General features: G+C 70.6%; 57 protein-coding genes (2 of these 57 running past the window's edge). 28 read left to right on the top strand and 29 right to left on the bottom strand.

All coding sequences use genetic code 11. The features are described 5' to 3' along the window. Window positions 1–327, bottom strand: the beginning of a protein-coding gene (locus AB0D04_RS08530) for a type 1 glutamine amidotransferase (RefSeq protein WP_362700743.1). Its footprint begins 426 nt before the window's first position; 327 of the gene's 753 nt are visible here — the first part of the coding sequence; the start codon lies at window positions 325–327; the stop codon falls past the left edge of the window. A 181-nt stretch (window positions 328–508) separates the two neighbouring features. On the opposite strand from AB0D04_RS08530, the gene AB0D04_RS08535 reads away from it, so the two are divergent. Further along, window positions 509–1,750 (top strand): DUF1266 domain-containing protein, encoded by a 1,242-nt coding sequence (locus AB0D04_RS08535; RefSeq protein WP_362700745.1) that lies wholly within the window; start codon window positions 509–511, stop codon window positions 1,748–1,750. Between the two features lie 138 nt (window positions 1,751–1,888). Here AB0D04_RS08535 and AB0D04_RS08540 read toward each other — a convergent pair whose 3' ends face one another. Further along, window positions 1,889–2,887 carry a DMT family transporter gene (locus AB0D04_RS08540; protein WP_362700747.1) on the bottom strand — a complete coding sequence of 333 codons (999 nt, stop codon included), beginning with the start codon at window positions 2,885–2,887 and terminating at the stop codon, window positions 1,889–1,891. Window positions 2,888–2,964: 77 nt separating this feature from the next. Between AB0D04_RS08540 and AB0D04_RS08545 the strand changes: the two genes are divergently transcribed. After that, on the top strand, window positions 2,965–3,579 hold the full coding sequence (locus AB0D04_RS08545; protein ID WP_362700749.1) for a helix-turn-helix domain-containing protein: 615 nt from the start codon (window positions 2,965–2,967) through the stop codon (window positions 3,577–3,579). Here the strand turns inward: AB0D04_RS08545 and AB0D04_RS08550 are convergent. Further along, window positions 3,576–5,150 (bottom strand): FAD-dependent monooxygenase, encoded by a 1,575-nt coding sequence (locus AB0D04_RS08550; protein WP_362700751.1) that lies wholly within the window; start codon window positions 5,148–5,150, stop codon window positions 3,576–3,578. The genes AB0D04_RS08545 and AB0D04_RS08550 overlap by 4 nt on opposite strands. A gap of 38 nt (window positions 5,151–5,188) precedes the next feature. On the opposite strand from AB0D04_RS08550, the gene AB0D04_RS08555 reads away from it, so the two are divergent. After that, window positions 5,189–5,860: a TetR/AcrR family transcriptional regulator C-terminal domain-containing protein gene (locus AB0D04_RS08555; protein WP_362700753.1), complete on the top strand. Its 672-nt coding sequence runs from the start codon at window positions 5,189–5,191 to the stop codon at window positions 5,858–5,860. A 31-nt stretch (window positions 5,861–5,891) separates the two neighbouring features. On the opposite strand, the gene AB0D04_RS08560 is transcribed toward AB0D04_RS08555, so the two are convergent. From AB0D04_RS08560 to AB0D04_RS08570, 3 genes are read right to left on the bottom strand one after another with little or no spacing between them, the layout of a single operon-like run. Next, window positions 5,892–7,043, bottom strand: coding sequence for an acyltransferase (locus AB0D04_RS08560; protein WP_362700755.1), 1,152 nt, complete (start codon window positions 7,041–7,043; stop codon window positions 5,892–5,894). After that, window positions 7,040–8,383 (bottom strand): polysialyltransferase family glycosyltransferase, encoded by a 1,344-nt coding sequence (locus AB0D04_RS08565; RefSeq protein WP_362700757.1) that lies wholly within the window; start codon window positions 8,381–8,383, stop codon window positions 7,040–7,042. Before AB0D04_RS08565 ends, AB0D04_RS08560 begins: the two co-directional genes overlap by 4 nt. Next, window positions 8,383–9,360, bottom strand: a complete 978-nt coding sequence (locus AB0D04_RS08570) for a glycosyltransferase family 2 protein (protein ID WP_362700759.1) — start codon at window positions 9,358–9,360, stop codon at window positions 8,383–8,385. Before AB0D04_RS08570 ends, AB0D04_RS08565 begins: the two co-directional genes overlap by 1 nt. A gap of 223 nt (window positions 9,361–9,583) precedes the next feature. Here AB0D04_RS08570 and AB0D04_RS08575 point away from each other — a divergent pair, with 223 nt between their 5' ends. The 11 genes from AB0D04_RS08575 to AB0D04_RS08625 all read left to right on the top strand — a co-directional run bounded on the left by AB0D04_RS08575 (window position 9,584) and on the right by AB0D04_RS08625 (window position 23,171). Then, the gene (locus AB0D04_RS08575) at window positions 9,584–10,906 is read left to right on the top strand and encodes a DUF6716 putative glycosyltransferase (protein WP_362700867.1); all 1,323 of its coding nucleotides are present in this window, start codon (window positions 9,584–9,586) and stop codon (window positions 10,904–10,906) included. Window positions 10,907–10,944: 38 nt separating this feature from the next. Continuing rightward, window positions 10,945–12,150, top strand: coding sequence for an acylneuraminate cytidylyltransferase (locus tag AB0D04_RS08580; protein WP_362700761.1), 1,206 nt, complete (start codon window positions 10,945–10,947; stop codon window positions 12,148–12,150). Between the two features lie 64 nt (window positions 12,151–12,214). Then, a complete protein-coding gene (locus AB0D04_RS08585) occupies window positions 12,215–13,147 on the top strand; it encodes an N-acetylneuraminate synthase family protein (RefSeq protein WP_362700763.1) in 933 nt (310 codons plus the stop codon). Window positions 13,148–13,314: 167 nt separating this feature from the next. After that, entirely contained in the window at window positions 13,315–14,391 is a 1,077-nt protein-coding gene (locus tag AB0D04_RS08590) for a hypothetical protein (protein WP_362700869.1), read from the top strand. A 206-nt stretch (window positions 14,392–14,597) separates the two neighbouring features. Further along, window positions 14,598–15,815, top strand: coding sequence for an amidohydrolase (locus AB0D04_RS08595; protein ID WP_362700871.1), 1,218 nt, complete (start codon window positions 14,598–14,600; stop codon window positions 15,813–15,815). A 376-nt stretch (window positions 15,816–16,191) separates the two neighbouring features. Next, window positions 16,192–17,226, top strand: a complete 1,035-nt coding sequence (locus AB0D04_RS08600) for a BMP family ABC transporter substrate-binding protein (protein WP_362700765.1) — start codon at window positions 16,192–16,194, stop codon at window positions 17,224–17,226. 187 nt (window positions 17,227–17,413) lie between these two features. Continuing rightward, window positions 17,414–19,009 carry an ABC transporter ATP-binding protein gene (locus AB0D04_RS08605; protein ID WP_362700874.1) on the top strand — a complete coding sequence of 532 codons (1,596 nt, stop codon included), beginning with the start codon at window positions 17,414–17,416 and terminating at the stop codon, window positions 19,007–19,009. Further along, window positions 19,006–20,121: an ABC transporter permease gene (locus tag AB0D04_RS08610; RefSeq protein ID WP_362700767.1), complete on the top strand. Its 1,116-nt coding sequence runs from the start codon at window positions 19,006–19,008 to the stop codon at window positions 20,119–20,121. The genes AB0D04_RS08605 and AB0D04_RS08610 overlap by 4 nt, the downstream gene beginning before the upstream one ends. Before the next feature lie 65 nt (window positions 20,122–20,186). After that, on the top strand, window positions 20,187–21,410 hold the full coding sequence (locus tag AB0D04_RS08615) for an ABC transporter permease (protein WP_362700876.1): 1,224 nt from the start codon (window positions 20,187–20,189) through the stop codon (window positions 21,408–21,410). Continuing rightward, window positions 21,407–21,802 (top strand): cytidine deaminase, encoded by a 396-nt coding sequence (locus AB0D04_RS08620; RefSeq protein ID WP_362700769.1) that lies wholly within the window; start codon window positions 21,407–21,409, stop codon window positions 21,800–21,802. Before AB0D04_RS08615 ends, AB0D04_RS08620 begins: the two co-directional genes overlap by 4 nt. A gap of 91 nt (window positions 21,803–21,893) precedes the next feature. Beyond that, complete coding sequence (locus AB0D04_RS08625) at window positions 21,894–23,171, top strand: thymidine phosphorylase (protein ID WP_362700771.1); 1,278 nt, start codon at window positions 21,894–21,896, stop codon at window positions 23,169–23,171. A 90-nt stretch (window positions 23,172–23,261) separates the two neighbouring features. Here the strand turns inward: AB0D04_RS08625 and AB0D04_RS08630 are convergent, their stop codons facing one another. Both AB0D04_RS08630 and AB0D04_RS08635 read right to left on the bottom strand, forming a co-directional pair. Then, window positions 23,262–23,792 (bottom strand): GNAT family N-acetyltransferase, encoded by a 531-nt coding sequence (locus AB0D04_RS08630; RefSeq protein ID WP_362700773.1) that lies wholly within the window; start codon window positions 23,790–23,792, stop codon window positions 23,262–23,264. 17 nt (window positions 23,793–23,809) lie between these two features. Then, window positions 23,810–25,024, bottom strand: a complete 1,215-nt coding sequence (locus AB0D04_RS08635; protein WP_362700775.1) for a hypothetical protein — start codon at window positions 25,022–25,024, stop codon at window positions 23,810–23,812. Between the two features lie 264 nt (window positions 25,025–25,288). Between AB0D04_RS08635 and AB0D04_RS08640 the strand changes: the two genes are divergently transcribed. The 5 genes from AB0D04_RS08640 (at window position 25,289) to AB0D04_RS08660 (ending at window position 27,298) form a co-directional block, all read left to right on the top strand. Next, a complete protein-coding gene (locus AB0D04_RS08640) occupies window positions 25,289–25,528 on the top strand; it encodes a hypothetical protein (protein WP_362700777.1) in 240 nt (79 codons plus the stop codon). Beyond that, window positions 25,525–25,716, top strand: a complete 192-nt coding sequence (locus tag AB0D04_RS08645) for a hypothetical protein (RefSeq protein ID WP_362700779.1) — start codon at window positions 25,525–25,527, stop codon at window positions 25,714–25,716. Before AB0D04_RS08640 ends, AB0D04_RS08645 begins: the two co-directional genes overlap by 4 nt. Then, on the top strand, window positions 25,713–25,940 hold the full coding sequence (locus AB0D04_RS08650; RefSeq protein ID WP_362700780.1) for a hypothetical protein: 228 nt from the start codon (window positions 25,713–25,715) through the stop codon (window positions 25,938–25,940). Before AB0D04_RS08645 ends, AB0D04_RS08650 begins: the two co-directional genes overlap by 4 nt. Before the next feature lie 81 nt (window positions 25,941–26,021). Then, window positions 26,022–26,933: a radical SAM/SPASM domain-containing protein gene (locus AB0D04_RS08655; RefSeq protein WP_362700782.1), complete on the top strand. Its 912-nt coding sequence runs from the start codon at window positions 26,022–26,024 to the stop codon at window positions 26,931–26,933. Window positions 26,934–26,959: 26 nt separating this feature from the next. Then, window positions 26,960–27,298: a hypothetical protein gene (locus AB0D04_RS08660; protein WP_362700784.1), complete on the top strand. Its 339-nt coding sequence runs from the start codon at window positions 26,960–26,962 to the stop codon at window positions 27,296–27,298. Between the two features lie 127 nt (window positions 27,299–27,425). Here the strand turns inward: AB0D04_RS08660 and AB0D04_RS08665 are convergent, their stop codons facing one another. Further along, window positions 27,426–28,748 carry an MFS transporter gene (locus AB0D04_RS08665; protein WP_362700786.1) on the bottom strand — a complete coding sequence of 441 codons (1,323 nt, stop codon included), beginning with the start codon at window positions 28,746–28,748 and terminating at the stop codon, window positions 27,426–27,428. 35 nt (window positions 28,749–28,783) lie between these two features. Between AB0D04_RS08665 and AB0D04_RS08670 the strand changes: the two genes are divergently transcribed. Further along, window positions 28,784–29,806, top strand: coding sequence for a LysR substrate-binding domain-containing protein (locus AB0D04_RS08670; RefSeq protein ID WP_362700879.1), 1,023 nt, complete (start codon window positions 28,784–28,786; stop codon window positions 29,804–29,806). On the opposite strand, the gene AB0D04_RS08675 is transcribed toward AB0D04_RS08670, so the two are convergent. Then, window positions 29,760–30,098, bottom strand: coding sequence for a hypothetical protein (locus tag AB0D04_RS08675; protein WP_362700788.1), 339 nt, complete (start codon window positions 30,096–30,098; stop codon window positions 29,760–29,762). The genes AB0D04_RS08670 and AB0D04_RS08675 overlap by 47 nt on opposite strands. Window positions 30,099–30,116: 18 nt before the next feature. After that, on the bottom strand, window positions 30,117–30,929 hold the full coding sequence (locus AB0D04_RS08680; protein ID WP_362700790.1) for an alpha/beta hydrolase: 813 nt from the start codon (window positions 30,927–30,929) through the stop codon (window positions 30,117–30,119). A 115-nt stretch (window positions 30,930–31,044) separates the two neighbouring features. Here AB0D04_RS08680 and AB0D04_RS08685 point away from each other — a divergent pair, with 115 nt between their 5' ends. Together AB0D04_RS08685 and AB0D04_RS08690 are read left to right on the top strand one after the other, a co-directional pair. Continuing rightward, complete coding sequence (locus tag AB0D04_RS08685; protein WP_362700792.1) at window positions 31,045–32,205, top strand: adenosine deaminase; 1,161 nt, start codon at window positions 31,045–31,047, stop codon at window positions 32,203–32,205. A 162-nt stretch (window positions 32,206–32,367) separates the two neighbouring features. Next, on the top strand, window positions 32,368–32,670 hold the full coding sequence (locus tag AB0D04_RS08690; protein ID WP_362700794.1) for a hypothetical protein: 303 nt from the start codon (window positions 32,368–32,370) through the stop codon (window positions 32,668–32,670). Between the two features lie 112 nt (window positions 32,671–32,782). On the opposite strand, the gene AB0D04_RS08695 is transcribed toward AB0D04_RS08690, so the two are convergent. From AB0D04_RS08695 to afsQ1, 5 genes are all read right to left on the bottom strand, one after another. Next, window positions 32,783–32,992 carry a PspC domain-containing protein gene (locus AB0D04_RS08695; RefSeq protein ID WP_362700795.1) on the bottom strand — a complete coding sequence of 70 codons (210 nt, stop codon included), beginning with the start codon at window positions 32,990–32,992 and terminating at the stop codon, window positions 32,783–32,785. 46 nt (window positions 32,993–33,038) lie between these two features. Next, window positions 33,039–33,551: a VanZ family protein gene (locus AB0D04_RS08700; RefSeq protein ID WP_362700881.1), complete on the bottom strand. Its 513-nt coding sequence runs from the start codon at window positions 33,549–33,551 to the stop codon at window positions 33,039–33,041. Between the two features lie 161 nt (window positions 33,552–33,712). Next, the gene (locus AB0D04_RS08705; protein ID WP_362700797.1) at window positions 33,713–34,336 is read right to left on the bottom strand and encodes a hypothetical protein; all 624 of its coding nucleotides are present in this window, start codon (window positions 34,334–34,336) and stop codon (window positions 33,713–33,715) included. Further along, window positions 34,333–35,964 (bottom strand): ATP-binding protein, encoded by a 1,632-nt coding sequence (locus AB0D04_RS08710; protein ID WP_362700883.1) that lies wholly within the window; start codon window positions 35,962–35,964, stop codon window positions 34,333–34,335. The genes AB0D04_RS08705 and AB0D04_RS08710 overlap by 4 nt, the downstream gene beginning before the upstream one ends. Before the next feature lie 56 nt (window positions 35,965–36,020). Continuing rightward, a complete protein-coding gene (afsQ1, locus tag AB0D04_RS08715; RefSeq protein WP_362700799.1) occupies window positions 36,021–36,698 on the bottom strand; it encodes a two-component system response regulator AfsQ1 in 678 nt (225 codons plus the stop codon). Between the two features lie 222 nt (window positions 36,699–36,920). Between afsQ1 and AB0D04_RS08720 the strand changes: the two genes are divergently transcribed. Continuing rightward, complete coding sequence (locus AB0D04_RS08720) at window positions 36,921–37,736, top strand: SigE family RNA polymerase sigma factor (RefSeq protein WP_362700801.1); 816 nt, start codon at window positions 36,921–36,923, stop codon at window positions 37,734–37,736. Between the two features lie 282 nt (window positions 37,737–38,018). On the opposite strand, the gene AB0D04_RS08725 is transcribed toward AB0D04_RS08720, so the two are convergent. Further along, on the bottom strand, window positions 38,019–38,738 hold the full coding sequence (locus AB0D04_RS08725; RefSeq protein ID WP_362700803.1) for an ATP-binding protein: 720 nt from the start codon (window positions 38,736–38,738) through the stop codon (window positions 38,019–38,021). 148 nt (window positions 38,739–38,886) lie between these two features. On the opposite strand from AB0D04_RS08725, the gene AB0D04_RS08730 reads away from it, so the two are divergent. Then, a complete protein-coding gene (locus AB0D04_RS08730) occupies window positions 38,887–39,360 on the top strand; it encodes a hypothetical protein (RefSeq protein ID WP_362700804.1) in 474 nt (157 codons plus the stop codon). Here AB0D04_RS08730 and AB0D04_RS08735 read toward each other — a convergent pair. From AB0D04_RS08735 to deoC, 8 genes are all read right to left on the bottom strand, one after another. Then, window positions 39,348–39,893: a hypothetical protein gene (locus AB0D04_RS08735; RefSeq protein ID WP_362700806.1), complete on the bottom strand. Its 546-nt coding sequence runs from the start codon at window positions 39,891–39,893 to the stop codon at window positions 39,348–39,350. The two genes, AB0D04_RS08730 and AB0D04_RS08735, sit on opposite strands and share 13 nt — an antisense overlap. A 4-nt stretch (window positions 39,894–39,897) precedes the next feature. Then, on the bottom strand, window positions 39,898–40,668 hold the full coding sequence (locus AB0D04_RS08740; protein ID WP_362700808.1) for a hypothetical protein: 771 nt from the start codon (window positions 40,666–40,668) through the stop codon (window positions 39,898–39,900). Window positions 40,669–40,965: 297 nt separating this feature from the next. Further along, window positions 40,966–41,637, bottom strand: a complete 672-nt coding sequence (locus AB0D04_RS08745) for a hypothetical protein (RefSeq protein WP_362700810.1) — start codon at window positions 41,635–41,637, stop codon at window positions 40,966–40,968. 31 nt (window positions 41,638–41,668) lie between these two features. Continuing rightward, window positions 41,669–42,913 carry a WXG100 family type VII secretion target gene (locus AB0D04_RS08750; RefSeq protein ID WP_362700812.1) on the bottom strand — a complete coding sequence of 415 codons (1,245 nt, stop codon included), beginning with the start codon at window positions 42,911–42,913 and terminating at the stop codon, window positions 41,669–41,671. Next, window positions 42,910–43,239 carry a hypothetical protein gene (locus AB0D04_RS08755; protein WP_362700814.1) on the bottom strand — a complete coding sequence of 110 codons (330 nt, stop codon included), beginning with the start codon at window positions 43,237–43,239 and terminating at the stop codon, window positions 42,910–42,912. Before AB0D04_RS08755 ends, AB0D04_RS08750 begins: the two co-directional genes overlap by 4 nt. A gap of 191 nt (window positions 43,240–43,430) precedes the next feature. Further along, window positions 43,431–44,300: an aldehyde dehydrogenase family protein gene (locus AB0D04_RS08760; RefSeq protein WP_362700816.1), complete on the bottom strand. Its 870-nt coding sequence runs from the start codon at window positions 44,298–44,300 to the stop codon at window positions 43,431–43,433. Beyond that, window positions 44,297–45,748 (bottom strand): aldehyde dehydrogenase family protein, encoded by a 1,452-nt coding sequence (locus tag AB0D04_RS08765; protein ID WP_362700818.1) that lies wholly within the window; start codon window positions 45,746–45,748, stop codon window positions 44,297–44,299. The genes AB0D04_RS08760 and AB0D04_RS08765 overlap by 4 nt, the downstream gene beginning before the upstream one ends. Window positions 45,749–45,751: 3 nt before the next feature. Next, window positions 45,752–46,747, bottom strand: a complete 996-nt coding sequence (gene deoC, locus AB0D04_RS08770) for a deoxyribose-phosphate aldolase (RefSeq protein ID WP_362700885.1) — start codon at window positions 46,745–46,747, stop codon at window positions 45,752–45,754. 129 nt (window positions 46,748–46,876) lie between these two features. Here deoC and AB0D04_RS08775 point away from each other — a divergent pair, with 129 nt between their 5' ends. Continuing rightward, window positions 46,877–47,503, top strand: coding sequence for a PH domain-containing protein (locus tag AB0D04_RS08775; RefSeq protein ID WP_362700820.1), 627 nt, complete (start codon window positions 46,877–46,879; stop codon window positions 47,501–47,503). A gap of 69 nt (window positions 47,504–47,572) precedes the next feature. Here AB0D04_RS08775 and AB0D04_RS08780 read toward each other — a convergent pair whose 3' ends face one another. The 3 genes from AB0D04_RS08780 to AB0D04_RS08790 all read right to left on the bottom strand — a co-directional run bounded on the left by AB0D04_RS08780 (window position 47,573) and on the right by AB0D04_RS08790 (window position 50,913). Continuing rightward, window positions 47,573–49,246 (bottom strand): phospho-sugar mutase, encoded by a 1,674-nt coding sequence (locus tag AB0D04_RS08780; RefSeq protein WP_362700822.1) that lies wholly within the window; start codon window positions 49,244–49,246, stop codon window positions 47,573–47,575. 193 nt (window positions 49,247–49,439) lie between these two features. Next, a complete protein-coding gene (locus tag AB0D04_RS08785) occupies window positions 49,440–50,261 on the bottom strand; it encodes a purine-nucleoside phosphorylase (protein ID WP_362700824.1) in 822 nt (273 codons plus the stop codon). 214 nt (window positions 50,262–50,475) lie between these two features. Continuing rightward, window positions 50,476–50,913, bottom strand: coding sequence for a gamma-glutamylcyclotransferase (locus AB0D04_RS08790; protein WP_362700826.1), 438 nt, complete (start codon window positions 50,911–50,913; stop codon window positions 50,476–50,478). Between the two features lie 151 nt (window positions 50,914–51,064). Between AB0D04_RS08790 and AB0D04_RS08795 the strand changes: the two genes are divergently transcribed. Continuing rightward, window positions 51,065–52,510 (top strand): NAD(P)H-quinone dehydrogenase, encoded by a 1,446-nt coding sequence (locus AB0D04_RS08795; RefSeq protein WP_362700828.1) that lies wholly within the window; start codon window positions 51,065–51,067, stop codon window positions 52,508–52,510. 231 nt (window positions 52,511–52,741) lie between these two features. Then, window positions 52,742–53,722: a DeoR/GlpR family DNA-binding transcription regulator gene (locus AB0D04_RS08800; protein WP_362700830.1), complete on the top strand. Its 981-nt coding sequence runs from the start codon at window positions 52,742–52,744 to the stop codon at window positions 53,720–53,722. A gap of 319 nt (window positions 53,723–54,041) precedes the next feature. On the opposite strand, the gene AB0D04_RS08805 is transcribed toward AB0D04_RS08800, so the two are convergent. After that, a complete protein-coding gene (locus AB0D04_RS08805) occupies window positions 54,042–54,593 on the bottom strand; it encodes a helix-turn-helix domain-containing protein (protein ID WP_362700888.1) in 552 nt (183 codons plus the stop codon). A 429-nt stretch (window positions 54,594–55,022) separates the two neighbouring features. Between AB0D04_RS08805 and AB0D04_RS08810 the strand changes: the two genes are divergently transcribed. Continuing rightward, on the top strand, window positions 55,023–55,341 hold the 5' portion of the coding sequence (locus AB0D04_RS08810) for an alpha/beta hydrolase-fold protein (protein ID WP_362700832.1). The gene runs 866 nt beyond the window's last position; only the first 319 of its 1,185 coding nucleotides appear in the window; it begins with the start codon at window positions 55,023–55,025; its stop codon lies off the right edge, out of view.

Here is a 55,341-nt window from a genome sequence, read left to right on the forward strand (position 1 = left end):
GACGGCGAGACCGTGGGCACGGGCGAGGAGTTGGGCACCCAGACACACACCCAGCGTCGGGAGCTCTGCCCGCAACGCGTGGGTCAGAAGGTCCCGCTCCAGCTTCAGCGCGGGGTGGCCGGTCAGGTCGTCGGCGTTCATGGGGCCGCCCATGACGACCAGGCCCGCCAGATCGGACACCGGCGGCAGGTCGGTCGCCGTGGTACCGGGGGCATCGAGCAGATTCCGGATGACGATGTCCAGGCCGCTGCCCTCCAGCGCGTCCAGGATCATGCCGGGCTTTTCGACGTCGACATGCTGAAGGATCAGGACGGTGCGGGCGGGCATGGCGTGTCTCTTCCGTGGAGCTGAGAACGGGGGGCGTGTACACCGTAGCCCGGTGGGGCGGGTCCGCTCCGGCCAGGCGACGACTCTGCCAGAGCGGCCCGAACCACGTGCTGGGATCGCAGCATGGATGCGCCGAGGGCGTAGGCGGCCGCAGGCTGCGCGGGATGGGTAGGCTCGATGGTTGATCACTGCACCGGACCACGTATTCGATGAGATGGGGAAAGTCAGGGTGAACGGGGTGGGGGTTCCGTGGGTGCCGGCTACGGATGTGGAACAGGGCCTGTCGGAGGCTCGGGCGCGAGGGGACTGGGCGGCTTACTTTGATGTCCTGGCTGCCACTCATGTGTTTCTGGCGGATGGGCGGCGTGAAGTGGACGCGGGGTACGGGGAATCAGGAATAGGTTCGCCGTGGTGGAATCCGGCGATCGGGCAGTGGTGCCTGACCGTGGTGACGGAGGGGATGCTGCCCGTACCGAGTGCCGATGTCGTGTTCCACAGTCCGTATCTGCATCAGCTCGGGGAATGGCTGGCCGAGGAAGGCTGGTGGCTCGCGGTCAATCCGGGTACGCCGTGTGAAGGGTACTTTCCGCCGAACCCGCAGCTGTGGCGTACGCATGAGCAGCGGGTCAAGACGTCCGATCAGACCAAGCGGCTGCGAGCCGTCCGTACGGGACCGACGCATGGTCTGCTGGCTCAAGGGCTGGCCTGTGGTGCGCAGTTGTGCATCAACAACGGGTTCCCGTGGAACATGGTCAATTGGCATGGCGCGGGATACCGGGGCGAGAAGGAATCGCTGAAGACGTGGTGGGGCATCGAGAGCCGAGCGGGCTGGCTGGAGCAGCAGGAAGCATTGCTCAGCCCCGAGGTGGGGAACTCCTATTGGGAGTTTGTGCTCATGGTGCGACAAGGGGCCACGAAGGCGGCGGGGCGGCCGGTGGATGCTGTGACGTGGCGGTCTGCGACGGAGCAGATTCTGCGTGCGGAGGGGGAGAGTGAGAAGGGCATCAAGAAGGCCGGCGGGATCATTGGGAAGATCCTGCGGTACGAGGCACGGTTCCGGGCCGATGGGATATTGGCCGAGGACCAGTGCGTGTCGTCGGTGCGGGCCTGGTATCTGGGACGCGCCTCGAATATGGCGCGATGGGGGCTCGGTGCTCGGTTCTGTGACATCGGGGAGACGGAACAGAGGCTGGTGCGGACCGCGGAGCTGAGTCGGGCGGCGTACAGCTCTTGGGCGGATTTCGGGCTGGGGTTCGTACTCGGCCGGTGTCTGCATTTCGACAAGGAACGGTTCGGCAGCTGGTTCACCGACATGGTGGATGTGTATCGGATGTTGATGTCGGATCCGGGTAGCCCGTGGCTCAACATTCCCTGGTCCGGGGAGCGGGGGGAGTCGGCTGAGGTGGCGGCTGCCGGCCGCTGAGCGCGTGGTCCGGCGCCGGAGCCGCCACCGCGTGCGATCCCTTCCGTCGGGTGGTGGGGTGAGGCTTCGGCTCGGCAGGGGTAGCAGGGCCGCCGGGGAGGGCCCTGGGGCGGCCCGGTGCGCCGCAGTGGGTGCAATTCATGGGCCGCAGGAGGCGCTTCGGGCTTCGCTTGATCGATCGATGTCGGAGCCCGTCCTTGCCGCGAGGTCGTACGCGCGCATCGCCGCCGGTGCAGCCGGTGCGCATGGGGTGGCCGTACGGGTGGGGCGGCCACCCCGGTGTACGACGACCACCGCACCGAGGCAGACGGCCAGGCCCAACGCGGTTTGGGTGCCGAATGGTTCGCCGAACATCACGGCTCCCCATACCGACGTCACCGGTGCCATCAGGAACATCAGCGTGTTCACCTTGGTGACGCCCGAGCGGCGCAGGACGAGCCAGTACAGTCCGTAGCCGCCGAGGGTCGACAGGACCACGAGCCAGCCGATCGCCGCCCAGAAGGACGGTGCGGCGGGCGGCGTCGCGGCGCCCGTGAGCAGCGCGAGGGCGGTGAAGAGGGCGGCGCTGGTGGTGCAGTGGACGGTCATGGAGACGGCGGGCGGTACGCGACGGCGGCTGCGGCCTTCCAGGAAGGTGGCCGCCACCAGCGCGAACATGCCGAGGAACGGGACGAGGTAGGCCCACCAGGCCACCTCTGTCCCCGTAGGGGCCGTGGCGTCGGCCGCCGTGACGATCGCGACCCCGCTCGCGCCCAGGCCGAGGCCGTACCACTGGCGGCGTGAGACGTACTGACCCGGCAGCGGCCCGGCCAGCGCGCCGGCCACCAGCGGCTGGGTGCCGTCGATCAGGGCCGTGGTGCCGCTGGAGACGCCGAGCTGGATCGCGTAGTAGACGGTCAGCAGGTATCCGCTCTGCGACAGCGCGCCGATGAGTGCCTGCCGGGCCACGTCCCGCACAGCGAGCCCCCGCCAGGACGCGCGGGCGGCGGTGGCCGCGACGGCGATCAGTGCGACGGCCAGCGGCACGAACCGCCACATCAGGATCGTGATGGCGGACGCGCTGCCCGCGCCCAGCTTGGCCCCGATGAATCCGGAGCTCCAGCTGAGCACGAAGGCGATGGACAGGGCGCTGCTCATACCTCGCTCCCCCGAAAGTAGACAGATCTGTTTACTCGACTCGGAGCCATACTATACAGATCGGTATACTTCTTGCCATGGGTACTTCCGAGAAGCGGGACCAACCGCACCGGGTCACCATGACGCCCGCCGCACGGCGCGCGCTGGAGGCTGCCGGGCGGCTGTTCTACGAGCGCGGCATTCATGCCGTGGGGGTCGACACGATCGCCGCCGAGGCCGGGGTCACGAAGAAGACCCTCTACGACCGCTTCGGCTCCAAGGAGCAGATCGTGGTGGAGTACCTCGCGGACCGGGACGAGCGCTGGCGGGCCTTTCTCGCCCCGTATCTCGAGGCCGTCCGGCCTGATCCGGCGGCCGGGGTGCTGGCGGTCTTCGAGGCCGCGCGGGAGTGGGCGGCGAAGCGGAAGGCCAAGGGGTGCAGCATGGTCAACGCGCATGCGGAGATCAGCGATCCGGGCCATCCGGCGTACGGGATCATCACCGCTCAGAAGGCGTGGATGCTGGGTCTGTTCACGGATCTCGTCGCAGACCTGGTCCCGGACCGGGAGGCGGCCGGGCGGCTGGGCCGGTCGCTGATGCTGTTGCACGAAGGGGCGCTGGTCGCCCAGGGGATGGGCATCTTCCCGGACCCGATCGGCCAGGCCAGGGAAGATGCGCGGCAGCTGCTTGTGGAGGGTGCCGCTGCGCGTTAGCGCACCGGCTGGGCCGCGCCCGCGCCGATGTACGCGTCCAGGGCGTCGGTGATGCGCTCCGTGGCCTTCTCGGCCGGTGCCGCGACGGCCAGATAGCCGTCGGGGCGGATGAGGAAGACGGCGGGGCCGGAGCCGTACGCGTCGCGGACGTGGCCGTCCGTGTCGAGGAGGTCGGGAGTCGGGCCGCCCACGCGGTAGGTGTGGACCAACTTGCCTGCCAACTCGCCCTCCAGGGAGGAAAGTTCGACGTCACCCAGGGCGAGGACGGTGAACTGCGGTCCGCGCAGGGCCTCGAAGAGGCGGGTGGGGGTGCCGTCGGCCGTGGTGCACGGGGCGTCCGGGGCGCGGTCGCCGGCGTGGAGGGCGTCCTCGGGGACGTCCGGGCGCAGTTCCTGGGTCAGGAGGCTGTCCGGGTAGCCGATGTCGAGTTGGTGCAGGTCGCGGCCCCGGCGCAGGGTGCCGGAGCGGTGCAGGCGGGTGCTGGTGTCCAGGATGCGGGTGGCGATCGGGCGGCGTTCGGTTTCGTAGGTGTCGAGGAGGGTGTCGGGGGCGCCGTGGTGCAGGACCTGGCCGAGCTTCCAGCCGAGGTTGTAGGCGTCCTGGACGCTGGTGTTCAGGCCCTGGCCGCCGGCGGGGGAGTGGACATGGGCCGCATCGCCGGCCAGGAAGATCCGGCCGATGCGGTAGCGGTCGGCCATCCCGGCCCTGGGGCGGTAGAGCGAGGACCAGACGACCTTGCGGATCTGCTCGGGGGCGAGGTGGGTGTGGGCGGCGAGGAGGGCGCGGACGGCCTCGGGCGCGGTGTCCGGTTCCTGTGCCGGCGCCGCGACCATGCACTGGAAGAGGTCGGTGTGGGGCAGCGGGAGCATGGCGGCGAAGCCGCCGCTGGGGTGTATCCAGCGGTGCCAGTGGTCGCGGTCGAGGCCGTCCACCCGGACGTCGGCGAGCACCATGACGCCCTCCGGCAGCTCCGGGCCGCTCATGCCGACGCCGAGCCCCTTGCGTACGGTGCTGCGTCCGCCGTCCGCGGCGACCAGATAGCGCGCCTCGATGGTGCGCGTGCTGCCGTCGCCGAGGGTGAGATGGGCCCGTACGGCGTCCAGGTCCTGGTCGAATGAGGTGAGTTCGGCGCCGAAGAGGACGCTGCCGCCCAGCTCCCGCAGGCGTTCGTGGAGCAGTTCCAGATTGCGCCACTGAGGGATCCGCAGGCCGTTGGAGTACGGCGTGGACGGGGTCGGGTCGACGCGCTCGATCATCTGCCCGGTGGACACGATCCGGCCGTCCTCCCACACGGCGTAGTCCGGGAACAGCCCGCCGGCCGCCTGGACGGCCTCCAGTACGCCGAGGTCCTCGTAGACCTCCTGGGTGCGCGGCTGAAGACCGTTGCCGCGGGCGCCGGGGGAGAGGTGGTCCTGGCGCTCGACGATCAGGGCGCGGACGCCGCGGCGGGCGAGGTCGATGCCGAGGGCGAGGCCGGTCGGGCCCGCGCCGGCGATCAGTACGTCGACGGCCGTGTCCGGGGTGCTCGTAACATCGGCACGGGCGCCGTCCTTAACGTTGTTAAGTTCCATGCTTTCGAGGATGTGCTTAACGGTGTTAAGTTGTCAACATGGTTTCGCGCATCGACCGGAAACAGGTGGTGGACACCGCCCTCCGCCTGCTGAACGAGGTGGGGCTCGAAGGGCTCACCCTGCGCCGCATCGCGAAGGAGCTGAACGTCCAGGCGCCCGCCCTGTACTGGCACTTCAAGAACAAGCAGGAGCTGCTGGACGAGATGGCCACCGAGATGTTCCGGCGGATGAGCGGCCCCCTGATGGCGGACGGGGCGGCTGCGGTCGGCATGACCTGGCAGGACATGCTCGTCACCAGCTGCTCGACGCTGCGCCGCCACCTGCTCGGCTATCGCGACGGCGCCAGGGTCATCAGCGGTACGCGGATGACCGACGACAGCTACGTCGCGCCGCTCAATGGGTTCCTGAGCCGGTTCATCGACGCCGGATTCACGCTGCGCGACGCGGCGCGGTCCTTTTGGACGGCGTACAACTTCACCATCGGGCTGGTGATCGAGGAGCAGTCGGTGCATCCCGATCCGCAGGAGCCCGCGAAGCGCGACCCGGCCTACGACCTCGCGGGGCGCGAGGAGCGGATGGCGGCGGACCATCCGCTGGCGGCCCTGGCCGGACGGGAGATGTTCGGCGACATCGAGGCATCCTTCGCGCACGGGCTGCGCCTCATCGTCGCCGGGATCGAGGCCACGTCCGGCCGGGGCGCGGGGGGCTGAGCGGCGACGGCCCCCGGATCACCGCCCCGGATCACCGCCGCCGGGGATCGATCGCCCGCTTCAGCACGGGCGTGAGCGGCCGCTCCACGCACCGGTGCAGCAGCCACGCCAGCCCCAGCATCAGCGCCACCGTCAGCGGCAGCGTCGCGTACGACGGCAGGCCGAGGTCGCGGTGCAGGGCGCGGACGACGACCCAGCCCAGGTGCTCGTGCACCAGGTAGAAGGGGTACGTCAGCGCGCCCGCCACCGTCAGCCAGCGCCAGTTCGCCCAGTGCAGCTTGCCCAGCGCGACAGCGGCGACCAGGGCGAAGCCGAGGGTGACGACGGCGATGATGACGGCCGTGGAGCGGTAGGAGAAGGCGGTGGCGGAGGGGGCGTGCCAGAGGCCGGCGACCGCGTAGTGCTGGCCGATCAGCCAGCTGACCAGGACTATCGCCCAGGCGATGGGGTCGCGGGCGCCGTAGCGGTGCAGCAGGTACAGGCCCACGCCGCCGATGAAGAAGGGGGCGTACTCCGGCATCAGGACGGTGTTGAGCAGCGGCTGGTTCGCGGCCTGGGCCATCGCCGCCGCCAGGGTCCAGCCCGCGCAGAAGAGGACGACCCGGCCGCGGGTGGCGCCCGGGAGGACGACGCAGAGCGCGAAGAGGGCGTAGAAGCGCATCTCGGCCCAGAGGGTCCAGCAGACACCGAGTACCCGGTCCACCCCGAGCGGCTGCTGAAGCATCGTCAGGTTCGTCAGCACCTCGCTGGGGGCGAGCGCCTTGTAGGCGACCCAGGGGAGGGCGAAGACGGCGGTGACGAGGAGGATCGCGGCCCAGTACGCCGGGTAGAGGCGGGAGATGCGGCTGGCGATGAAGGCCCGTAGGGTGCGGCCCCAGCCGCTGAGGCAGATGACGAAGCCGCTGATGACGAAGAAGATCTGGACGCCCAGGCAGCCGTAGGCGAAGTAGGGCGCCAGGGTGGGGAACTGGTGGGCGGCCGAACCGCCCCAGGACCCGGATATCTCGCCGCCGCGGCCACCGTAGTGGTACGCCGCGACCATCAGCGCGGCCAGCAGCCGCAGCCCGTCCAGTGCGCGCAGCCGGGAGGAGCCCATCTCCCGGCCGCGCCGCCGTATGGAGGGGATGACGGGTGCCGGCGCCAAGGGTGGGGCGCCGGGCGTCAGTTGCGGGGTCGTGGTCATCCGAACGCGGTCCGCTTCTTCAGCCGCCGCTGTACGGCCCGCGCCCGGCGGGCGACCTTGCGTACGGTGGCATTGCGCGGGATGAACGCCAGCTGGGACGGGATCGCGCCGGGCAGCGCCAGCGCGGTCAGCCGGCGGCGCTTGAAATAGGGCCAGGTGCGCTGGTCGAGGTGGGCCGCGAGATAGCGCTCGGCGGCCGGGCGCAGCGTCGGGTAGATCTGGTGCTGCATGGCGTAGCCGACGGCGGTGACCAGGTCGCCGATGTCCCCGGAGAGCTTCCGCGAGGCGGCGTCCTTGAGGTCGGGCACCAGCGCGTCCACGATCGTGACCGGGATGCGGTTGCTGTTCTGGTACGGGGAGAGCCGCTCCAGCAGCAGGCCGGTGCCCGTACGCGCGGTCGGCAGGTCGTAGAAGGTCGATGCCGTCAGCAGGGCGGTGGAGAAGCAGCCCACTACCAGGGCGGGCCGCATCCGCTGGTAGAGGACCTCGGCGAGAACCGGGCTGTCCAGCACGGTCAGCTCGATGTCCAGCGTCTCGGCCTCCCGCTCCAGCAGCCGCGACCAGCGGGCCGGGGCGGACGGATGCGGTTTGAAGACGATCTCCCGGTGGCCGCGCTCGACGGCGCCGCGCACCATCCGCAGATGGAGGTCCTCTTCTTCCTCGGGGGTGAGGATGCCGAGCGCGGAGAGGTACTGGCCCAGGAGGAGGACACCGCCCTCCGGCACGTCCAACTCGCCGCTGTTGTCGCCGAGTTCGGTCAGCACCTTGGTGAAGGCGTCGGTCGGTACGGTCTCCGCCGCGACCCCGAACTCGGTGAGGAGGAGCGGCGTCAGGCCGGGCACCAGGTCCAGGTGCAGCAGCCGGCCGATCCGGGTGCCGATCAGCGGGTCGAGCTTGTTGCGGGTGGGGCCGTAGCTCATCAGGCCGTCGGCGTAGACGTCGATGGGCGCGCCCGGGAACACCTGGGCCAGCGCGAGCGCCGGGTTGACCTGGATGGACTCGACGACCAGCTCGATCTCCGAGTCGCCCAGGCCCCACAGCAGCCGCAGATACCGCTCCCACAGCGGGGCGTCGTCCGCGCGCGGGGACCAGCCGCCGGGGTGGAACGGGCTGATCGTCTCGTTCCAGGACAGCACGCGGTCGAAGCGGCCGCGCAGCCGGTCGAAGCCGGGCATGGTGTCCAGGGCCGCGGTGGTCTCCGGGGTGGTGGCGTTGTTGCTGACCAGCAGCAGCCGGCGGTCGGCCGGCCCGAAGCGGTCGGCGTCCAGGGCGGCCGCGAGGGTCGCCGCGCCGTAGAGCGTGGACGCCATGAAGATCTGGGTACGGGGCCGGTTCGGCATCAGGCGGCGACCTCCGCCGGAACAGGGCGACGGCGCAGCCGCCGCAGCCGGGACGCACGCTGCACATCCATCGAATCCAGGGCTTCCTTCAGTACGTCCTGCGGCATGCGCTTCATGGCCGCGGCACTCATCGAACGCAATTTACGGGCGACCTGCGGCTCGAATCGTTCGATCGAGCCGAGGTGGTGGGAAATGATCGCGCAATAGGTGCGCACCGCTTTGGGGAGCAGTACATCCGCATCGCGATCTTGCGCGGTTTCTTCGATCACCTGGTCGAAGGCGCGAATGAAATCCAATTGCCGGACGTCGCCGATCTGGGTCAGCGAGGACGCCACCCCGCGCCGGTAGAAGACGCCGAGCAGGCCGACCACCGCCATGGATTTCGCCTCGCGGTGCAGCCGCCAGATCCACGGTCGGTCCTCCGCGGTGCGCAGTCCGTGCCGGAAATGCAGCACCCCGTCGTCCAGCAGCCTGCGGTGATAGATGCCGGCCCAGGCGTAGGCGTAGTCGACGGAGGTGGAGCGGTCGGCGGGCAGGATCAGCTCGCGCGGGTCCATCACCACGCCGCGCCGGCCGTGCGGGACGCGGTGGACGGTGCGGGCGCGGTTGGTGCACTGGACGTGGTCCGTGCGGACGAAGTCGCACCCCAACTCTTCTATGGCGGAAAGGAGTTCGCCGAAGTAGCCGGGTGCCAGCCAGTCGTCGCCGTCCAGGAAGGTGACGTACTCGCCGCGGGCCTCGTCCAGGCCGGTGTTACGGGCGGTGGCCAGACCGCCGTTCTGTTCGTGCCGCAGCAGTCTGGCGCCCGGGAGCTCGCGCTCGGCCCGCGCAAGGATCTCCGGGGTCTCGTCGCGTGAACAGTCGTCGACGAGCAGGAATTCGAAGTCCTCGCGGGCATTGGCCGCCAGGCTTTTCAGGGTGTCGGGCGCGTATGTCTGCACGTTGTAGAACGGCACGATGACGGAGAGCTTAACCACCCGGGTGACGTTAGGTGCGGAGCCGGCATTCGTCTTTAAGCGGTGCGGACCTCAAGGTGAACGAAGAATGGCGGGATGGTTAACCAGGCCGACAATCGAGCCGGTTCGCCATTCGTCGACCCGCTGTTAACCCTTTGTTGCGGCCCAGTTGGCCCGCCAAACGGAATGCCTTCCTAGCGTCATCGACGTGCCATCACGTACCACTTCTACGCCGCGAGTCGCCGTGCTCGCCGACTCGGATACCCGGTGGAAATGGGGCGCTTTGACAGCGTACCGAATCCAACCGGACATCCGGCTCGACGGCTATCTGCTCCGCGGCCGCGCCACTCCCACGGTCCGCCAGCTCGACGAGGTCGGCGCCCGTGCGGACTCGCTGCGCGAAATCAGGGCGATTGACTTCGTACGCACGATCGACCGTAGTGGTTACGACGTCGTGGTGCTCGCATGTGTCGGCGGCGCGGTGCAGGCAATGCTGCACGGCCTCGGCTGCGCCTGGCGGGCGGCCGAGCGGCGCCCCGTCGTCATCACCGGCTACGTCGGCGTGGTCTACGAGAAGCTCGCCGACGGGCTGCTGCTGCGGCACGGCGCGGATGTCGTCCTCGCCAACTCCCGGCACGACGCGGACCGGTTCCGCGAGGTCTACCGGGGCGTCGGCGCCGACGACGGCAGCGTGGTCGAATGCGCCCTGCCCTTCCTCGGCGGCGAGCCCTACGCGGACGACCGCGCGGCCGGCAAGGGCGACCCGTCCGCGCAGCAAGGGCGTGAGCCCTACACCGTGGTGTTCGCCGCCCAGCCCTCCGTGCCGGAGAGCCGCGCCGACCGGACGTACCTGCTGCGCCGGGCAGTTGAGCACGCCCGCAGGCACCCGGACCGCGAGGTGCTGATCAAGCTCCGCAGCAAGCCGGGCGAGCACACCACGCACATCGAGGAACTCCCGTACCAGAAGCTCGCCGCCAAGGCGCCCGGCGGACTGCCCGCCAACTGCCGTCTGGTGTACGGGAACATGGGCGAGGTCCTGGACCGCACCGACCTGATGGTCACCGTCAGCTCGACCGCCGCCCTGGAGTCGCTGCACCGCGGCATCCCCACCGCCGTCCTCACCGACCTCGGCATCCGCGAGGCCCTCGGCAACCACTCCTTCCTCGGCTCCGGCTGCCTCGCCTCCTGGGACGAGCTGGACGAAGGCCACCGCCCGGAGCCCGACGCGGAGTGGCTGGCACGGCAGGGAGTAGCGGCCGACGGCCCCTACGAGAAGGCCTTCGACGCCGCCCGCGCCCGGGTCACCGAGCTGCGCGAGGCCGACCGGCTGCCGCCCGTCAGCCCCTACTACACACCCCGCACCGCCCCCGGCTACCTCCCCGGCATCCTCGCCCGGCACGGCCTGGACCCGCACGGCGAGCCGATCGCCGGATACGCGGACGCCCCCGAGGAGACCGGCGGACTGCGCCGGGTCGCCCGCGACACCGTCCGCGAGGCCGCCCGCGGTGCCTACCGCCACGGCGTCCAGCGCGTCGCCCCCGCCATCCGCCGCTGGGGGCAGCTGTGACCGCCCACCCGTCGCCCACCCCCACCAAGGAGTCCGCAATGCCACCCACAGTTGTGGTCGTCATCCCTGCCCGTGGCGGATCCAAGGGCGTACCCGCCAAGAACCTCGCCGCCGTCGGGGGCGTCCCCCTGGTGGCCCGCGCGATCGGCGAATGCCGGGCCGCCCGGCTGGTGACCGATGTCGTGGTCTCCACCGATGACGCCGGGATCGCGGCCGCCGCGCGCAGCGCCGGAGCGGTCGTCGTACGCCGCCCCGGCGATATCGCGGGCGACACCGCCACCAGCGAGGCCGCGGTGCTGCACGCCATGGACGCGTACGAGGCGGAGCACGGCTCTCGTATCGATGCGGTGCTCCTGGTCCAGTGCACCAGCCCGTTCATCGCCCGGGAGGACATCGACGGCGTCGCCGCGGCGGTCGTCGAGGGCGGCGCCGACAGCGCACTGACGGTCGCCCCCTTCCACGGCTTCGTCTGGCGCGATGCGGAGGCGACGGTCACGGGCACCGCCTCGGCCGCCGACGGCGGTCACGGCATCAACCACGACAAGTCCTTCCGGCCGCGCCGCCAGGACCGCCCCCAGGACCTGCTGGAGACCGGCGCCGCCTACGCCATGGACGCGGCCGGCTTCCGCACCAGCGGCCACCGCTTCTTCGGCCGCACGGAACTCGTCCGCACCGACCCCGCCCGGGTCCTGGAGATCGACGACCCGCACGACCTCGCCCGCGCCCGCGCGCTCGCGCCACTGCTCGACTCCCCGCGCCCCGGCGCGCTGCCGACCAGCGACGACATCGACGCGGTCGTCCTCGACTTCGACGGCACCCAGACCGACGACCGGGTGCTGATCGACGCCGACGGACGCGAGATCGTCGCCGTACACCGCGGTGACGGCCTCGGCATCGCCGCGCTGCGCAAGGCCGAGCTGAAGCTGCTGATCCTGTCCACCGAGCAGAACCCGGTCGTCGCCGCGCGGGCCCGCAAGCTCCAGGTGCCCGTGCTGCACGGCATCGACCGCAAGGACCTCGCCCTCAAGCAGTGGTGCGAGGAGGCGGGCATAGACCCCGAGCGGGTCCTCTACGTCGGCAACGACGTCAACGACCTTCCGTGCTTCGACCTCGTCGGCTGGCCGGTGGCCGTCGCCGGGGCACACGACGTGGTGCGCGGCGCGGCCCGCGCGGTCACCGCGACCCCCGGAGGCAGCGGCGCGATCCGCGAGATCGCCGGCTGGCTCCTGGGCCCCTCCCTGTAACCCCGTTACAGCACCTGATCCCCACCCCGTTCCACCCCTTTACCCACACAAAGGAACCCTCCCCATGAGCAGCAACTCCCGCATCCGCAACCTCGGCAACCGCGAGGCCGGCCCCGGCCGCCCCGTCTACGTCACCGGCGAGATCGGCATCAACCACAACGGCGACCTGGAGAACGCGTTCGCGCTGATCGACGCCGCCGCCGACGCCGGCTGTGACGCCGTCAAGTTCCAGAAGCGGACCCCGGAGATCTGCACCCCGCGCGACCAGTGGGACATCGAGCGCGACACCCCCTGGGGCCGGATGACCTACATCGACTACCGCCACCGTGTGGAGTTCGACGAGGACGGCTACCGCGCCATCGACGAGTACTGCAAGAAGCGCGGCATCGCCTGGTTCGCCTCCCCGTGGGACGTCGAGTCCGTCGCCTTCCTCGAGAAGTTCGACGTGCCCTGCTACAAGGTCGCCTCCGCCTCGCTCACCGACGACGAGCTGCTGCGCGCCATGCGCGCCACCGGCCGTACCGTCATCCTCTCCACCGGCATGTCGACCCCGAAGCAGATCCGCCACGCGGTCGAGGTCCTGGGCAGCGACAACATCCTGCTCTGCCACGCCACCAGCACCTACCCGGCCAAGGCCGAGGAGCTCAACCTGCGCATGATCAACACCCTGCAGGACGAGTACCCCAACGTCCCGATCGGCTACAGCGGCCACGAGACCGGCCTGCAGACCACCCTCGCCGCGGTCGCCCTCGGCGCCACCTTCATCGAGCGCCACATCACCCTCGACCGCGCCATGTGGGGCTCCGACCAGGCCGCCTCCGTCGAGCCCGGCGGCCTGACCCGCCTGGTCCGCGACATTCGCACCATCGAGGAGTCCCTCGGCGACGGCGTCAAGAAGGTCTACGAGTCCGAGCTCGGCCCGATGAAGAAGCTGCGCCGCGTCGCCGGCGTGGTCGCCGAGACCGAGGCCGCCGACCGCGAGCCGGCCACCGTCTGACCGCCTGGCAGACAGGAGTTCCCCTCGTGAGCTCACCCGAAGGGACCCGCGCCGCGCCCGCCACGCCCGGCGCCGAGGTCCCGCCCCAGGAGACGACGGGTACTCCCGCCCGTCGTCTCCTGGGGGTGCCCCGGCAGTGCAAGCGGACCGAACCCCCCGGTGACAACATGAGGACGACCCCCACGGACACCGGCACCCTCGCCTTCGTCGAAAGCCCGGTGCAGCTGCTCAACGTCCTGGAATGGGCGCACACCGCGCAGGCCACCGCCCTCACCGTCGTCGTGCTCTCCCCGCACGACCCGATGAGCCGCGGCCAGCTGCGCCGGATGGCCGAACTCGCCCGCGACGAGGGCCACTCGGTCCGCTGGGAAGAGGCCCGCGGCGGCCCGACCGCCCCGATGCGCACCATCGGCGGCCTCACCCCGCTGCTGCGCCGCGCCCGCCGCGTCGTCCTGGGCGACCCCTTCTCCCGGTACGTGCAACTCCTCCTCACCCTCACCAAGGCGCGCGACCTCGTCGTGGTCGACGACGGCACCGCCACCATGGAGTTCATCGGCCAACTGGCCCGCGGGGAACGGCTGGTGCGCTGGCACCGCCACGGCACCGGACGCGGCGCCCGCGACCTGATCTTCGCGCCCTTCTCGGCCACCGCGCGCCGCCGCCTCACCCCGGCACCCGACGGCGGCCGACGCCGCCGCACCATCGGCCTCTTCAGCTCCATGCCCGTAGAGGTGCCCCCCGGCGTCCATGTCACCGCCAACGACTTCGCCTGGACCCGCGCCCGCTTCGGCCCGCCCCGCCTCACCCGTGGCACCGACATCGTCGGCACCTCACTGGTCGAAACCGGAGTGGTCGACGCCGACCGCTACCTGGAGGCCGTACGGGTTCTCGCCCGCACCCACGGCGCCACCCGCTACTTCGCCCACCGCCGCGAAAGCACCGACAAGCTCCGCCGCCTCACGGGCGAAACCGGCCTGGAGGTCGTACGCCCCGACCTTCCGCTCGAACTGATCGCCCGCCGTGGCCCCATCGGCCGGCTGATCCTCAGCTTCCCGTCCACGGTGGTCCACACCCTGCCGCTCGCGCTCCAGGGAACTGAGGTCCGCGTCGCCGTCTGCGACATCGACCCGTCCTGGCTGACGGCCGGCGCCTCACCGCGCGCCCAGGGGTTCCTCGACGGGGTGACCGGGACGGCCCGCGATGTGCAGCGCCTCCAGTTCGCCCGGAAACTGGCCACGGGATGAGGACCCGGACGGGGTCAGGACGGGGCAGGGACGGGACCAGGACGGGTCCAGGTCCGGCCATCGGGCGAAACAAAATTGCATACCCCTCCCGCAATCCGTCCATGCACCAACCGGGCTGATTTTCTTCCCCTAACGGGCTGAACTTTTGTTGATCGAGGGACAGTTGCCCCATGGGGGCCCGTAACCTTCAACGGGTGAACCAACTGATGTCCCCCGATGCCGCCGCCCCCATCCTGCTCCCCGGTACGGTCCCCGAGGCGCTCCTCGCCGAACTCATCGCCTTCCGCCGTGACATGCACCGGCACCCCGAACTCGGCAACCAGGAGCTGCGCACCACCGCGGCGATCAAGGACCGCCTGGAGCGGGCGGGCCTGCGCCCCCGCGTCCTGGCCACCGGCACCGGCATGATCTGCGACATCGGTACGGAGGCCGGCGGCGAGGTCCCCCTCCTTGCCCTCCGCGCCGACATCGACGCCCTCCCCATCCCGGACACCAAGACCGCCCCCTACGCGTCCGTGGTCCCCGGCCGCGCCCACGCCTGCGGCCACGACGTCCACACCACCGTCGTCCTCGGCGCCGGCCTGGTCCTGGCCGAGCTGGCCCGCGAGGGACGGCTGCCCCGCCCCGTACGGCTCCTCTTCCAGCCCGCGGAAGAAATCCTCCCGGGCGGCGCCACCGACGCCATCGAGGACGGCGTCCTGGAGAACGTCGGCCGCATCCTCGCCGTGCACTGCGACCCGCGCGTCGACGCCGGCCGGATCGGACTCCGTACGGGAGCGATCACCTCCGCCTGCGACCGCCTGGAGGTCGAGCTCGACGGCCCCGGCGGCCACACCGCCCGCCCCCACCTGACCACCGACATGGTCACCGCCGCCGCCCGGGTCGCCGTCGACGTACCGGCCCTGATCGCCCGCCGCGTGGACGCCCGCGCAGGCCTCGCCATCACCTGGGGCCGCCTCGCATCCGGCCACGCCTGCAATGTCATCCCCCAGCACGCCGAACTCGCCGGCACGGTCCGCTGCCTCGACCTCGACGCCTGGCACCAGGCCCCCGACCTGGTCCACGCCGCCATCGACGAGACCGCCACCCTGCACGGCGCCAAGTCCCAGATCAACTACGTCCGCGGCGTCCCGCCCGTGGTGAACGAGGCGGCGAGCGCCCAGCTCCTGCAGGACGCGATGACCGCCCGCCGCGGCCTCCACAGCGTCGAGGACACCGAGCAGTCCCTCGGCGGCGAGGACTTCTCCTGGTACCTCGAACACGTCCCCGGCGCCATGGCCCGCCTCGGCGTCCGCGCCCCCGACACCTGGCACCAGTACGACCTGCACCGCGGCGACTTCGACGTGGACGAGGAGGCGATCCGGGTGGGGGTTGAGCTCTTCACGGCCGCGGCCCTGCTGTCGGTGGATCCGTCCTTCTCGTGAACGGGGGAACGGGCTCGTACCAGGAGAACGGGCGGGCGCGTCACCCTCGGATCGGACGTCGTTGCGCTGCGCGACGGCGGGCCGAGGCCGGGAGGAGCCACGCGGAGGACATCCTCCCGGGCGGCGCCAGCGCCGTCATCGAGTCCGGCGCGCTGGACGGCGTCGGGCGCGTCCCCGGGCCATGGCCCGCCGCGGCGATGCCCGCCCGGCGATGCCCGCCCGTAACCTTTCGTAACCCTTGGGAGCCCTGACGATCAGCTTCCGTTTGAGACGATCCGATAACGGCTGCGAAGCACCCCTTTATCTGGCATCTACGCGCGTTACGATGCCGCGGAATCAGCGCCAAAGGAGGCGCTACGAGTCGAAGGGACCCCTCGTGCGCCGGGTATCCAAGATCGTTTCCGCGGGCATCGCCACCGCGGCCCTCACCTGTTCACTGACCGCCTGTGGTGCGTCGTCCACCGAGTCCGGAGGCAAGAACAAGGGCGTCGGACTCGCCTTTGACGTCGGCGGCCGGGACGACCACTCCTTCAACGAAGCCGCGGCCCGTGGCGTGGACAAGGCCGGGAAGGACCTCGGCGTCAAGTCCAAGATGATGACCGCCAAGAACGGCGAGACCGAGGCGGACCGCGAGCAGCGGCTGTCGTCGCTGGCCGAGGCGGGCTTCAACCCCGTCGTCGGCGTCGGCTTCAACTACGGCAAGTCCGTCAACAAGGTCGCCAAGGACTACCCGGACACCACCTTCGGTGTGGTCGACTCGCCGTCCGAGGCCAAGAACGTCTACGGCATGGTCTTCGCCGAGAACGAGGCCTCCTACCTCGCCGGTGTCGCCGCCGCACTGAAGAGCAAGACCCACAAGGTCGGCTTCATCGGTGGCGTGAACAACGCGCTGATCCAGAAGTTCCAGGCGGGCTTCGAGCAGGGCGTCAAGGACACCGACCCCAAGGCGAAGATCACCTCCGAGTACCTCTACGCCAACGACGACAAGGGCTTCAACGACCCGGCCGCCGCCAAGGGCAAGGCCAAGGGCATGCTCGACGCCGGCATCGACGTCATCTACACCGCGGCCGGCCAGTCCGGCAACGGCTCGATCGAGACGGTCGCCGGCAAGAAGGGCACCTGGGCGATCGGCGTCGACTCCGACCAGTACCTGCAGCCGGGTCTGGCCAAGTACAAGAGCTCGATCCTCACCTCGGTGATGAAGAACGTCGATGTGGCGGTCTACGACCTCGTCAAGAGCGTCAAGGACAAGAAGCCGCTGACCGGCAACAAGAGCTACACGCTCAAGGACGACGGCGTGCGCCTGTCCACCTCGGGCGGTTTCATCGACGACATCCAGGCCAAGATCGACGCGGCGAAGAAGAAGATCGCGTCGGGCCAGGTGAAGGTCAGCGAGACCCCCGCCAAGTAGCAGGGCTCACACGGGCCCGGCGCGGCGGCCACCGAGCCGCCGTACCGGGCCCGTTCGCCGGATCGACCCGGCATCCTTATCGGCTTTTTTCGGCGCCGACACTACGCGCGTAGCGCGGGAGTTGGCGCGATATCGTCACCACCCCGCTCCTTCGTACCACTCCCTGTCCCTCTGAGGAGAGTGCGCCATCAAAGCGTCCAGCAGCCCCCAGGCAGACAGCGCCCCCGCCGCAACACCTGCGGTGGAACTCCGCGGGATCACCAAGCGGTTCCCGGGCGTCGTCGCCAACCACGACATCGACATCACCATCCACCGCGGCACCGTGCATGCGCTCGTCGGTGAGAACGGCGCGGGCAAGTCCACGCTGATGAAGATCCTCTACGGCATGCAGAAGCCGGACGAGGGCACCATCGGCATCGACGGCGACCAGGTCAGCTTCCACAGCCCGGCCGACGCCATCGCCCGCGGCATCGGCATGGTGCACCAGCACTTCATGCTCGCCGACAACCTCACCGTCCTGGAGAACGTCGTTCTCGGCGGCGAGAAACTGCACGGCATCAGCGGCAAGGCCCGCGCCGAGATCCTCAAGATCTCCGACCGCTACGGCCTCGGCGTCCGCCCCGACGTGCTCGTCGAGGACCTCGGCGTCGCCGACCGCCAGCGTGTGGAGATCCTCAAGGTTCTCTACCGCGGCGCCCGCACCCTCATCCTCGACGAGCCGACCGCCGTCCTCGTCCCGCAGGAGGTCGATGCGCTCTTCGACAATCTGCGCGAGCTCAAGGCCGAGGGCCTGACCGTCATCTTCATCTCCCACAAGCTGGGTGAGGTGCTCTCGGTCGCCGACGACATCACCGTCATCCGGCGCGGCACCACCGTCGGCTCCGTCGTCCCCGGCGAGACCACGCCCAAGCAGCTCGCCGAGCTGATGGTCGGCAGCGAGCTGCCCTCGCCGCAGACCCGCGAGTCCACCGTCACGGACGTGGAGATGCTGAAGGTCGAGGGGCTGCGGCTGACCTCCACCGATGCCGAGGGCGTGGCGCGGACCGTCCTGGACGATGTGTCGCTGACCATCCGCAAGGGCGAAGTACTGGGCATCGCGGGTGTGGAGGGCAACGGCCAGGCCGAACTGGTCGAGGCCATCATGGGCATGCGCGACCCCGACAGCGGCACCATCGGGCTGGACGGCATCGACATCAGCCATGCCACGACCCGCACCCGGCGCGAGGACGGCATCGGCTACATCCCCGAGGACCGCCACCGGCACGGTCTGCTGCTGGAGGCCCCGCTGTGGGAGAACCGCATCCTGGGCCATGTCACCGAAAAGCCCAACGCCAAGGGCCGGCTGCTGGACCTGAAGGCCGCCCGCGCCGACACCGTGCGGATCGTCGCCGAGTACGACGTCCGTACCCCCGGCATCGAGGTCACCGCGGCCTCGCTCTCCGGCGGCAACCAGCAGAAGCTGATCGTCGGCCGCGAGATGAGCCACCACCCCAAGCTGCTGATCGCCGCGCACCCCACCCGGGGTGTGGACGTCGGTGCCCAGGCGCAGATCTGGGACCAGATCCGCGAGGCGCGCCGTGAAGGGCTGGCCGTGCTGCTGATCTCGGCCGACCTGGACGAGCTGATCGGGCTGTCCGACACCCTGCGGGTCATGTACCGCGGCCGCCTGGTCGCGGACGCGGACCCCGCCACCATCACCCCGGAGGAGTTGGGCTCAGCCATGACCGGCGCCGCTACCGGCCACCTGGAGCACCCTTCCACCGAGGAGGGTGAGTCCGAGTGAAGAAGTTCGCCAGGTTCGACAAGAACAAGCTGATCCTCGGGATCGCCGCCCCTGTCCTCGCCATCGTGGCGGCCCTGCTGATCACCTCAGTGATCATCCTGGCCACCGGCAAGGACCCGCTCCACGCCTACACCGTGATGGCCGACTTCGGCTCCAAGAGCGACAGCCAGGTCTGGATCATCAACAAGGCGGTCCCGTACTACCTGTCCGCGCTGGCCGTCGCCATCGGCTTCCGGATGAACCTCTTCAACATCGGCGTCGACGGCCAGTACCGCATCGCGGCGTTCTTCGCCGCGGTGGTCGGCGGCGCGCTGACGCTCCCCGGCTATCTGCAGATCCCGCTGATCATCCTCGTCGCGATGCTGGTCGGCTCGGTCTGGGCGGGTATCGCGGGTCTGCTGAAGACCACCCGCGGCGTCAGTGAAGTGATCACCACGATCATGCTGAACGCCATTGCCGCCGCGGTCATCGGCTACTTCCTCCAGGAAGGCCGGCTGGCGACGAGGGAGGGCAACCTCTTCCACACGCCCAACCTGCCGGCTTCCAGCCACTTCTTCACCATCCCCACTCAGCCCAAGCCCCTCGACGGCTTTCTCGTCATCGCCGTCATCGTCGGCTTCGCGTACTGGTTCCTCCTCAACCGCACTCGCTTCGGCTTCGACCTGCGGACCGTCGGCCAGTCCGAGCCGGCGGCCGAGGCCAGCGGCGTCCACGTCAAGCGCATGATCGTCACCTCCATGCTGCTGTCGGGCGCCGCGGCGGGCCTGATCGGCATGCCGACGCTGCTCGGTGTCTCGTACAACTACGGCACCGACTTCCCCGTCGGCATCGGCTTCACCGGCATCGCCATCGCGCTCCTCGGACGCAACCACCCGGTCGGCATGGCAGTCGGCGCGCTGCTGTGGGGCTTCCTCGAACGCACCGGCACCCAGCTCGAATTCGAGGACTACGAGCAGGAGATCGTCGGAGTGATGCAGGGCGTCATCGTGCTCTGCGTCGTCATCGCTTACGAAGTCGTGCGCCGCTACGGCCTCAGACTCCAGCAGCGGCAGGTCGGCGAGCAGCTCGCCGCACAGGCCCGTAAGACCGACAAGGCGGAGGTGTCCTCGTGAGCACGAACCTCACGGCCCCGGTCGCAGAGAGCACCGGCCACCAGCACAAGCCCAAGCGCTCCCGGATGAAGCTGACCTACCCCAAGGTCCTGCTGCTCCTTTCGGGCGCCCTCATCCTGCTGTCCCTGCTGCGGGTCGTCACGGGCGCCGACAACCTGACCGGCTCCGGCCAGTACACCGAGGCGCTCAACGCCGCCGTGCCGATCGGCCTGGCCGGTCTCGGCGGCCTGTGGGCCGAGCGCTCCGGCGTCATCAACATCGGCCTCGAAGGCATGATGATGCTCGGTGCCTTCTCCGCCGGCGCGGTCGGCTGGCAGCACGGGCCCTGGGCCGCGGCCCTGGCCGGCGTCCTCGGCGGCGCGCTCGGCGGACTGCTGCACGCCCTCGCCACGGTCACCTTCGGCGTCGACCACATCGTCTCCGGCGTCGCCATCAACATCATGGCGCTCGGCCTGACCCAGTTCCTCGCCAAGCTGTGGTTCGGCGCGGACGGCAGCGCGGCCGCGGCCGCCGGCGGCAACGACAAGCAGTCGCCACCGATGTCCGACATGCCGACGTTCACCGTTCCCGGCCTGTCCGACTGGCTCTACTCCATCGAGCAGCACCACTGGTTCCTGATCTCCGACGCGGCCGGCATCTGCGGCTCCCTGGTCACCAACGTCTCCTGGCTGACGCTGCTGACGGCCGGCGTCTTCGTGCTCACCTTCTTCGTCCTGTGGCGCACCTCCTTCGGGCTGCGGCTGCGCTCCTGCGGCGAGGGCCCGATCGCGGCCGAATCGCTCGGCGTCAACGTCTACCGCTACAAGTACGCGGCGGTGGTCGCCTCTGGTGCGCTGGCCGGACTCGGCGGCGCGTTCCTCGCGATCTACGTGCACATCTACCAGGACGGCCAGACCGGCGGCCGCGGCTACATCGGCCTCGCCACCATGATCTTCGGCAACTGGCGGCCGGGCGGCGTCGCCATGGGCGCCGGCCTGTTCGGCTTCATGGACGCGCTCCAGCAGCGCGGCGGCGGCCCCACCGTCCACGCGCTGCTGCTCCTGCTCGCCGTACTGCTGGTCGGCCTCGCCGCCTGGAAGCTGCGCACCGGCTTCCGCACCCAGGCCGTGATCAGCCTGGTCTGCGCCGTGCTGCTCGCCGTCTGGTACGCCACCAGCGACACCGTCGCGCTGGAGATCGTCAGCGTCGCCCCGTACATCACCACGCTGCTGGTGCTCGCGCTGGCCGCCCAGCGACTGCGGCCCCCGAAGGCCATCGGCAAGATCTACCGAAGGGGCCAGGGCAAGTGAGCCAAGCTCCCGACTGGGAGTCGCTGCGGGGGCAGGCCCGGGACGCCATGTCCCGGGCCTACGCCCCTTATTCCGGCTATCCCGTAGGCGCCGCCGCCCTGGTGGACGACGGCCGTACGGTCACCGGCTGCAACGTCGAGAACGCCTCGTACGGCCTCGCGCTCTGCGCCGAATGCGGGCTGGTCTCCGCCCTGTTTGCGGGCGGCGGGGGCCGCTTGACCGCCTTCACCTGCGTCGACGGCGAGGGTGCGCTCCTCGTCCCGTGCGGCCGCTGCCGCCAGCTCCTGTATGAGCACGGCGGCCCGGACCTCCTGGTCGATACGGCCGCCGGCATCCGGCCGCTGTCCGACCTTCTGCCCGATCCCTTCGGGCCCGGCCACCTGGCCCCCTGACGCACGAGGTGTGGCCGGATCCCGTCCGATCTGGCCACACCTCGTGTCTATGCGTGTAGAACGAGAGCCACCCGTTCGAAAGGAACCGTCCATGGACGTCATCTCCGTCATCCGCACCAAGCGCGACCGCGGTGAGCTGACCCCCGATCAGATCGACTGGGTCATCGACGCCTACACCCGCGGCGAGGTCGCCCACGAACAGATGTCGTCCCTGGCCATGGCCATCTTCCTCAACGGCATGACCCGTACGGAGATCGCCCGCTGGACCGCCGCCATGATCGCCTCCGGCGAGCGCATGGACTTCTCCTCCCTGAACCGCCCCACCGCCGACAAGCACTCCACCGGCGGCGTGGGCGACAAGATCACCCTCCCGCTGGCCCCCCTCGTCGCCGCCTGCGGCGCGGCCGTCCCCCAGCTCTCCGGCCGCGGCCTCGGCCACACCGGCGGCACCCTCGACAAGCTGGAGGCCATCCCCGGCTGGCGCGCCCATCTCTCCAACGCCGAGATGCTGAACGTCCTGCGCTCCGCCGGCTCCGTCATCTGCGCCGCCGGCGACGGCCTCGCCCCCGCCGACAAAAAGCTCTACGCCCTCCGCGACGTCACCGGCACCGTCGAATCCATCCCCCTCATCGCCTCCTCCATCATGTCCAAGAAGATCGCCGAGGGCACCGGCTCCCTCGTCCTGGACGTCAAGGTCGGCTCCGGCGCCTTTATGAAGCATCTCGACGACGCCCGCGAACTGGCCGCCACCATGGTCGAGTTGGGCACCGACCACGGCGTACGGACGACCGCCCTGCTCACCGACATGGCCACCCCCCTCGGCCGCACGGCCGGCAACGCCCTCGAAGTCCGCGAATCCGTCGAGGTCCTGGCCGGCGGCGGCCCCGCCGACGTGGTCGAACTGACCCTGGCCCTCGCCCGCGAAATGCTCGACGCGGCGGGCCTGAAGGACGCCGACCCCGCCAAGGCCCTGGCCGACGGCTCCGCCATGGACCACTGGCGCCGCATGATCACCGCCCAGGGCGGCGACCCCGACGCCTCCCTCCCCGTGGCCCGCGAGACCCACGTCGTGCCGGCCCCCGCCTCCGGCGTACTCACCACCCTCGACGCCTACGCCGTAGGCCTCGCAGCCTGGCGCCTCGGCGCCGGCCGCGCCCGCAAGGAGGACCCGGTCCAGGCGGGCGCCGGCGTGGAGATGCACGCCAAGCCGGGGGATGTGGTGCGGGAGGGCGAGCCGCTGCTCACGCTGCACACGGATACGCCGGAGAAGTTCTCGTATGCGCTGGAGGCGCTGGACGGCGGGGTGCTCGTCGGGCCGGCGGACGCGGACTTCAACGCCTCGCCGGTGGTGCTGGAACGCATCGGCTGAGGCGGCCGGTGGCGCCCGGGCCTTATGCGGCAGGGCGCCACCCACCCCCGCCAGCAGGGGAGCAGGCCGCCGCGATGGTGCGAGCGGGAATCACACCGGCTCGAGGTCGACCAGCATCACCGCGTACAGCGGCGCGTCGGGGAAGGGGCGCTGCTCGCCGACCTTGCGGTACCCCCACGACTCGTACAGCGCCTGCACCTTGGGATGCTCCACATCGACCAGGAGTACGGCCATGCGTTCGGGCCGGTCGTCGATGAGCGCCCGGTGCAGCCGCGCGGAGACTCCGGTGCGTCGCCACTTCGGCCGCACCAGCAGCTCGGAGAGGGCGAAGGTGGCTCCGTGGCCGGGTGCCGGAGCGAGGTGTCCGCGCCACCACTCCTTGCCCGCGGCAAGCGGCGCGCCATAGGCGAAGCCGACGGGTTCGGTGCCGTCGTAGGCCACGACGCAGGCGTAGCCGTCCAGTGCGCTCCAGTGGTCCACGAACCAGGCGAAGCGTTCGCGGCCGTCGAATTCCTCGTCGCTGTCGGCGTAGGCGTCGTCGTGGGTGTCGAGCAGCAGACCACGGATCTCCTCCGCATGGTCACGCCCAAAGGTGCGCAGCTGGATGTCGGGTGAGGTCATGAGCGTCTCCTTGGTCGTCAGGCTCTGCGCATGCGATCGCGCCAGGCGCGGGTAGCGGCGGCGTCCGGTGCTTTCTCGGAGATGGTCTTGGTGAAACTGCTGAGCATGTGGCCGATGCGGCCGCCTGGGGAATCCGGGGGCGGCGCGACAGTCGCCGCTGTCGCGCACGCCATCTCCAGGTCGCCCTGATCGACCTGGCACAGGGCCACTTGCGCCGTGTAGAAGGCACGATTGCGGTGCTGGTCGGGCCGGAGCGCGCCCAGGCAGCGGTACGTGTGTGCTTCCGCTTGCTCGGCATTCCCGAGCCTGAGCAGGGTGGCCGCGGTCAGGCCGTCCAGCTCTCCTTGGGTGAAGAACGCGACGGATGCCGAGCGGGGCCGCTGGGGGTCGGCGCGCTCGAAGGCATCCGCGGCGCGGTCAAGGGCCCGCCGGGCGCGGTGTCTCTCGCCCTTCACGGCAAGGGCCATTGCCAGATTTGCGTGTGTGAGCGATGCGTAGAGCGGGTCACGACGGTGCGTGGAGGTCGCCATGGCTGCCTCCATGGCGGCCACGGCGTCGGAGGGGCGTCCGCGCTGCTCGGCGAGCATGGCGGCAGAGCGCCATGCTTGATGCTGGACCTGCCCGTCGCCGGAGAGGACGGCAAGGTGGGTCGCCTTCTCTAAGTGCCGCTGCGCACGATCCAGGCTCCTGGTGTCAACCGCGGCCCACATGGCAGCGGCAGTGAAGGACGCCGCGAGGGCGTACAGGCGTGAGCGGATCCGGCTGGTTGCGCTACCGGCCTGTTGCAGGTTCTCGGTGTACTTGCACAGTTCGAGAGCGCGTCGTTCGAGTTCGCTCCCGCCGCCTTCCTGATCGTCCATGAGCCATAGGCAGGCAAGCCCCGCCCGGAGTCGCTGGACGTCGGAGGTACCGACGGTGGGGCATGCGGCGATGAGGGGAACAGCTGCGGCGGCGGTGCCGCCGACCGCGGTGACGAAGCGGCGACGATGCACGTGGGGTTCCTCCGGGGGCGGGGCGGGAGGTTCGGGGGGCGGGGTGAAGCCGAGTTCTTCGGCGGTGCACCCGAATACTGCCTGTAGGGCCTCCCGCTTGGCTCGGTGGGGCCACGCGGTTTTTCCGGTCAGCCAGGTGCGAACGGTGCGGTCGCCTACGCCGTCCCGCTCGCCTGCTTCGATGAGCTTGCCGTTAACGGCCTTTGCCAATTCCTCCTGTGTATAGCCCAGTTCATCCATCTTGATCTGGAGGCGGGAATTTCCGGTCACACACCCACCGTAGCTGCGTGATCATCGAGAGCGAACCCTTCTCTACTCGACCGCCACCGGAAATTTCCGGATGCCCGCAACCGACAAGAGCCCCAATTTTCCTACGCGTTACCGGCCGCGCCGCGTTGAACTGGCCACGCACCGCCTTCCCGGCGGTGCCTGGTGGCCGTCCCCACGACCCTGAGGGGGACGGCTACCTCACCCCCATCCCCATCCTCATGAGGTGAGGCCACGATGACCACCCCCGTACCCCTCGGCCTGGGGCACTGCAAACACCCGTTGCTCGGCCGCGCCGTTCTGGACACTGCCACCGGGCGCGTAGGCGTCCTGCGGGCCATCGCCCCGGAGCCGAACGGCGTGCAGTTCGTCCCGTCCCGTGGCCTGCTGGAAGCGCCGCCGGTCGCGTGGCTGGCCCCCGAGGGCGGCGGCACGGAGTGGACCACGGACCCCGACGAGATCGAGGCCGCGCCGTGACCGGCGACCGGCCCCCCGGTGTCGGCGACCTTGTCCGCGACCCGGCCCGCGACTGCGAAGCTGTGGTGACGGACGTCTGCAACGAGGTCCCGCTGCTGCGTTCCCGCCACGGTGGCGGAGAACCGTGGCCGGCCTCGCCGCTCTCGCTGGAGATCCTGGCCCGTCGTGGTAAGTGGGTGCATCCGTGACCGGCCGGAACGTGGCCGAACCGCCGTCCGGTCGGGGCCTGGCCGTGCTTGTCCTCGGCGCGCTCGGCTTGGCCCCGCCGACGCTGATCGTCGGACCCTCTCTGATGGAAGCCCACGCTGCGTCGGTCGGCATCTCGCGGCCGGATGCCGCATCCGCGGACCTCGCCGCCGGCCCGCGTCCGGCATCGCACACCGACCGCTGGGGCGACCGCCCCGGCTCATGACTCCGGCGGCGCGGTGCCCCCGTGAAGCCCGCGCCGCCGTAGCCGTGTACCACTCACCACTCACACGCCAAGGAGAACTGAATGAGCGCTGTCCAAAGCCCCCTGAAATTTGCGTGGCTGGAGGTGACGGGATTCTGTAACGAGTCCTGCGACCACTGTTACGCGGACTCGTCCCCCCAAGGCACGCACGGGACTATGGCCGTGGACGACTGGAAGGGCGTCATCACTCAGTTAGCGGCGATGGGTGCGGTCGATGTGCAGTTCATCGGCGGTGAGCCGACGCTCTACCCACACCTGCCCGCCCTGATCGCGCACGCTCACGGGGCGGGTCTCGCCATCGAGGTCTTCTCGAACATGACCTACATCCGGGATGAGCTGTGGGAAACGTTCAGGCAGCACCGGGTCAAGCTCGCGACGTCCTACTACTCCGACAACCCCCAAGACCACGACAGGGTCACCAACCTGCGAGGCTCCCACCGGCGTACCCGTCAGAACATCGAGAAAGCGATCAGCTTGAGAGTCCCCCTCCGCGGGGGTGTTGTCGCGGTCCGCGAGGGTCAGCGTGTCCACCAGGCAGCACGTGACCTCACCGAACTCGGCGTCGGTCACGTTGGAGGAGATCAGAGCCGGGCATTCGGTCGGGCCGGCAAAGGGGCCGTCCCCACCATTGACGACCTCTGCGGTCACTGCGCCCTCGGGCAATGCGCCATCGGCCCCGACGGCAACGTGTGGCCGTGCGTGCTGGGCCGCTTCATCACCCTCGGCAACGTCCGCGAGACCCCACTCGCGGAAATCTGGAACAGCACCACCACGACGCAGGCACGCGCGGAAATCGCGGCGGCCCACGACCTGAAACCGGCCGAGTCGTGCACGCCGCCACAGTTCCTGCCGAGCTGCACGCCATGCGGGCCGTGCGTCCCCTCGGTGGGGCACTGCGACCCGAAGGAAGCAGACGCCGAGCCAGTCGCCGTTACGATCGGCGCCCCAGCCTGAGACGCTGAACGAGCCGTAGGAGCGCCATGGACGATCACGGAGACGACTTCGGCAGGTGGATGAACGAAGGCCACCCCGCAGCCGTGCAGCGGACCGAAGAACAGTGGGAGCAGATCGCCCGCTACGTACGGGGCGCTGCGAACAAAGTCGGCCCCGAACTTCCGTTGTGCCTGCCCGGCGAACCGCAGGAGTGCGGGCGCAGCGCCCAACAGCATGTGCTGGCCTGGTCGGCTGCACTCAAGGCTGCGGCGCAACGCCTGATCGAAGAGGCATCCCCGACTCCGTCGCGCGCGGCTCATGTAGCCGGTCCCGTGTACCAACGGCGTCTCGCGGAGCTGCGCGCACAGTCGGCTGTGCAGCAGTAGCGGGGCCCGTGACCACCGACACCGCATGCTTCGGGCCGGACTGACCCGACGGCCGCCGGTGCGTACGGCGAAGGGGCCGCCCCACCAGGACAGGTGGCGGGACGGCCCCTCCGGTTCGCGGGTGCGGCTACGCCGCCTTGGCCAGCCGTAGGTGCCGGCGCTCGACGACCGCCTTGCGGGTCGCGTACAGCGTGATCGACGCCGCGCCGACCATCGCCACCAGGCCGAGGGCCACGGTGCCCTCCCAGCCCGCCGCGTGGAAGGCCGCCGCGCCCAGCGCGCCGCCCAGGCTGCTGCCGACGTAGTACGAGCACTGGTAGAGGGCCGAGGCCTGGGCGCGGGCCGTCTTCGCGGTGCGGCTGACCGCGGAGGAGGCGACCGCGTGGCCCGCGAAGAAGCCCGCGGTGATCAGGATCAGGCCCGCCAGGACCGCGGCGACGGAGTCGGCGAGGGAGAGCAGGAGGCCGGTGGAGGTCGCGCCGACGGCCAGGTAGAGGGCGCCGCGGCGGCCCAGACGGGCGACGAGTGTGCCCGCCGCGGCCGAGGAGACCGTGCCGACCAGATAGACGATGAAGATCGAGCCGACGACGCCCTGCGGGAGGTTGAACGGCGCGGAGGTCAGGCGGTAGCCGATGACGGTGTAGACGGCGCCGAAGACCGTCATGAAGAGCGCACCGATGCCGTACAGGCGGCGCAGTAGCGGGTTGGCCAGGTGGCCGCCGAGCGTGCGGGCCAGGGCGCGCGGGCCGACCGAACGGGGCGCGAAGTGGCGGGCCTTGGGGATCAGCAGCCGGAAGGCCACCGCGCACACCACTGCCATCACGCCGACCGCGCCGAGTGCGGCCCGCCAGCCCCAGGCCTGGGCGACCCAGCCGGTCACGATGCGGCCGGACATCCCGCCGATGCTGTTGCCCGCGACGAAGAGGCCGATGGCCGCCACGAGCGCCTTGGCGCGTACCTCTTCCGCCAGGAACGCCATCGCCGAGGCGGGCAGACCCGCCAGCGCCACACCCTGGACGGCGCGCAGGGCGATCAGCACGCCGAGGGAGGGGGCGAAGGGGACCAGCATCGCGATCACGGCGGCGAGGGAGAGCGAGGCCGTCATGAGCGTGCGCCGGCCGACGCGTTCGGAGACCGCGCTCAGCGGGATCACCCCGAGCGCCAGGCCGAACGTGGCCGCCGATACGGTCCAACTCGCCTGGTCCGGCGAGACGTTGAGGTCGCTGGAGATCGCGGGCAGCAGCGCCTGCGTGGAGTACAGGAGCGCGAAGGTGGCGACTCCGGCGGCGAAGAGGGCGAAGCTCATCCGGCGGTAGCCGGGGCCGCCCGGGTGCAGCTTGCCGGACTCGGGGTCGACGGCAGCGGCTGCACGGGAAGAAGTGTCGGTGGACGACTGGGGAGAGGCGGCCGTACGGGTGGTGACGGACGCCCCGGTATCAGCGGGAGGCATGCTTCGAAGGTAGGGCGGGGCGCTTCATGCGTCCAATGCATGGAAACGGCATAATCGATTCTGTGACGCATGATCGCAGTTCACGAGCACCTCTGTTGCAACCTCGCAACAGAAAAGACATCGCGGAAGTGGCGGACGCCACTGATCTTGGCGTGAGTTCCTGGGCCTGGGCCCTCGCGCCACGGCTCGCGCAGTTCACCGCGGTGGCCCGGCATGAGCATGTCACCCGCGCCGCACAGGAGCTGGGCATGCCCCAGCCGACCCTCAGCCGCGCCATCGTCCGGCTGGAGGAGGACCTCGGTGTCGCCCTCTTCGCCCGGCACGGCCGTACCCTCTCGCTCACCCCGGCCGGGCGGTCCTTCCTCGCCTCCGCAGAACGGGCGTTGGCGGATCTGGAGCGGGCGACGGACTCCGTACGGGCCGACGCCGACCCCACCGCCGGCAAGGTCGCCTTCGGCTTTCTGCACACGCTGGGCCCGGAGACGGTCCCCGGCCTCATCCGCACCTTCCGCGCCGATCATCCGCGGGTGCGCTTCCAGTTGGTGCAGAACTACGGCGAGGCGATGATCGAACGACTGCGGCTCGGCGATCTCGACCTCTGTCTGACCTCGCCGGTGCCGGACTACCCGGATCTGGTGGCGCGGCGGCTCGACGAGCAGAAGCTGCGGCTCGTCGTCCCGGACGACCATCCGCTGGCGAGCCGTAAGCGGATCCGGCTGGCGGAGGCGGCGGGCGAGCTGTTCGTGACCCTGGAGCCGGGGTACGGGCTGCGCCGGATCACCGATGCGCTGTGCGCCGAGGCGGGGTTCACCCCGCGGGTCGCGTTCGAGGGGGAGGAGGCCGAGACGCTGCGCGGCCTGGTGGCGGCCGGGCTGGGGGTGGCGCTGCTGCCGCCGCCCGCGGTGCCGCGGCCCGGCGTCTCCGAGCTGACGGTGACGGCGCCGCGGGCGGTGCGGGAGATCGGCGTGGCCTGGCTGGACGGGCACCCGGACACGCCGCCGGTGGCCGCGTTCAAGAAGTTCCTGCTGAGCCGGCGGGGGGTGCTGTTGCCTCGGTGACGGGCGCCGGGGCCGCCGTGAGGACCGTCCCCCGGACCAGGGTTCGGGTCCCGGCACCGCTCAGGTCGACCAGCGCGGAGTGGGGAGGGTCGACGAGAGCGACCTGGTGGCCGTACCGGTTGATCCGCGTCAGCGTGAGGTGCACCGGGGTGTCGTCGCCGGCCGGGGAGCGGGCCACGGTAAAGGTCTCACCCGGGCGTACGGTGCCGCCGACACAGCGCACGACGCAGCGCGCCGCTGTGCCGTCCGTGGATTCCACCGTATGGATCTGCAGCCTGCCGGGGTCTGCCATGGCGATACCGGTCTCCGCTCAATGCCGCAGCGACGCCCCGAAGCCCGACGCCAGGGGCATCCGCAGGCCCAGTGGCGGGGGTGCGGCGAGGGCGTCCTTCACGGGGCGGGCGTAGTCGCGGGTGAAGAGGGAGCCGAGCAGGAAGTCGGTGGCCAGGGCGTGGACTTCGGCGCGGTGCTGGTGGAGGGAGTGGCCGTCGGAGTGGACCTCGAAGCGGCAGGTGTCGCGGTTGACCTTCTTGGCGCGTTCGGCGTAGCGGTAGGAGAGGTCGGGATCGGTGCGCTCGTCGTTGGTGCCGTGGACGAGCAGGACCTGGCGGCCGATGAGCTGTTTCACCGGATCGGGGGCGGCGGCTTCCTGGGAGGGGTCGGGAAACCAGGGGGCGATGGCCAGTACGGAGTGGACGGCCGGGTGGCCCGCGGCGTGCAGAGCGGCGCGTGCGCCCATGCCCGTACCGACCAGGCAGACCGGGACATCGCCGTAGCGGCGGACCACCTCGTCCAGGGCCCAGGCGGCGTCCCGGGCGGGGTGGGCGGACGGGCCGTTCCAGCCGTGGCAGCGGTAGCGCAGGACATGGGTGGCCAGGCCCTCGGGGCGGCCCGCCTTCGCCAGCCGGACCGCGAGCGGGCGGACCGCCAGAGACGCGATCGGCGACGGGCGCCGCACCCCGGTCGGGCCGCCTTCAGGCAGTAAAAGGGCGACCCCGTTCACCGGGCCGGCCCCTCGCCCACCACCGCCCTTCCACCGGAGCGCTGCGCGCACCCCTTCTCCGCCCGTTCCGCGCGGTTTCCCCAGCCGGGCCTCGCGCACCGGCAGCGCTTGCTGAGCCATGACCAGAACGATGGCAGAAGGTGGGGCGGCGGCCACCCCGTGGACGGGTCACTGTTACGTATCGTTCGGCGAGACCTACCCGGAGATCTACGCGCGTAGGGGCTAGAGTGCGGAAATGACGAGCGAGACCACCACCCTCCCGACCAGTGAACAGATCCGCCGCGCCCCCAAGGTGCTGCTCCACGATCACCTCGACGGCGGACTGCGTCCCGGCACCATCGTCGACCTCGCCCGCGAGACCGGCTACGACGGCCTTCCCGAAGCCGACCCCGAGAAGCTGGGGATCTGGTTCCGCGAGGCCGCCGACTCCGGCTCGCTGGAGCGCTATCTGGAGACCTTCGCGCACACCTGTGCCGTCATGCAGACCCGCGACGCGCTGGCCAGGGTCGCCGCAGAGTGTGCCGAGGACCTGGCCGCGGACGGCGTCGTCTACGCCGAGATCCGCTATGCGCCCGAGCAGCACCTCGAGCAGGGGCTGACCCTCGAAGAGGTCGTCGAGGCCGTCAACGAGGGCTTCCGCGAGGGCGAGCGGCGGGCCCGCGAGAACGGCCACCGCATCCGCGTCGGTGCCCTGCTGACCGCCATGCGGCACGCCGCCCGCGCCCTGGAGATCGCCGAACTCGCCAACCGCTACCGCGACTTCGGCGTCGTCGGCTTCGACATCGCGGGCGCCGAGGCCGGCTTCCCGCCCACCCGCCACCTCGACGCCTTCGAGTACCTCAAGCGCGAGAACAACCACTTCACCATCCACGCCGGCGAGGCCTTCGGTCTGCCGTCCATCTGGCAGGCCCTCCAGTGGTGCGGCGCCGACCGCCTCGGCCACGGCGTCCGCATCATCGACGACATCGAGGTCGACGACGACGGCGCGGTCAAGCTCGGCCGGCTCGCCTCGTACGTACGCGACAAGCGCATCCCGCTGGAGATGTGCCCCACCTCCAACCTCCAGACCGGCGCCGCCACCTCCTACGCCGAGCACCCCATCGGCCTGCTGCGCCGGCTGCAGTTCCGCCTCACGGTGAACACCGACAACCGGCTGATGAGCGGGACGTCCATGACCCGCGAATTCGAGCACCTGGTCAAGACATTCCGATACACGCTCGATGACATGCAGTGGTTTACAGTCAATGCGATGAAATCAGCTTTCATTCCTTTCGATGAACGTCTAGCCATGATCAATGACGTCATCAAGCCCGGATATGCGGAACTGCGGGCCGAATGGCTCTTCCGGCAGGCGGGCGCAACCTCCCCTGTGAACAGGGGTTCTGACTCAGCGTAAGGTGGGTTGGGGGGTGTGGCGCGCGAGTTAGCGGAACGGCCGGTGGATGTCCACCGGCCGTTTTTCTTCGGCCGTGGGTGTTTGCGGCGGCGGCAATGACGTCACTAGGTTGATTTGCCGGTCAAGCCTCCATCACCATCCCCATCACGAGGACGTATTTCGATGAAGCAGGGAACCATCAAGACTCTCGGTGCCGCCGCGCTCGGTGCCGCCTTCGCCGTCGCCGCCGCGGGCACCGCCGCCGCGGCCCCGGTGGATGCGGCCGACGCCAACGGCCTGCTGAGCAAGCTGCCGGTCAAGGCGGCCACCGACGCCGCGTCGGGGGCTGCGAAGGCCGCCAAGTCGGCCAACGGCGGGGTCCAGACCTCCACCAACGACAAGGGCAACACTCTGGGCGGTATGCCGATCAACCCCGTCAAGGGCGTCGCCGGCGTCACCAAGGGCCTTCCGGTGCACGTCGGCTGAGCGGTCGACCACACCTGGGCCGTGCCCCGGTGCGTACGCCGCAGTGCGTAGGCGCCGGGGCACCGCCATGTCCACGGCCGGATGCCCGCCGGGTGCCGTGGCGGGTGCCTGGTTACCAGGCGGCGGCGCTGGTGGCCTTGTCCTCCGAGGGGAGGAATATCCACAGCGCCAGGTAGACGAGGAACTGCGGGCCCGGCAGCAGACACGACAGCAGGAAGATCACCCGCATCGTCGCCGGGGTGGTGCCGAAGCGACGGGCCAGGCCCGCGCACACTCCGGCGATCATTCGGTTGTTGCGGGGGCGGACCAGTGCGGCGGCCATGATGGGCGACTCCTTTGCGACTCGGCGGGGCGTTTGCCCCGATGACTCAAAGGTAGGTCCGGGAGCCGGAGAGCGCGTCAGCCTGCGGGGTCAGTCCAACCCTGGAGATCTTCGGGGTCGTACCCCTGAGACACTCCTCCCGGCGGCGGAGCCGGTACCGGGCCCCAGGTACGACGGCCAGGTGGACCACCGCCACCCCGAGCGTGTTCAGCAGCACCGAGTCGATATCCGGGACCTGCCCCGGTACCCCGGCCTGCAGCAGCTCGATGGCCAGCGCGATCATCGCGCCGGCGAAGACGGTACGGGTCAGAGATACCAGCGGGGACACATACAGCCGCCCGGCCGCCATCGGGAGCAGTACCCCCAGCGGCGCCAGCAGCAGCACCTGCCCGCTCAGTCCCTGCACCGCGTGCCAGGGGCCGCGCGCCAGCTCGGCGCTGATCGACGCCAGCAGCTCGAGATTGGGTGCGGGCACCCATGGCACCGTACGGGGGCGCAGCGTCAGCCAGCCGACAACCAGCAGATGCGCCACCAGGAGGAGAAGTCCGGTGGCGCGCATACGGAGGGCGGCGGTTTCGCCGCAACCAAGACGCTGCACAAAGGCCAGGACGCCGGTAGCGGGGGCCGCGGTTCCGCCCTGTTGCGCCCGTCTTGGCCGGATGCCCGCCACCGGGGCGCACCCCCGAGAGACCGGGCGCCGCCCCTGGGGGAACGCCCTGCTCAGCCTTCCTCGGACAGCGGATCGCCCCAGCCCGCGTTCTGCGCGATGTCCGGGTCGGACAGCACATCGGAGGAGCAGTCGTAGCGGTGCGGTACGTCCTTGCCGGGCCCGCCCAGCACCGCCGCATGAGTACGGCCCAGCGCCGGGGCCGCGCCGTACGTACACACCAGCTGCGCCAGCGCGAAGGACGGCAGATCCTCCGGCCGGATGCTCAGCCGCAGCGACTCCGCGGGATCGCCCGCGCGCGGACCGTTCACCTTCAGCTCCTGGGGCACCGCGCTGCTGAACCCGGCCTCCTCCTCCGCGCGCGAGGGCTGCTGCCGCAGCTCGTCCAGCAGCGCCCGTGCCGCTCTCAGCCGCTCGACCGGTGCGGTCGTGGGCGCGGTCAGGCCCACGGTCCGTTCCACTTGCGCCAGCGTGGAGCTGCACACCAGATAGACGGTGACCTGTGTGAGACCTTCGGTGGGCGTCCCCTTGGCCCTGTCGGGGACCTTGCAGCTCACCCGCGAGGGCGCGCCGCCCGCGTCCACCGGCACCGACGTACCCCGGATACCGCAGCCCGCGGCGGTCAGCGCAACGGCCGCCACCAGGGCGGTACGCGAGAACCGACCGGGGCGCGTCATCGGTTCCCCTCCGTGCCCTGGTCCGCGGCGCCGCGGACCTCGCCCTGCCCGCCGTCGGTCAGCGCGGACGCGTCCCTCGGCAGCCGCAGTGTGAACTCCGCACCGCCCTCCGGCAGATTGGCCGCGGTGATCCCGCCGCCGTGGATGTGTGCGTTCTCCATCGCGATGGACAGCCCCAGACCGCTGCCCTCCGACCGCGGCCGGGACGCGCTCGCCTTGTAGAAGCGGTCGAAGACATGCGGCAGGACTTCCTCCGGGATGCCGGGACCGTGGTCCCGTACGCGGATCACCAGCTCACCGCCACCGGACCCCGTGGTCTCACCGGACTCCTCGGACTCCCCGGCCTCCTCGGCCTCGGACTGCCCGGCCTCCGCCGCCGCCTCCTCGGTGTGGACGGACACCCGTACCGGCGACCCGCCGTGCTTGAGGGCATTGCCGATCAGATTCGCCAGGATCACGTCGAGACGCCGCGGGTCCAGCCGGGCCACGATCCCGCGGTCCGCGTCCAGATCCACCGCGTCCAGCCAGGCCCGCGCATCGATACAGGCGGTCACCTGGTCCGCGACATCGACATCGTCCAGCACGAGCCGGGCCGTCCCCGCGTCGAAACGGGTGACCTCCATCAGGTTCTCCACCAGGTCGTTCAGCCGCCGGGTCTCACTGACCACCAGCTGCACCGCGGGCGCGATCATCGGGTCGAGGGAGTCGGCCTCCTCCTCCAGGACCTCCGAGACCGCGGTGATCGCCGTCAGCGGTGTACGGAGCTCGTGCGACATGTCCGCGACGAACCGCCGGGACGACGCCTCGCGCGCGCTCAGCTCCTCCACCCGCTGCTCCAGCCGCTCCGCCGTACGGTTGAACGTCCGCGACAGATCGGCCAGTTCGTCCGTACCGGTCACCCGCAGCCGGGTGTCCAGCCGCCCCTCGCCCAGCTGCCGCGCCGCATACCCCAGCCGCTGTACGGGCCGCAGCACGGTCGTCGCGGCGGCCTGCGCCAGCAGCGCCGACCCGACCAGCGCCAGCGCCGTCGCGATCCCCAGCGACCAGGCCAGGGAATTGAGGTCCTGCCGCTCGGCGGCCAGCGACTTCATCATGTAGCCGGTCGGACCACCGCCGATCACCTTCGCCCCGGCGACCAGATAGGGGACATCCCCGATCTGCCGGCGCTGCCAGTACAGATGGTGCGCATAGCGGTTGGACTCGTCGACCGGACGGACCTCGTTCACCGCCGTGCGCAGCGCCTTCGGCACGCTCGCCAGCGTCAGCAGGTCCTTGTCCGTGGTGGCCGCACAGGACTTGCCGTCCCGCCCCACACCGATCAGCAGCACCGTGTAGTTCTGCGGCCCGCCCGCTATCTGCCGCGCCGCATCCTGCAGTTCGGCGCACCGCGGCCGCGGCGGCAGCGACCGCGTACTGTCCTCCAGCGACTTACGGAAGTCCTTGAGCACGGCGTTCTGCGTACGGTCCAGAACGGTGTTGCGGTTGAGCCAGTACGCGATACCGGAAGCGGAGACCGCGGCGGTCAGCGCCACCAGCGCGAAGACAAAGACCAGCCGCAGCCGCAGACTCGTCCAGCGCAGCAGCCCGGAGGCGCGCCGCAGCAGCCGAGTGGGCCGGCTGCCGGGCATGGCCGACGCGGTGTCCTCGATTGTGTCGTCGGTGCCGCTCTCCGTGGGGCGTCCCGTCACTGCGGGGAGTCCAGCCGGTAGCCGACACCACGGACCGTACGGATCAGGGTCGGCGAGGACGGCACGTCCTCCACCTTCGCGCGCAGCCGCTGCACACACGCGTCCACCAGGCGCGAATCGCCCAGATAGTCGTGCTCCCACACCAGGCGCAGCAACTGCTGCCGCGACAGCGCCTGTCCGGGCCGTCGGCTCAGCTCCAGCAGCAACCGCAGCTCGGTCGGCGTCAGTTGCAGATCCTCGCCGTTCTTGGTGACCGTCATCGCCGAGCGGTCGATCACCAGTGAGCCGAACGTCGCCGAATCACTGGACTCCCGCTCCCCGCGGCGCAGCACGGCACGGATACGGGCATCCAGCACCCGTCCCTGGACCGGCTTGACGACATAGTCGTCCGCACCGGACTCCAGCCCCACCACGACGTCGATGTCGTCGTTGCGCGCGGTGAGCAGGATGATGGGCAGCTGGTCCGTACGCCTGATCCGCCGGCACACCTCGAAACCGTCGATGCCCGGCAGCATCACATCCAGCACGATCAGGTCCGGGCGCTGCTCGCGCAGCAGCTTCAGGCCGTCCTCGCCCGTCGCCGCGGTCACCACACGGTGACCTTGGCGGGACAGGGAGAGTTCGAGGGCCGTGCGGATGGCGTCGTCGTCCTCGATCAGCAACAGGTAGGGCACCTGGCCATTCTGGCCCATGGGACACCAGGAGTTCGACCGGTGGGCCCCTCTCATATGCGCCCCCGGCGCGTGGTGGCCCCGCGCCGTACCCCACCGGCCCCTGTGACAGGGCTGTGACAGTCGGCGGACACCGCCATGAAACTGCGTTGGCAGTCTTTTGGGCACCGGGAGAGATCAACACCCGGGACACACCGAACGAGGCTCTACGACGGGGGGCGCGAGATGAACACACTGCACGGCACCACTTCCAGCGCAGTTATCACGCGGCTCCACGACGTCGTACGGGCCGGGGAGAAGTCCGGTGCCGTGATCGGGCGGGGGTGCGCTCGCGGCACCGGGCGTCAGCGGCCGCCGTACATGGTGGCCATCGACGCGACGTCGGTGGGACTCACCGGGGCCAACGGGGGAAACGACGGCCACGGCGGAGTCAACGGGGGAAACAACGGGGGAAACAACGGGGGAACGGAGTACAGGGAGGACACGGGGGAACGGCGCTCCGCGTCGGAGGCGGCCGAGGCCGAAGCGGCCTTCACCGCCTACGTCCAGGAGCGCCGCGCCTCCCTGTACGCCACCGCCTACCACCTGACCGGCGACCGCTACGAGGCCGAGGACCTGCTGCAGAGCGCCCTGTTCTCGACCTACCGGGCATGGGACCGGATCAGCGACAAGGCGGCGCTCGGCGGCTATCTGCGGCGCACCATGACCAATCTGCACATCAGCGCCTGGCGCCGCCGCAAGCTCAACGAATACCCGACCGAGGAACTGCCCGAGACGGCCGGCGACGTGGACGCCATGCGCGGCACCGAACTGCGCGCCGTCCTGTGGCAGGCACTGGTCCGGCTGCCCGAGACGCAGCGCACGATGCTGGTGCTGCGCTACTACGAGGGCCGCACGGACCCCGAGATCGCGGACATTCTCAACATCAGTGTCGGCACGGTGAAGTCGAGCATCTGGCGCTCCCTGCGCCGGCTGCGCGAGGACGAGGTCCTCAGCTTCGGCCGTGACGAGGAGGAGTCCTTCGGCGAGCTGGTGGCCTGAGGACGGGGGAACCCGGGGGAAACGGGGGAAAACCGGGGGGCGTGCCCGAGGGGGAACGGGGTACGGGGGAAAACCGGGGGATACGGGGGAAACCGGCCAAGGGGGAGTAATCCGCCACGGCCGGGCGTATCGGGGGATACGGGGGAAGGAAGCGGGTTCGGACGGCCGGGGGGTCTGTCCGAGCCCGCTTCTTCCGTCTGCCGCGCCGCTACGCGCTCCGCACCGTCACCACCACACCCGCCAGTGAACACAGCGCCAGATGCGACAGCATGTGACTGAGGATCAGGAGCGTACGGCCTCGCCCACCGCACCCTCCCCCGAGCTCTCGACTCCTCCCCCACTCTCGACTTCGCTCGAGCGGGGGGACTCCCATGAGCAGGGAGGTACCCCCGCCCGTGCCGCCGAAATACGTGCCAGCGCCTCCGGCTTGGCGCACGGGTGGGCTCCCAGGGCGCTGTGCCGGGCGACGACCGCGCGTTCGGTGCGCAGCAGACGCAGTCCGCGGCGCACCAGATACGGGGCCGGCTTACGGCCCTCGCGCAGGTCCCTGGCCAGGCGCCGGCGGAAGGTGGTGGTGGGCCGGCCGCGCAGACACAGCGTGTCGGCGAGCAGCCCGGCGGCGCGGCAGCCCGCTATGGCGTCGGCCGCGAAGATGCCTTCCGCGATGAACAGCGGGGCCCCGCCGAGATCGAGCTGCGACGTGCCGACGCGGGCGCTGCTGGAGATGTCGTACACGGGGACGGACGTGCGCCCCGTACGGCACAGCGCCTCGATCGCGGCGATCGCGGCACCGGCGTCCCAGGACAGCGGCGAGTCCCAGTCCGCGCCGCCGCCATGGGGCAGCTGCGGCAGCGTCGGGTCCGTGCCCTCCTTGTAGAAGTCGTCGAGGTTGAGGACGGGCAGGCCGGTCAGCGCGGCCAGGGACGTCTTGCCCGAACCGGAGGGGCCGGTCAGCAGGACGACACGGGCGGCGCGCGGCGGAGTGGGGGAGTGGGAGCTCACGGGGACCCATTGTCGGGCATTGGGCCGTTGGAGGTACCCGGGCGTACGAGACGGACCATGAGGTGGATCCACCGGCACACCGTCAACTACTCTTCGCAATCGATCGATTACCCAAACGTGCGGATCCCGCAGTCAGGTGGCACAGCACATGGCCTCACACGCCCGTCCCCGGCCCAGCCGCATCCCCCGCACGCTGCTGCGCACCGCCCTGGCGGTCTCCGCGGCCGGCGCCGCGCTCGCGGCAGGCGGCTCGGCAGCGGCGAGCGCTTCGCCCGCGCCCGCGGCCCACACCGACCAAGGCGCCGCCGACACCGCGCCCGGGCTGGCCGGCGTCCTGGGGAACTCCGTCAGCGGCGCCCCCAGCGCGGTCAAGCACCTCCCGGTCAACCCCTGGGCCAACACCGAGATCGACCCGCTGAACAACGGTGTCTCCACCGAGATCGCCGACTTCAAGCCGGTGAGCACCACGATGCTGACCGGCCCCCTCTCGCGCGGCGGCACCATGAAGGACGTGCCGGTGGTGGGCGAGGTGGCGCACATGTTGCCCGAATCGGGGCCCGCCGCACCCGACCGGGCCCCGCACCCTTCCGGTCACCGCAAGGACCGCGCTCAGCGCCCGTAGAAGGCCGCGACCAGCGCCTCCATATGCTTCTGGAACGAGCAGCTCAGCGCGATCCATGAGCCGTCGGCGAAGACCAGGTCGAACCGGCCGCGCGGGAACGTCGTGCGCGGCCTGGGGCGGAGTGCCGCGATGTTCGTCCGCGGCACTTCCACCGCCACCTCCAGCTCGGGCTCGCGCTCCCGTCGGCCGGTGGCGTGGTTTGTGATCACGAACAGCCCACGGTCGGTGATCGTCTGGGCCCGGGGCTCGCCGCCCGCGTTGACGACCTGCACAAGGAACTGGCCGGCCATGCTGGACCAGCTGCCCTGCATGGGCTTGCCGTACATCATGTACTCGACGGCGTCGTCCGCGGCGTCCTCGATCGTCTCCTGAACTTCGAACACCGCGTCGGTGAGATCGCGGTCGGGCCGCGTCACGCCGTTGTCGATGTACTCGCCGACGGGCCGCGTCACGCGGTTGTTGGCCAGCCGGTTGTTGATCGCCGGGCCCAGCGGCTTCGTCGCCTTGCCGACGGCGCTGCAGTCGACCGGCAACGACTCAGAACCCTTGGTCGAAGGCGGCGACGACCCCTTCCATGTTCTTGCGGTGCAGACTCCCCAGGGCGATCCACGAACCGTCGACGAAGGCGAGGTCGAACCGCCCCTTGGTGATGGCCTTCGGATGTGCAGTGACCCGGGCGATGTTCGTACGGGGCACCGCCACCCCGAAATCGCACTTCGGGGTGCCGCCCAGCCAGCTCTTGTTGCGGTCCACAAGCACGATCAGCCGGCGGTCGGTCAGCGCCTGAAATCTGGGCTCGTCGCCCGCGTTCTTGAGATCGACCAGGAACCGGCCGGCCATGCTGGACCAGCTGCCCTGCATGGTTTTGCCGTACATCATGTACTCGACGGCGTCGTCCGCGGCGTCCTCGATCGTTTCCTGAATTTCGAACACCGCGTCGGTGAGATCGCGGTCGGGCCGCCTCACGCGGTTGCCGCTGAAGTCGCCGGCGGCATACGTGACGCCGGTTTCGCCCTCCCGGCCGACGGGCCGCGTCGGGCTGTTGTCGGCGAACCCGCTGACGGCTCGCGTCACCGGGTTGTTCGCCAGCCGGCTGTTGATCGCCGGGCCCAGCGGCTTTGTCACCTTGCCCAGAGCGTTCCCCAGCGCGCCCCGTACCCGCTGTTCGAGCGCTGAAGGAGGCGTCGGGGTGCGCAGCTCGGCAGGGACGAAGGGCAGCGCCGAATTGTGGCAATAGTCCGAGGCAAGGATCAGCCTTTCCCCTGGCTGGAGAAAGGGGGGAAAGCAGTCGCGGTACATCGGTTTCATCCGGCGCCGCTCCTCTCGTCCGGTGTGCTGCTCAGTCGAACGGGTTGTCGGGATCGTGGGAGCGGCTGAGGGGGGCCCGGCGACTGATCGCCGGGCCCAGTGGCTTCGTCGCCTTGCCGACGGCACTGCTGAGTGCGCCCCACACCCGCTTCTCCAGCTCCGGCTTCTTCCGCGGGCCCGCAGATGGGCGTGGGCGCGCGGGAGCGCCGGGCAGGCCGCGTAGCCGGTCGCGTTCAGCAACGTCTCGCCGGGCCGGAGAAACGGGCGGCAGATGCCGTCATGCTCAAGTGGCAGGGCTCAGACGCCTTGGTTGAAGGCGGCGACGAACGCCTCCATGTGCTGGCGCACCGCACTACCCAGGGCGATCCACGAACCGTCGACGAAGGCGACATCGAACCGCCCCCGGCTGACAGTCTTCGGATGCGCCGTGACCCGGGCGATGTTCGGACGCGGCACCGCCGCCCCCACAGCCCATTGCGGGGTGGTGTCCCGCCAGCTGGTGTTGTGGTCCACGAGCACGATCAGCCGGCGGTCGGTCAGCGCCTGACGCCCGGGCTCGCCGCCCGCGTTGGTCAGATTGACGAGGAAGCGCCCGGCCATGCTCTGCCAGCCGCCGTCCATGACGGTGCCCCAGATCGCCCGCTCGGTCGTCCGGTCGGCGACGTGCTCCAGGTCGATCGCCGCGTTCTCGACCCGGTCACTGGCGCGGTCGGCGGCCCGGGTGAACCGGTTGTTGACCAGTCGGCTGTTGCCCATGGCGTCCAGCGGACGGGTCACGCGGCCAAGAACGCCGCCCAGCGCCCCCCGTACCCGCTCCTCGAGCGCCGACGGCGGGGGCGGGGTGCTCGGGGTGCGCAGCTCGGGGGGGACGGAGGGCAGCGCCGTATTGCCGAAGTAGCCCATGGCAAGGATCAGCCTTTCCCCTGGATGCAGAAAAGGCAGAAAACTGTCGCGGAATTCCGGTCGCATCCGGCGCCGCTCCTCTCGTCTGGTGTGGTGCTCAGCCGAACGGGTTGTCGGGATCGCGGGGTTGCTGGGCGGCGGCCGGGCGGGTGACCAGCCGCGGGTCCTGGGCGACGGGCTCTCCGCCGGCGAAGCCCGGGTCCGGGGCGGTGGGCCGTCCGTCGGGGAGGGGCGCGAAGCCCGGGTCCGGGGCGGTGGGTTGTCCGCCGGCGAAGCCCGGGTCCGGGGCGGTGGGCCGTCCGTCCGGGAGGGGCGCGAAGCCCGGGTCCGGGGCGGTGGGGCGCCCGCCGGGCAACGGCGAGACCGGCGAATCCTGGGCGTGGCGCGGCCCGGCGAAGTCCGACGCGGGCGGCAGATGCACCTCGTTGTGCGCGGGCCGGGGCGAACCGGCGTCGGTGAACGGGATGTTGAAGTCGGACGAGGGCTTTTCGCCGGCCAGGAACTGGTCGACCTTGTCGGCCGCTTGATCGACGCCGTCACCGACGGCGACCCCCGCCGCGGCGCCCAACGGATTACCGGTGAAGCCGAGACCGCCCATCACGCCCTTGGCGCCGCCCTTGATCGCCTTGTGCACCTTCTTGGCGCCGTAGGCGATGGCGAACTTCTCCGCCTCGCCGGCTTCGGTGATGTGCTTCCAGGTCCACGGCTTCCACTTCTTGACCTTGGACAGCTTCTTGGCCTGCTTGAGCATCTTCAGGATGTTGGCGAGGGCCTTGAGCTCCTTCGCGAGGCGCGCCACCAGGGTGGCGATACGGGCAGAGGCGATGCCGGACTCCGCCGCTGCCGCCGCGGCCTCGGCCGCCAACGACACACCCGCCGTCACCACGCTCAGCGCCACCGCCGCGGCCAGCGAGATCAGAGCCCACTCGATGAGTTCACGGATGACGGTCTCGACCATCTCCTGGGCGAACTCGGCCTGCTCGGCAGCCCCCTCCAGGACCTCGGCCGTCTTGTCCATGTCATCGGCTTCCGCCTCCATGGCGGTTTCCAGCTCGGCCAGGTTGTTCTGGAAGGCATCGGCGGACTGGCCGGTCCACTCGTGCGCGAGATCCGCACGGTCGCGCCGCTGATCGGCCACGATGTTCCGGAGCTCGTCCGACTTCTCCCGCCACAGCTTGGCGGCTTCCTTGAGCGTCTCGGGATCGCCGGTCACAAACTCCAGCTCATCGGCGAGCGGTTCGACGAGGGGACGCATGATGTCGTCCACCACGCTGTCCATCCCGCTCATCCAGTCGTTGACCTTGTTGTAGGCGCCGACTGCTGAGGATGCGGGCCCGCTCATATGGCGCCACCCCCGTGGTGCACGCTGCTCATGGCCTGGACGGTCTCGTCATCGCTGTCCTGGTAGGACTGTGCGGTAGCCGTGACGCCCTCGCTGATCTTCTCCTGCAGCTTGGCTATGTCCTCGAGCGTTTCCAGGGTGTCCTCCTGGCGCTCCTGGTAGTCCGTGCTGATTTCTTCCGATTCCGGAAGCTTTCCGAACGCTTCGCGGTGCACGGCGTGAGAGGCCAGGCTGCTGCGGATGTCCCGCACCTTCTCGGCCCGCTGATCAGCGGATTTGGCGAACGCGCGCAGGGCCTCTTGGGCAGCAGTGAATTGTTCCGCCACGGATCTCCCCCAGATCGATTGCTTGAGTGTGCCGTCGGGTGTGTGCCCGTCGGGTGTGTGTGCCCGTCGGGTGTGTGCCGTCGGTCAATGGTAGATAAATGATCGGACAACAATGCGGGACCTCAGTCAAATGCTGAGGCCCCGCACAGAAAAGATTCACAAACGATCGCCCCAAGGACGTCAAAAATTCCCTAAACGCCCATCGGGTGCCAGACCGTCTTTGTCTCCAGGAAAGAGAGCAGACGCTCGGTGCCCGGGTCGGCGGTCCAGTCCGCCGTACCGGGCCGCAGCACCCGCTTGAGGTTGTCGGCCGCGGCCGTCTCCAGCTCCTTCGCCAACGGGGCGTCCGCGCCCGCGAGATCGAGGGCGTTGACGTCCTGGTGGGCGGCGAGCGGGGCCGCGATCTCCGCCGTACGGCCGGAGAGGATGTTGACGACGCCGCCCGGAAGGTCGGAGGTGGCCAGCACCTCCGCCAGGGAGAGCGCGGGCAGCGGGGAGTCCTGGGAGGCCGCCACGACCACCGTGTTGCCGGTGACGATCGCCGGGGCGATCACCGACACCAGGCCGAGGAACGACGACTCCTGGGGAGCCAGGACGGCGACCACACCGGTCGGCTCGGGGGAGGAGAGGTTGAAGTACGGGCCCGCCACCGGGTTGGCGCCGCCCGCGATCTGGGCGACCTTGTCCGACCAGCCCGCGTACCAGACCCAGCGGTCGATCGCCGCGTCCACCTGTGCGGTGGCCTTGGCCTTCGACAGCCCCTCGGCGTCCGCGACCTCCGCGATGAACTGCTCGCGGCGGCCCTCCAGCATCTCGGCGACGCGGTAGAGGATCTGGCCGCGGTTGTAGGCCGTGGCACCCGACCAGCCGCCGAACGCCTTACGGGCGGCGACCACCGCGTCCCGGGCGTCCTTACGGGAGGCCAGCGGGGCGTTGGCCAGCCATGCGCCCTTGGAGTCCGTCACCTCGTACACCCGCCCGCTCTCGGACCGGGGGAACTTCCCCCCGACGTACAGCTTGTAGGTCTTCAGGACACTGAGCCGCTCAACAGTGTTCTTCATCGCTCGCCCTCCGGGCTCGACGGGGTGAGGTACGCCTCCAGGCCGTGGCGGCCGCCCTCGCGGCCGTAGCCCGACTCCTTGTAGCCGCCGAACGGCGAGGCGGGGTCGAACTTGTTGAACGTGTTGGACCAGATGACGCCCGCACGGAGCTTGCTCGCCATCCACAGGATGCGCGAGCCCTTCTCCGTCCAGATACCGGCGGAGAGGCCGTAGGGGGTGTTGTTGGCCTTCGCCACGGCCTCCTCCGGCGTACGGAAGGTCAGGACGGACAGCACCGGGCCGAAGATCTCCTCGCGGGCGATGCGGTGCGCCTGCGTGACGCCGGTGAACAGGGTCGGCGCGAACCAGTATCCGGAGCCGGGGAGTTCGCAGGCGGGGGCCCAGCGCTCGGCGCCCTCGGCCTCGCCCGCGTCGGCCAGCGCGGTGATCCGGGCCAGCTGCTCGGCGGAGTTGATGGCGCCGATGTCGGTGTTCTTGTCGAGCGGGTCGCCCACGCGCAGGGTCTGCATCCGGCGCTTGAGGGCCTCCAGCAGCTCGTCCTGGATCGACTCCTGCACCAGGAGGCGGGAGCCCGCACAGCAGACGTGCCCCTGGTTGAAGAAGATGCCGTTGACGATGCCCTCGACGGCCTGGTCGATCGGGGCGTCGTCGAAGACGATGTTCGCCGCCTTGCCGCCCAGTTCGAGGGTGACCTTCTTGTCGGTGCCGGCCACCGTACGGGCGATGGCCTTGCCGACCTCGGTGGAGCCGGTGAAGGCCACCTTGTTGACGTCGGGGTGGGCCACCAGCTCGGCGCCCGTGGAACCGTCGCCCGTGAGGATGTTGACGACGCCCTTGGGGAGGCCCGCCTGGCGGCAGATGTCCGCGAAGAAGAGGGCGGAGAGCGGGGTCGTCTCGGCGGGCTTGAGGACGACGGTGTTGCCGGTCGCCAGCGCCGGGGCGATCTTCCACGCCAGCATCAGCAGGGGGAAGTTCCAGGGGATGATCTGGCCCGCGACGCCCAGGGGGCGCGGGTTGGCGCCGTAGCCGGCGTGGTCGAGCTTGTCGGCCCAGCCCGCGTAGTAGAAGAAGTGCGCGGCGACCAGCGGCAGGTCGGCGTCGCGGGACTCGCGGATCGGCTTGCCGTTGTCCAGCGACTCCAGGACGGCCAGCTCGCGCGAGCGCTCCTGGATGATCCGGGCGATCCGGAAGAGGTACTTGGCGCGCTCGGCGCCCGGCAGCGCGGACCACTTCTCGAAGGCCTTGCGGGCGGCCTTCACGGCACGGTCGACGTCCTCCGCACCGGCCAGGGCGACCTCGGAGAGGACCTCCTCGTTCGCGGGGGAGACGGTCTTGAAGACCTTGCCGCCGGCGCCCTCACCGAACTCGCCGTCGATGAACAGCCCGTAGCTCGGTGCGATATCGACGACCGCACGGGACTCAGGGGCCGGCGCGTACTCGAATGCCATGAGTCAGTCCACCGTTACGTAGTCGGGGCCGGAGTAGCGGCCGGTGCTGAGCTTCTGGCGCTGCATCAGCAGATCGTTCAGAAGGCTGGAGGCGCCGAAGCGGAACCAGTCGGCGGTCAGCCAGGGCTCGCCCAGCGTCTCGTTGACCATGACCAGGTACTTGATCGCGTCCTTGGTCGTCCGGATGCCGCCGGCGGGCTTCACACCCACCTGGACGCCGGTCGCCGCGTGGAAGTCGCGTACGGCCTCCAGCATCAGCAGCGTGACGGGCGGGGTGGCGTTGACGGCCACCTTGCCGGTCGAGGTCTTGATGAAGTCGGCGCCCGCGAGCATCGCCAGCCAGGAGACCCGGCGGACGTTGTCGTACGTCTCGAGCTCGCCGGTCTCGAAGATGACCTTGAGGTGCGCGGCGGTGCCGTCGGGGCGGGCGCAGGCCTCCTTGACCTGCTTGATCTCCTCGAAGACCGTCATGTACCGGCCGGAGAGGAAGGCGCCCCGGTCGATCACCATGTCGATCTCGTCGGCGCCGGCCGCGACCGCGTCACGGGTGTCGGCGAGCTTGACCGGCAGGGCGGCGCGGCCCGCCGGGAAGGCGGTGGCGACCGACGCGACATGGATACCGGAGTCGCCGAGCGCCTCCTTGGCGGTCGCGACCATGTCCGGGTAGACGCAGATCGCGGCGACCTTGGGGACGGTGCGGTCGGTGGGATCGGGCCGGATGCCCTTGGCGCACAGCGCCCGGACCTTGCCCGGGGTGTCCGCGCCTTCGAGGGTGGTCAGGTCGATCATCGAGACGGCGAGGTCGATGGCGTACGCCTTCGCCGTGGTCTTGATCGAGCGGGTGCCGAGGGTGGCGGCGCGAGCCTGCAGGCCGACCGCGTCGACCCCCGGGAGGCCGTGGAGGAAGCGGCGCAGCGCACCGTCGTCGGCGGTGACATCCGCCATTGACGCCAGACGCCCCGCGGCTTCCTTGCCGTATGCGGGAACAGTGATGGGCATGGTCACGAGGGGAGCATATCTACGCGCGTAGCGGCGTGTCATCCCCCTGGAAGGGCGAGAAGGGGACAATGCGCGAATGATGCCGTAACGCAATGTCCGGCATCCGGACGGTCGGGCAGAATCGGCAGCATGACGAGCCCCAGTCCGGAACATTCCAGCCCTCCTCAGCAGCAGTACGCGGACCGCAGCTACCGCTCGCCCGCGTCTCTGGCGGGTGGCGGGCTGCTCCTCCTGCTCGGACTCTGGCTCGGCGGCGACGCGCTCCTGCGGGGCGAGGCGCACACCAAGCTCGTGGCGCTCTTTGTGCTGCTGCTCGGGGTGCCGCTGGTGGCCGCGTTCACCCTGCGGCCGGTGGTACGGGCGGGCGCCGACCGGCTGACGGTGCGTAACCCGTTCCGTACGATCACGCTGCCCTGGGCCGCCGTCGAGGATCTGCGGGCGACGTTCTCCGCCGAGGTGTTCGCCGGCGGCGGCAAATATCAGATGTGGGCGATTCCGGTCTCGCTGCGCCAGCGCAAGAAGGCCGGCCGCCAGGCGGCGCGCGGCGCGTCCCGGAGCCGCTTCGGGGCCGCGGCCGATGCCGGCCCGGTGCCGCGCGCGACGGCCGACCAGGCCCTCGAGGAGCTGCGCGAACTCAAGGAGCGCGGCGCGGAGCGGGAGACCGCCAAGGGTGAGCCGGTCGTCCGCTGGGCCTACTCGGTCATCGTGCCGAGTGTGGTCGGGGCAATCGGGTTGGCCGTGATGCTGGCGCTCTAGCCGTACGGCAGGGGCCCCCTGCTGCAGGGGCCCCTGTAGCGACGCAGTGCCGCTACAGGGGCCCTGGGCTCAGATCCCCAGCGCCGCCGCCAGGTCCCCCTTCACCGCGGCCAGCACCGCAGCCGCCGTCTCCCGCGCCGCCGGCAGCGCATCCGCCGACGCCACCGGGACCACGACCTCCAGATAGCACTTGAGCTTGGGCTCGGTGCCGCTGGGACGCACGACCACCCGCGCGGCCTCCACACCCGAACCGCCCGTACCGGCCAGGTAGTAGCGCAGCCCGTCGGTCGGCGGCAGCGACTCCGTGCCCTTGTTCAGGTCGTCGGAAGAGGTCACCGTCAGGCCCGCCAGGGACGCCGGCGACGCCTCGCGGAGCCGGCGCATGGCGTCGGCGATCAACGAGAGGTCCTCGACGCGGACCGAGAGCTGGTCGGTGGCGTGCAGCCCGAATTCCAGCGCGAGATCGTCCAGCAGGTCACTCAGGGTGCGCCCGGACTGCTTCAGCTCGGCGGCCAGTTCGGTGATCAGCAGGGCGGCGGTGATGCCGTCCTTGTCGCGTACGCCTTCCGGGTCGACGCAGTAGCCCAGCGCCTCCTCGAACGCGTAGCGCAGTCCGTCCACCCGGGCCAGCCACTTGAAGCCGGTCAGCGTCTCCTCGTACGGGAGGGACGAGGCGGCCGCGATCCGCGACATCAGGGAGGACGACACGATCGTGGTCGCGAAGGTGCCGGAGGCCTGCTTGCTGACCAGGTGGGCGGCGAGCAGCGCGCCGACCTCGTCGCCGCGCAGCATCCGCCAGCCCTCCCGGCTGCCGGGGTCCGGTACGGCCACGGCGCAGCGGTCCGCGTCCGGGTCGTTGGCGATGACGATGTCGGGGCCCACGGACCGGGCGGTGGCGAAGGCGAGGTCCATCGCGCCGGGCTCTTCCGGGTTGGGGAAGGCGACCGTGGGGAAGTCCGGGTCCGGCTCGGCCTGTTCGGCGACGACCGTCGGGGCGGGGAAGCCGGCCCGCGCCCAGGCGGCGACGAGGGTGTCCCGGCCGACGCCGTGCATGGGCGTGTAGACGACGTGCGTGTCGCGGGGGGAGCCGGGGGTCAGCACGGCGTCCGTACGCGCCAGATACGCCTGCAGAACGTCGTCCCCGAGGGTTTCCCAGCCCGCCTCGGGCCGCGGTACGTCCGCCAGCGCGCGGATCGCGTCGATCTCGGCGGCGATCTCGCCGTCCGCGGGCGGCACGATCTGCGAGCCGTCGCCCAGATAGACCTTGTAGCCGTTGTCCCGCGGCGGGTTGTGGCTGGCGGTGACCTCGACGCCGGCGACCGCGCCCAGATGCCGTATCGCGAAGGCCAGTACGGGCGTCGGCAGCGGCCGCGGCAGCACCGCGGCCCGCAGCCCCGCGCCGACCATCACGGCCGCCGTGTCGCGGGCGAAGTCGGCGCTCTTGTGGCGCGCGTCGTAGCCGATGACGACCAGGCCGGAGCCCTCGCCCTGCGCCTTGAGGTACGCGGCGAGGCCGGCCGCGGCCCGGATGACCACCGAACGGTTCATCCGCATCGGGCCCGCGCCCAGCTCGCCGCGCAGCCCCGCGGTGCCGAACTGGAGGGTGCCGGCGAACCGGGCGGCCAGCTCGTCGGTGTCCCCGGTCGCGAGGAGCGCGGCCAGCTCCTGGCGGGTCTCGGGGTCGGGGTCCTCGGCCAGCCATGCCTCGGCCCGGGTGATCAGCTCCGTGCGATCGGTAGCCACGTGATGCTCCTGACGGTCAGGTCGATGCGGAGGGGCGGTGCGGAGGGGAGCGCTCGGCTCGTCACGCCTACCCGCTGCGTGCGTACGTCGAGCCGCAGTACCGGCCAATGGTGCTGCGGGCGGCGGCGGGGCGGCTGGGGGTCCCCCAGACGTCGTCCGGGGACCCCCACGCCGGCCGCCGGGAGGAACAGGCTCAGAGCTTGCCGAGCACCTGAGCGAGCAGGCTGCCCATCGCGGTCGCGGAGTCGCGGCCCGCCTGCAGCACCTCTTCGTGGTTGAGCGGCTCGCCCGTCATGCCCGCGGCGAGGTTGGTCACCAGGGACAGGCCGAGCACCTCGGCGCCCGCCTCACGGGCGGCGATGGCCTCCAGGACCGTGGACATACCGACCAGGTCGGCGCCCAGGCTGCGGATCATCTTGATCTCGGCCGGGGTCTCGTAGTGCGGGCCGGGGAACTGGGCGTAGACGCCCTCCTCGAGGCTCGGGTCGACCTCCTTGCACAGCGCGCGCAGCCGCGGCGAGTACAGGTCCGTCAGGTCGACGAAGTTCGCGCCGACGATCGGGGAGGTGGCGGTGAGGTTGAGGTGGTCGCTGATCAGGACCGGCTGGCCGGGGCGCATGCCCTCACGCAGACCGCCGCACCCGTTGGTGAGCACGATGGTCTTGCAGCCGGCCGCGGCGGCGGTACGGACGCCGTGCGCGACCGCGGCGACCCCGCGGCCCTCGTAGTAGTGCGTACGGCCCAGGAAGACCAGCGCGCGCTTCTCGCCGACGCGGTACGAGCGGACCTTGCCGCCGTGACCGGCCACGGCGGGCGGCGGGAATCCGGGCAGCTCGGTGACCGGGAATTCGTGCTCGGGCGCGCCCAGGGCCTCGGCGGCCGGGGCCCAGCCGGAGCCCATGACCAGGGCGACGTCGTGGGTCTCGGCGCCGGTGAGCTCGCGCAGTCGGGCGGCAGCGGCGTCGGCGGCACCCTGCGGGTCGCGGGCGATGTCGGGAGTAACAGATGCGTTCACGCGGACGAGGGTAGCCGCTTATCCCCTACGCGCGTAGATGTCGCTGCCCACACTGCTGGCATCCCTCTCTTGTGTCATCGCACGAACCCGTATCCCGGGCGCGTCGCACCACCTGGCAGACGACACCCGTACGGAGCACTCTCTCCGGCCAGGAACCGGGCCGAACCGAGCGGCACCGGATCGGAACCGGACCGCCACCGAGCGGCCCCGGCACTCAGCAGGGCCGCTTCCGCAGCTCCATCACATAGTCGTGCGGCGCGCCCGCCGACTCCGCTGCGTCCGCGATCTCCCCCAGATAGCGGGCCGACGGAAGACCGCCCTCATAGCCGTTGAGGACATAGACCCAGGCCGGCTCGTCCCCGTCCAGCGTGTGCACCCGCACCCGCATCCGACGGTAGATGTCCAGGCCCACGCCCTCCCAGCGGTCCATGGACTCCTCGTCCATCGGAGCGACGTCGTACAGCGCCACGAACACCTGCGAACGGGGGGCCTCGACGATCGTCGCCAGCGCACCCTCCCAGCCCATCTGCTCGCCGCCGAAGGTGAGCCGCCAGCCGTTCAGCCAGCCCGTGCCGCGCAGCGGCGAGTGCGGAGCGCGGCGGGACATCAGCCGCGCGTCGAGGTTGCCGGCGTACGCGGCGTAGAGCGACATGGTTCTGAGGGTACGGGAGGTTCCCCGGCGAGCTCTTGATACCGGATTGCTACCGGAGATTCGTACAAAGCGGAAGGGCGGAACGCGCCCGACCGGCCGCTACGCCCGTACACCCGCCCCCAAGGAGAGCGCCGCGCGGGCGTGCGGGACAATGGAGTACGTGACTCGGATCGTGATCATCGGTGGCGGACCCGGCGGATACGAGGCGGCCCTGGTGGGCGCCTCTCTCGGCGCGGAGGTGACCGTCGTCGACTGCGACGGTCTGGGCGGGGCATCGGTACTCACCGACTGCGTCCCGTCGAAGACTCTGATCGCGACGGCCGAGGTGATGACCACCTTCGACTCCTCCTACGAGGAGCTCGGCATCATCGTCGAGGACGACACACCCCACATCGACCGCCCCGCGCGCGTCGTCGGCGTCGACCTCGGCAAGGTCAACCGGCGCGTCAAGCGCCTCGCGCTCGCCCAGTCGCATGACATCACCGCCTCGGTGACCCGCGCCGGCGGCCGGGTGATGCGCGGCCGCGGCCGCCTGGAGCCGGGCCAGTCGCCGGACGGCTCGCGCCGGGTGACGGTGACCGCCGCGGACGGCACCGAGGAGCACCTGACCGCCGACGCCGTACTGATCGCCACCGGCGCGCACCCCCGCGAGATCCCCGACGCGCTGCCCGACGGCGAGCGCATCCTGAACTGGACCCAGGTCTACGACCTGACCGAGCTCCCCGAGGAGCTCATCGTGGTCGGCTCCGGCGTCACCGGCGCCGAGTTCGCCGGCGCCTACCAGGCGCTCGGCTCCCGCGTCACCCTCGTCTCCTCCCGTGACCGCGTCCTGCCGGGCGAGGACCCGGACGCCGCCGCCGTCCTGGAGGACGTCTTCCGCCGCCGCGGCATGAACGTCATGGCCCGCTCGCGCGCGGCCGCCGTCAAGCGCGTCGGCGACCGCGTCGAGGTCACCCTCGCCGACGGCCGGACCATCTCCGGTACGCACTGCCTGGTGGCCGTCGGCTCCATCCCCAACACCGCGGGCATCGGCCTGGAGGAGGCCGGCGTCAAGCTCAAGGACTCCGGCCACATCTGGACCGACAAGGTCTCCCGCACGAGCGCGCCCGGCGTCTACGCGGCCGGCGACTGCACCGGCGTCTTCGCCCTCGCCTCCGTCGCCGCCATGCAGGGCCGCATCGCGATGTACCACTTCCTGGGCGACGCGGTCACACCGCTCAACCTCAAGACCGTCTCCGCCAACGTCTTCACCGACCCGGAGATCGCCACCGTCGGCTACTCCCAGGCCGACGTCGACAACGGCAAGATCGACGCCCGCGTCGTGAAGCTGCCGCTGCTGCGCAACCCGCGCGCCAAGATGCAGGGCATCCGCGACGGCTTCGTCAAGCTCTTCTGCCGCCCCGGCACGGGCATCGTCGTCGGCGGTGTCGTCGTCTCCCCGCGCGCCAGCGAACTGATCCACCCGATCTCCCTCGCGGTCGACAACAACCTGACCGTCGAGCAGATCGCCAGCGCCTTCACGGTCTACCCGTCGCTCTCCGGCTCCCTCGCGGAGGTCGCCCGCCAGCTGCACACGCGCAAGGCGGCCAGCGAGTAGCCCGGCGGACGGCCGGATGCCCTGGCCCCTTACGGGCTGCTGTTACGGGCCGCCGGCCACCCCTGGCCAATTAACTGACCAGCAGTCAAGCGGTATACCGCACCCACGAGTTCACGCACGGGACCGGGACGGGCGGGCCATATATCATGGCACCCCCCGCGCCATGCGCAACTTCCGGTATTTGGTGCAACCTGCTGAAAACAGACGGTCGTTGGCGTTACTGTCAGTTTCGTGTTCGCTGCAGAACGTCGCCAATTGATCCTTGAAATGGTGCGCGCAAACGGAGCGGTGTCGCTCCGGGAGCTCGCCCGTGTCGTCCAGACCTCCGAAGTGACCGTACGGCGGGATGTGCGGGCGCTGGAGGCGGAAGGGCTGCTCGACCGCCGCCACGGCGGGGCGGTCTTGCCGGGAGGTTTTACCCGCGAGTCCGGATTCCCGCAGAAATCCCATCTAGCAACCGCCGAGAAGACGGCCATCGCCGACCTCGCCGCGGGCTTCGTCGAAGAGGGCGAGGCCATCGTCGTCGGCGCCGGGACCACCACCCAGGAGCTGGCCCGCCGGCTCGCCCGGGTGCCCGGCCTGACCGTGGTCACCAACTCCCTGCTGGTCGCCCAGGCGTTGGCCCATGCCAACCGCGTCGAAGTCGTCATGACCGGCGGCACCCTGCGCGGCTCCAACTACGCGCTGGTCGGCAGCGGCGCCGAACAGTCCCTCCAGGGCCTGCGGGTGTCGCGCGCCTTCCTGTCGGGCAGCGGCCTGACCGCCGAGCGCGGCCTGTCCACCTCCAACATGCTCTCCGCCAGCGTCGACCGGGCGCTGGTGCAGGCGGCGGGCGAGGTGGTGGTGCTCGCCGACCACACGAAACTCGGCTCCGACACGATGTTCCAGACCGTGCCCACCGATGTGATCACGAGGCTGGTCACGGACGAGCCGCCGGGCCACGACGAGCGCGCCGCGACCGAATTGCAGGCGCTGGCCGATCAGGGCGTGCAGATCGCCGTCGCGAGCGGGCCGGGGGCCGGGCAGGGACCGGGCCAGCCGGGGGCGGAGGGCACGGCCGGGGAGCGCAGGGCTTCCCGACGGGATGTGCCGCTGCCCGGCCAGCGCCGTAACCACCCGCCGGGTGGCGCGAGTTCGCCGCTGCGCTCGGCCACGTCGCTGACGGAGGGGGCGGGGGGGCGGGTTGCGGATCTGGCCCCAAGACGCCGCTGATCCCGTGCGGCGGGGTGAGCCCGGGCGGGAGCCGATGGTGGTTGCGGTGTTCGGTGGGTTGGTCCCAAGGCGCCGCTGGTCCCGTGCGGCGGGGTGAGCCCGGGCGGGAGCCGTTGGTGGTTGTGGTGTTCGGTGGGTTGGTCCTAAGACGCTGCTGGTCCCGTGCGGCGGGGTGAGCCCGGGCGGGAGCCGTTGGTGGTTGTGGTGTTCGGTGGGTTGGTCCCAAGGCGCCGCTGGTCCCGTGCGGCGGGGTGAGCCCGGGCGGGAGCCGTTGGTGGTTGTGGTGCTTGGTGGGGCTTGTGTGCTGTGTGGCCTGCGCTCAGGCCTCCGGCCTCAGGCCGGTGAGGGTGAGGGTCAGCAGGCGGTCGGCCAGCTCGGGGTCGTCGGGGGATTCCTCGACGGCCAGTGCGATGCCATTGGTCATCTGCAGCAGGTCGCTGATGTTCACATCGCGGCGTACGGTGCCGGCCTGTTGGGCGCGGCTCAGCAGTGCCGCGCCGGCCTCGCGCATCGGGACGCTGCAGCGCGCCATCCCCGAGCTGTCGTCCGCCGACGCCGCCATCAGGGCGCGGGACAGGCCGCGGTAGGTGCTGGCGTGCGTGATGATCGCGCGCAGCCAGTCGACGAGCGCATGGCACGGCTGTGGCGCGTCGGCCAGTTCCCTGGCGTACGTCAGGAGCGCGTCCACCTCGCCCTGGAAGACGGCGCCCATCAGGGACGTGCGGTTGGGGAAGTGGCGGTAGAGGGTGCCGATGCCGACGCCGGCGCGGCGTGCGATGTCCTCGAGTGAGGTGTCCGTGCCGTGCTCGATGAAGGCCGTACGGGCCTCGGTCAGCAGCCGCTCGTAGTTGCGGCGCGCGTCCGCCCGCATGGGGCGTACCGCGCCCGTCGCCGCGGGCACACCTCGCTCCGCCTGCCGCCGGCCCGCCGTCTCGGTCCCCATCGCCGTCCTCCCTCACCCCGGCCGGTCCCGGCCGGTGGGTCCAGGATGCCATTGCGGAATCGGATGAACCCTCCGGTACGGCTGGGTGCAGGGATCGGCGTACGGATGGGGCCGGAGGGCCTCGGCTCCCCGGTGGCCGCCCGGCGGACACGGGGTGAACCCGTGGCATCTCCCGGCCATCGCGTGCCCGAACACCTTCGGCTCCTGGCAACGTCACCCGTCGAACGGCCGTCAAACCTGGCGCAATGAGGTCTTCCGGGGTCTTCCGGGGGCCGTGGGAGAACGTCGTGGAATTCCGGCGCGGGGGCACATACCGCGTACCGGGGACACGGCAGGCGGAAACTGGGGAAGAACGTCATGGGGCTGACCAGCCGGTCGCTGTTGTACGCCATGGCCGCGGTCGCCGTGGTCTGTGTGGGGTTCTCCCTCTGGCTGTGGCCGCGGTTCGCCGGGCGCGGGCCGAGGGCGCTGCTGGGGCGGCTCGGGGCGATCGTGGCGACGCAGCTGACCATCGTGTCCACGCTCGGCCTCGCGGTGAACGCCAACTTCGAGTTCTACGCCTCCTGGCACGAGCTGCTCGGCCTGTACGACGACGCCCCGGCCGCCGTCGGCAAGTGGGGCGACGGCGGGTCGGCCGGGCCCGTCGGGGACCCGTCCAAGGGGCTCGTACAGGCTT

The sequence above is a fragment of the Streptomyces sp. NPDC048483 genome (genome assembly GCF_040651455.1).
GTDB lineage: Bacteria > Actinomycetota > Actinomycetes > Streptomycetales > Streptomycetaceae > Streptomyces.

Coding starts and splice junctions, on each gene's coding strand:
- AB0D04_RS08640 (WP_362700777.1), top strand. CDS start 25,289: ATGACCACCCCCGTACCCCTCGGCCTGGGGCACTGCAAACACCCGTTG.
- AB0D04_RS08760 (WP_362700816.1), bottom strand. CDS start 44,300: ATGAAGAACACTGTTGAGCGGCTCAGTGTCCTGAAGACCTACAAGCTG.
- AB0D04_RS08630 (WP_362700773.1), bottom strand. CDS start 23,792: ATGACCTCACCCGACATCCAGCTGCGCACCTTTGGGCGTGACCATGCG.
- AB0D04_RS08585 (WP_362700763.1), top strand. CDS start 12,215: ATGAGCAGCAACTCCCGCATCCGCAACCTCGGCAACCGCGAGGCCGGC.
- AB0D04_RS08720 (WP_362700801.1), top strand. CDS start 36,921: ATGAACACACTGCACGGCACCACTTCCAGCGCAGTTATCACGCGGCTC.
- AB0D04_RS08660 (WP_362700784.1), top strand. CDS start 26,960: ATGGACGATCACGGAGACGACTTCGGCAGGTGGATGAACGAAGGCCAC.
- AB0D04_RS08540 (WP_362700747.1), bottom strand. CDS start 2,887: ATGAGCAGCGCCCTGTCCATCGCCTTCGTGCTCAGCTGGAGCTCCGGA.
- AB0D04_RS08695 (WP_362700795.1), bottom strand. CDS start 32,992: ATGGCCGCCGCACTGGTCCGCCCCCGCAACAACCGAATGATCGCCGGA.
- AB0D04_RS08670 (WP_362700879.1), top strand. CDS start 28,784: ATGCATGGAAACGGCATAATCGATTCTGTGACGCATGATCGCAGTTCA.
- AB0D04_RS08635 (WP_362700775.1), bottom strand. CDS start 25,024: ATGGATGAACTGGGCTATACACAGGAGGAATTGGCAAAGGCCGTTAAC.
- AB0D04_RS08750 (WP_362700812.1), bottom strand. CDS start 42,913: ATGAGCGGGCCCGCATCCTCAGCAGTCGGCGCCTACAACAAGGTCAAC.
- AB0D04_RS08705 (WP_362700797.1), bottom strand. CDS start 34,336: ATGACGCGCCCCGGTCGGTTCTCGCGTACCGCCCTGGTGGCGGCCGTT.
- AB0D04_RS08680 (WP_362700790.1), bottom strand. CDS start 30,929: ATGGCTCAGCAAGCGCTGCCGGTGCGCGAGGCCCGGCTGGGGAAACCG.
- AB0D04_RS08580 (WP_362700761.1), top strand. CDS start 10,945: ATGCCACCCACAGTTGTGGTCGTCATCCCTGCCCGTGGCGGATCCAAG.
- AB0D04_RS08545 (WP_362700749.1), top strand. CDS start 2,965: ATGGGTACTTCCGAGAAGCGGGACCAACCGCACCGGGTCACCATGACG.
- AB0D04_RS08565 (WP_362700757.1), bottom strand. CDS start 8,383: ATGCCGAACCGGCCCCGTACCCAGATCTTCATGGCGTCCACGCTCTAC.
- AB0D04_RS08625 (WP_362700771.1), top strand. CDS start 21,894: ATGGACGTCATCTCCGTCATCCGCACCAAGCGCGACCGCGGTGAGCTG.
- AB0D04_RS08685 (WP_362700792.1), top strand. CDS start 31,045: ATGACGAGCGAGACCACCACCCTCCCGACCAGTGAACAGATCCGCCGC.
- AB0D04_RS08690 (WP_362700794.1), top strand. CDS start 32,368: ATGAAGCAGGGAACCATCAAGACTCTCGGTGCCGCCGCGCTCGGTGCC.
- AB0D04_RS08790 (WP_362700826.1), bottom strand. CDS start 50,913: ATGTCGCTCTACGCCGCGTACGCCGGCAACCTCGACGCGCGGCTGATG.
- AB0D04_RS08805 (WP_362700888.1), bottom strand. CDS start 54,593: ATGCGGGCGGACGCGCGCCGCAACTACGAGCGGCTGCTGACCGAGGCC.
- AB0D04_RS08615 (WP_362700876.1), top strand. CDS start 20,187: ATGAAGCTGACCTACCCCAAGGTCCTGCTGCTCCTTTCGGGCGCCCTC.
- AB0D04_RS08775 (WP_362700820.1), top strand. CDS start 46,877: ATGACGAGCCCCAGTCCGGAACATTCCAGCCCTCCTCAGCAGCAGTAC.
- AB0D04_RS08765 (WP_362700818.1), bottom strand. CDS start 45,748: ATGGCATTCGAGTACGCGCCGGCCCCTGAGTCCCGTGCGGTCGTCGAT.
- AB0D04_RS08590 (WP_362700869.1), top strand. CDS start 13,315: ATGAGGACGACCCCCACGGACACCGGCACCCTCGCCTTCGTCGAAAGC.
- AB0D04_RS08730 (WP_362700804.1), top strand. CDS start 38,887: ATGGCCTCACACGCCCGTCCCCGGCCCAGCCGCATCCCCCGCACGCTG.
- AB0D04_RS08555 (WP_362700753.1), top strand. CDS start 5,189: ATGGTTTCGCGCATCGACCGGAAACAGGTGGTGGACACCGCCCTCCGC.
- AB0D04_RS08550 (WP_362700751.1), bottom strand. CDS start 5,150: ATGGAACTTAACAACGTTAAGGACGGCGCCCGTGCCGATGTTACGAGC.
- deoC (WP_362700885.1), bottom strand. CDS start 46,747: ATGCCCATCACTGTTCCCGCATACGGCAAGGAAGCCGCGGGGCGTCTG.
- AB0D04_RS08595 (WP_362700871.1), top strand. CDS start 14,598: ATGTCCCCCGATGCCGCCGCCCCCATCCTGCTCCCCGGTACGGTCCCC.
- AB0D04_RS08655 (WP_362700782.1), top strand. CDS start 26,022: ATGAGCGCTGTCCAAAGCCCCCTGAAATTTGCGTGGCTGGAGGTGACG.
- AB0D04_RS08710 (WP_362700883.1), bottom strand. CDS start 35,964: ATGCCCGGCAGCCGGCCCACTCGGCTGCTGCGGCGCGCCTCCGGGCTG.
- AB0D04_RS08700 (WP_362700881.1), bottom strand. CDS start 33,551: ATGCGCGCCACCGGACTTCTCCTCCTGGTGGCGCATCTGCTGGTTGTC.
- AB0D04_RS08675 (WP_362700788.1), bottom strand. CDS start 30,098: ATGGCAGACCCCGGCAGGCTGCAGATCCATACGGTGGAATCCACGGAC.
- AB0D04_RS08665 (WP_362700786.1), bottom strand. CDS start 28,748: ATGCCTCCCGCTGATACCGGGGCGTCCGTCACCACCCGTACGGCCGCC.
- AB0D04_RS08745 (WP_362700810.1), bottom strand. CDS start 41,637: ATGCGACCGGAATTCCGCGACAGTTTTCTGCCTTTTCTGCATCCAGGG.
- AB0D04_RS08795 (WP_362700828.1), top strand. CDS start 51,065: ATGGAGTACGTGACTCGGATCGTGATCATCGGTGGCGGACCCGGCGGA.
- AB0D04_RS08560 (WP_362700755.1), bottom strand. CDS start 7,043: ATGACCACGACCCCGCAACTGACGCCCGGCGCCCCACCCTTGGCGCCG.
- AB0D04_RS08740 (WP_362700808.1), bottom strand. CDS start 40,668: ATGAAACCGATGTACCGCGACTGCTTTCCCCCCTTTCTCCAGCCAGGG.